At 42.9% G+C, this 57,671-nt stretch carries 50 protein-coding genes and 1 tRNA gene (1 of these 51 running past the window's edge); 26 read left to right on the top strand and 25 right to left on the bottom strand.

Features of this window, described 5'->3' with window-relative positions:
- Positions 1-281: 281 nt before the first annotated feature.
- The gene (locus tag M917_RS10780) at positions 282-1,319 is read right to left on the bottom strand and encodes an ABC transporter substrate-binding protein (protein ID WP_021814878.1); all 1,038 of its coding nucleotides are present in this window, start codon (positions 1,317-1,319) and stop codon (positions 282-284) included.
- A 116-nt stretch (positions 1,320-1,435) separates the two neighbouring features.
- Complete coding sequence (locus M917_RS10775; RefSeq protein WP_021814877.1) at positions 1,436-2,488, bottom strand: ABC transporter substrate-binding protein; 1,053 nt, start codon at positions 2,486-2,488, stop codon at positions 1,436-1,438.
- Between the two features lie 561 nt (positions 2,489-3,049).
- On the opposite strand from M917_RS10775, the gene M917_RS10770 reads away from it, so the two are divergent.
- Positions 3,050-3,448, top strand: a complete 399-nt coding sequence (locus tag M917_RS10770; RefSeq protein WP_021814876.1) for a hypothetical protein — start codon at positions 3,050-3,052, stop codon at positions 3,446-3,448.
- A 103-nt stretch (positions 3,449-3,551) separates the two neighbouring features.
- Here M917_RS10770 and metG read toward each other — a convergent pair whose 3' ends face one another.
- Both metG and M917_RS10760 read right to left on the bottom strand, forming a co-directional pair.
- Positions 3,552-5,639 carry a methionine--tRNA ligase gene (metG, locus tag M917_RS10765; RefSeq protein ID WP_021814875.1) on the bottom strand — a complete coding sequence of 696 codons (2,088 nt, stop codon included), beginning with the start codon at positions 5,637-5,639 and terminating at the stop codon, positions 3,552-3,554.
- Positions 5,640-5,977: 338 nt separating this feature from the next.
- On the bottom strand, positions 5,978-7,393 hold the full coding sequence (locus tag M917_RS10760; RefSeq protein ID WP_021814874.1) for a GntP family permease: 1,416 nt from the start codon (positions 7,391-7,393) through the stop codon (positions 5,978-5,980).
- A 359-nt stretch (positions 7,394-7,752) separates the two neighbouring features.
- Between M917_RS10760 and M917_RS10755 the strand changes: the two genes are divergently transcribed.
- The 6 genes from M917_RS10755 to dcd all read left to right on the top strand — a co-directional run bounded on the left by M917_RS10755 (position 7,753) and on the right by dcd (position 12,765).
- The gene (locus tag M917_RS10755) at positions 7,753-8,466 is read left to right on the top strand and encodes a CoA transferase subunit A (protein WP_021814873.1); all 714 of its coding nucleotides are present in this window, start codon (positions 7,753-7,755) and stop codon (positions 8,464-8,466) included.
- A 60-nt stretch (positions 8,467-8,526) separates the two neighbouring features.
- On the top strand, positions 8,527-9,156 hold the full coding sequence (locus M917_RS10750) for a CoA transferase subunit B (protein ID WP_021814872.1): 630 nt from the start codon (positions 8,527-8,529) through the stop codon (positions 9,154-9,156).
- A gap of 54 nt (positions 9,157-9,210) precedes the next feature.
- Positions 9,211-10,011, top strand: coding sequence for a 3-hydroxybutyrate dehydrogenase (locus M917_RS10745; RefSeq protein WP_021814871.1), 801 nt, complete (start codon positions 9,211-9,213; stop codon positions 10,009-10,011).
- 316 nt (positions 10,012-10,327) lie between these two features.
- Positions 10,328-11,539, top strand: coding sequence for an iron-sulfur cluster carrier protein ApbC (apbC, locus tag M917_RS10740; RefSeq protein WP_021814870.1), 1,212 nt, complete (start codon positions 10,328-10,330; stop codon positions 11,537-11,539).
- 70 nt (positions 11,540-11,609) lie between these two features.
- Positions 11,610-12,032, top strand: a complete 423-nt coding sequence (locus M917_RS10735) for a hypothetical protein (protein WP_152513977.1) — start codon at positions 11,610-11,612, stop codon at positions 12,030-12,032.
- A 157-nt stretch (positions 12,033-12,189) separates the two neighbouring features.
- A complete protein-coding gene (gene dcd, locus M917_RS10730) occupies positions 12,190-12,765 on the top strand; it encodes a dCTP deaminase (RefSeq protein WP_021814868.1) in 576 nt (191 codons plus the stop codon).
- A gap of 87 nt (positions 12,766-12,852) precedes the next feature.
- Here dcd and M917_RS10725 read toward each other — a convergent pair whose 3' ends face one another.
- The 6 genes from M917_RS10725 to M917_RS10700 all read right to left on the bottom strand — a co-directional run bounded on the left by M917_RS10725 (position 12,853) and on the right by M917_RS10700 (position 19,190).
- Positions 12,853-13,287, bottom strand: a complete 435-nt coding sequence (locus tag M917_RS10725) for a ClpXP protease specificity-enhancing factor (protein ID WP_021814867.1) — start codon at positions 13,285-13,287, stop codon at positions 12,853-12,855.
- Positions 13,288-13,420: 133 nt separating this feature from the next.
- Positions 13,421-14,035 (bottom strand): glutathione S-transferase N-terminal domain-containing protein, encoded by a 615-nt coding sequence (locus tag M917_RS10720; RefSeq protein ID WP_021814866.1) that lies wholly within the window; start codon positions 14,033-14,035, stop codon positions 13,421-13,423.
- Between the two features lie 189 nt (positions 14,036-14,224).
- Positions 14,225-14,941, bottom strand: coding sequence for a cytochrome c1 (locus M917_RS10715; protein WP_021814865.1), 717 nt, complete (start codon positions 14,939-14,941; stop codon positions 14,225-14,227).
- The gene (locus M917_RS10710; RefSeq protein ID WP_200861766.1) at positions 14,941-16,146 is read right to left on the bottom strand and encodes a cytochrome b; all 1,206 of its coding nucleotides are present in this window, start codon (positions 16,144-16,146) and stop codon (positions 14,941-14,943) included. The genes M917_RS10715 and M917_RS10710 overlap by 1 nt, the downstream gene beginning before the upstream one ends.
- 22 nt (positions 16,147-16,168) lie before the next feature.
- Positions 16,169-16,753, bottom strand: coding sequence for a ubiquinol-cytochrome c reductase iron-sulfur subunit (petA, locus tag M917_RS10705; protein ID WP_021814863.1), 585 nt, complete (start codon positions 16,751-16,753; stop codon positions 16,169-16,171).
- Positions 16,754-17,246: 493 nt separating this feature from the next.
- Positions 17,247-19,190, bottom strand: coding sequence for an ATP-binding cassette domain-containing protein (locus M917_RS10700; protein WP_021814862.1), 1,944 nt, complete (start codon positions 19,188-19,190; stop codon positions 17,247-17,249).
- Between the two features lie 222 nt (positions 19,191-19,412).
- On the opposite strand from M917_RS10700, the gene M917_RS10695 reads away from it, so the two are divergent.
- From M917_RS10695 to M917_RS10685, 3 genes are all read left to right on the top strand, one after another.
- Positions 19,413-19,673 (top strand): SlyX family protein, encoded by a 261-nt coding sequence (locus tag M917_RS10695; RefSeq protein WP_021814861.1) that lies wholly within the window; start codon positions 19,413-19,415, stop codon positions 19,671-19,673.
- Positions 19,674-19,889: 216 nt separating this feature from the next.
- A complete protein-coding gene (locus M917_RS10690; RefSeq protein WP_021814860.1) occupies positions 19,890-21,119 on the top strand; it encodes an OmpP1/FadL family transporter in 1,230 nt (409 codons plus the stop codon).
- Between the two features lie 370 nt (positions 21,120-21,489).
- The gene (locus M917_RS10685; RefSeq protein WP_021814859.1) at positions 21,490-22,932 is read left to right on the top strand and encodes an outer membrane protein transport protein; all 1,443 of its coding nucleotides are present in this window, start codon (positions 21,490-21,492) and stop codon (positions 22,930-22,932) included.
- Positions 22,933-23,243: 311 nt separating this feature from the next.
- On the opposite strand, the gene putP is transcribed toward M917_RS10685, so the two are convergent.
- Positions 23,244-24,743, bottom strand: coding sequence for a sodium/proline symporter PutP (putP, locus tag M917_RS10680; RefSeq protein ID WP_021814857.1), 1,500 nt, complete (start codon positions 24,741-24,743; stop codon positions 23,244-23,246).
- A gap of 486 nt (positions 24,744-25,229) precedes the next feature.
- Positions 25,230-26,102 carry a LysR family transcriptional regulator gene (locus M917_RS10675; protein WP_021814856.1) on the bottom strand — a complete coding sequence of 291 codons (873 nt, stop codon included), beginning with the start codon at positions 26,100-26,102 and terminating at the stop codon, positions 25,230-25,232.
- A gap of 332 nt (positions 26,103-26,434) precedes the next feature.
- On the opposite strand from M917_RS10675, the gene leuC reads away from it, so the two are divergent.
- From leuC to M917_RS10650, 5 genes are all read left to right on the top strand, one after another.
- The gene (gene leuC, locus M917_RS10670) at positions 26,435-27,853 is read left to right on the top strand and encodes a 3-isopropylmalate dehydratase large subunit (RefSeq protein ID WP_021814855.1); all 1,419 of its coding nucleotides are present in this window, start codon (positions 26,435-26,437) and stop codon (positions 27,851-27,853) included.
- 42 nt (positions 27,854-27,895) lie between these two features.
- Positions 27,896-28,546, top strand: a complete 651-nt coding sequence (leuD, locus tag M917_RS10665; protein ID WP_021814854.1) for a 3-isopropylmalate dehydratase small subunit — start codon at positions 27,896-27,898, stop codon at positions 28,544-28,546.
- Between the two features lie 140 nt (positions 28,547-28,686).
- Positions 28,687-29,415: a hypothetical protein gene (locus M917_RS10660; protein WP_021814853.1), complete on the top strand. Its 729-nt coding sequence runs from the start codon at positions 28,687-28,689 to the stop codon at positions 29,413-29,415.
- A 92-nt stretch (positions 29,416-29,507) separates the two neighbouring features.
- Positions 29,508-30,611, top strand: coding sequence for a 3-isopropylmalate dehydrogenase (gene leuB / locus M917_RS10655; RefSeq protein WP_021814852.1), 1,104 nt, complete (start codon positions 29,508-29,510; stop codon positions 30,609-30,611).
- A 292-nt stretch (positions 30,612-30,903) separates the two neighbouring features.
- Positions 30,904-32,220 carry a L,D-transpeptidase family protein gene (locus M917_RS10650; RefSeq protein ID WP_021814851.1) on the top strand — a complete coding sequence of 439 codons (1,317 nt, stop codon included), beginning with the start codon at positions 30,904-30,906 and terminating at the stop codon, positions 32,218-32,220.
- Between the two features lie 234 nt (positions 32,221-32,454).
- Here M917_RS10650 and infA read toward each other — a convergent pair whose 3' ends face one another.
- The 7 genes from infA to dinB all read right to left on the bottom strand — a co-directional run bounded on the left by infA (position 32,455) and on the right by dinB (position 40,956).
- Complete coding sequence (gene infA / locus M917_RS10645) at positions 32,455-32,676, bottom strand: translation initiation factor IF-1 (protein WP_021814850.1); 222 nt, start codon at positions 32,674-32,676, stop codon at positions 32,455-32,457.
- Positions 32,677-32,797: 121 nt separating this feature from the next.
- Positions 32,798-33,637, bottom strand: a complete 840-nt coding sequence (gene truA / locus M917_RS10640; RefSeq protein WP_021814849.1) for a tRNA pseudouridine(38-40) synthase TruA — start codon at positions 33,635-33,637, stop codon at positions 32,798-32,800.
- Between the two features lie 43 nt (positions 33,638-33,680).
- The gene (locus M917_RS10635; RefSeq protein ID WP_040642718.1) at positions 33,681-34,766 is read right to left on the bottom strand and encodes an asparaginase; all 1,086 of its coding nucleotides are present in this window, start codon (positions 34,764-34,766) and stop codon (positions 33,681-33,683) included.
- A gap of 151 nt (positions 34,767-34,917) precedes the next feature.
- Positions 34,918-36,570: a FimV/HubP family polar landmark protein gene (locus M917_RS10630; protein WP_021814847.1), complete on the bottom strand. Its 1,653-nt coding sequence runs from the start codon at positions 36,568-36,570 to the stop codon at positions 34,918-34,920.
- A gap of 51 nt (positions 36,571-36,621) precedes the next feature.
- Positions 36,622-38,379: a type IV pilus assembly protein FimV gene (locus M917_RS10625; protein ID WP_021814846.1), complete on the bottom strand. Its 1,758-nt coding sequence runs from the start codon at positions 38,377-38,379 to the stop codon at positions 36,622-36,624.
- 110 nt (positions 38,380-38,489) lie between these two features.
- Positions 38,490-39,692, bottom strand: a complete 1,203-nt coding sequence (gene queA / locus M917_RS10620) for a tRNA preQ1(34) S-adenosylmethionine ribosyltransferase-isomerase QueA (RefSeq protein WP_021814845.1) — start codon at positions 39,690-39,692, stop codon at positions 38,490-38,492.
- A 178-nt stretch (positions 39,693-39,870) separates the two neighbouring features.
- Positions 39,871-40,956 carry a DNA polymerase IV gene (dinB, locus tag M917_RS10615; protein ID WP_040642617.1) on the bottom strand — a complete coding sequence of 362 codons (1,086 nt, stop codon included), beginning with the start codon at positions 40,954-40,956 and terminating at the stop codon, positions 39,871-39,873.
- A gap of 501 nt (positions 40,957-41,457) precedes the next feature.
- Between dinB and M917_RS10610 the strand changes: the two genes are divergently transcribed.
- Complete coding sequence (locus M917_RS10610; RefSeq protein WP_021814842.1) at positions 41,458-41,724, top strand: hypothetical protein; 267 nt, start codon at positions 41,458-41,460, stop codon at positions 41,722-41,724.
- 160 nt (positions 41,725-41,884) lie between these two features.
- Here the strand turns inward: M917_RS10610 and M917_RS10605 are convergent.
- Positions 41,885-41,970 (bottom strand) — tRNA-Leu (locus tag M917_RS10605).
- A 142-nt stretch (positions 41,971-42,112) separates the two neighbouring features.
- Complete coding sequence (locus M917_RS10600; RefSeq protein ID WP_021814841.1) at positions 42,113-42,886, bottom strand: ferredoxin--NADP reductase; 774 nt, start codon at positions 42,884-42,886, stop codon at positions 42,113-42,115.
- 438 nt (positions 42,887-43,324) lie between these two features.
- On the opposite strand from M917_RS10600, the gene tsaA reads away from it, so the two are divergent.
- From tsaA to gspK, 8 genes are all read left to right on the top strand, one after another.
- A complete protein-coding gene (tsaA, locus tag M917_RS10595; protein WP_021814840.1) occupies positions 43,325-44,170 on the top strand; it encodes a tRNA (N6-threonylcarbamoyladenosine(37)-N6)-methyltransferase TrmO in 846 nt (281 codons plus the stop codon).
- A 172-nt stretch (positions 44,171-44,342) separates the two neighbouring features.
- Positions 44,343-46,130 carry a GspE/PulE family protein gene (locus M917_RS10590; RefSeq protein ID WP_021814839.1) on the top strand — a complete coding sequence of 596 codons (1,788 nt, stop codon included), beginning with the start codon at positions 44,343-44,345 and terminating at the stop codon, positions 46,128-46,130.
- A gap of 73 nt (positions 46,131-46,203) precedes the next feature.
- Positions 46,204-46,992, top strand: coding sequence for a TatD family hydrolase (locus M917_RS10585; protein WP_040642614.1), 789 nt, complete (start codon positions 46,204-46,206; stop codon positions 46,990-46,992).
- A 232-nt stretch (positions 46,993-47,224) separates the two neighbouring features.
- A complete protein-coding gene (locus M917_RS10580; RefSeq protein WP_021814837.1) occupies positions 47,225-47,908 on the top strand; it encodes a TetR/AcrR family transcriptional regulator in 684 nt (227 codons plus the stop codon).
- Between the two features lie 157 nt (positions 47,909-48,065).
- Positions 48,066-48,905: a prepilin-type N-terminal cleavage/methylation domain-containing protein gene (locus M917_RS10575; protein ID WP_021814836.1), complete on the top strand. Its 840-nt coding sequence runs from the start codon at positions 48,066-48,068 to the stop codon at positions 48,903-48,905.
- A gap of 3 nt (positions 48,906-48,908) precedes the next feature.
- Positions 48,909-49,403 carry a type II secretion system minor pseudopilin GspI gene (gene gspI, locus M917_RS10570; RefSeq protein WP_021814835.1) on the top strand — a complete coding sequence of 165 codons (495 nt, stop codon included), beginning with the start codon at positions 48,909-48,911 and terminating at the stop codon, positions 49,401-49,403.
- Positions 49,400-50,209: a type II secretion system minor pseudopilin GspJ gene (gene gspJ, locus M917_RS10565; protein WP_021814834.1), complete on the top strand. Its 810-nt coding sequence runs from the start codon at positions 49,400-49,402 to the stop codon at positions 50,207-50,209. The genes gspI and gspJ overlap by 4 nt, the downstream gene beginning before the upstream one ends.
- A 54-nt stretch (positions 50,210-50,263) precedes the next feature.
- Positions 50,264-51,334, top strand: a complete 1,071-nt coding sequence (gene gspK, locus M917_RS10560; RefSeq protein ID WP_021814833.1) for a type II secretion system minor pseudopilin GspK — start codon at positions 50,264-50,266, stop codon at positions 51,332-51,334.
- A gap of 153 nt (positions 51,335-51,487) precedes the next feature.
- On the opposite strand, the gene M917_RS10555 is transcribed toward gspK, so the two are convergent.
- From M917_RS10555 to ychF, 4 genes are all read right to left on the bottom strand, one after another.
- Complete coding sequence (locus M917_RS10555) at positions 51,488-52,168, bottom strand: TetR family transcriptional regulator (protein ID WP_021814832.1); 681 nt, start codon at positions 52,166-52,168, stop codon at positions 51,488-51,490.
- A 192-nt stretch (positions 52,169-52,360) separates the two neighbouring features.
- Positions 52,361-53,785: a deoxyguanosinetriphosphate triphosphohydrolase gene (locus tag M917_RS10550; protein WP_021814831.1), complete on the bottom strand. Its 1,425-nt coding sequence runs from the start codon at positions 53,783-53,785 to the stop codon at positions 52,361-52,363.
- Positions 53,786-53,970: 185 nt separating this feature from the next.
- The gene (locus M917_RS10545) at positions 53,971-54,507 is read right to left on the bottom strand and encodes a hypothetical protein (protein WP_021814830.1); all 537 of its coding nucleotides are present in this window, start codon (positions 54,505-54,507) and stop codon (positions 53,971-53,973) included.
- Between the two features lie 142 nt (positions 54,508-54,649).
- A complete protein-coding gene (gene ychF / locus M917_RS10540; protein WP_021814829.1) occupies positions 54,650-55,741 on the bottom strand; it encodes a redox-regulated ATPase YchF in 1,092 nt (363 codons plus the stop codon).
- A 356-nt stretch (positions 55,742-56,097) separates the two neighbouring features.
- Between ychF and M917_RS10535 the strand changes: the two genes are divergently transcribed.
- Both M917_RS10535 and M917_RS10530 read left to right on the top strand, forming a co-directional pair.
- On the top strand, positions 56,098-57,345 hold the full coding sequence (locus tag M917_RS10535) for an NAD(P)/FAD-dependent oxidoreductase (RefSeq protein ID WP_021814828.1): 1,248 nt from the start codon (positions 56,098-56,100) through the stop codon (positions 57,343-57,345).
- A gap of 59 nt (positions 57,346-57,404) precedes the next feature.
- On the top strand, positions 57,405-57,671 hold the 5' portion of the coding sequence (locus tag M917_RS10530) for a RidA family protein (protein ID WP_040642715.1). Its footprint extends 72 nt past the window's final position; the window shows 267 of its 339 coding nt (coding positions 1-267); its start codon is at positions 57,405-57,407; its stop codon lies off the right edge, out of view.

Raw genomic sequence — 57,671 nt, 5'->3', positions numbered from 1 at the left:
CCAAACATTGTCAAATAGCTTATCAATATCTCGATATTATTTGCGCTACTTTCCTTGTTTGACGGCAATTTATCTCATTTTTATCACCGTTTTTAAAATGAGGACACGCTCTAGGTTCAAGTATTTAAACAACGCCTGCTTAAACAAGAAGCCCAGCCTACTGATTCATAGCTGGGTTTCTTGTACTAAACACTTAACATCATAGAAAACGGCAAATGATGACATGGTCAAAATGGACATCTATCTTACGGTTGCTATGATAAGCCAACTATAAAAATGCGTTATTCTACCACTTCTTTTGCTTTATCGATAACCGCTTGTGACAAAGTAATGCCTTGTTCTTTGGCATGCGTTGGACTGACATATAGATCCAGCATTTGTGGAGTATAGACAGGGATAGCGCCTGCTTTTTCACCATTTAAAATACGGACAACAATTTTACCCGTTTCGCGGCCAAGCGCGTAATAATCCACACCCAATGCTGCCACTGCACCACGCTCAACTGAACTGGTATCTGAAGCAATCAGAGGAATCTTACTTTCTTTAGCAACTTGGTACAATGACTCGTAGGCCGATACGACGTTATTATCGGTCGAGGTATAGATCATATCGACCTTGCCTTCGAGACTACGTGCGGCCATCGCAATATCCGTACTACGCTGCGCTGGCGCTTCGAGTACATTGATGCCTAATGGAGTCAGTTTTTCTTTTAGATTGTTCAAAATGGTGGTTGAGTTGACTTCACCTGGGCTATAAACGTAACCAACATTCTTTAAATTTGGAATGATTTGACGCATCAATTCAATCTGTGGCTCATAAGGAAGGGCATCAGAGCCACCAGTGACATTGGTGCCAGAACCATCTAGTTTGGTTACCAGTTTGGCTGCGACAGGGTCAGTCACTGCTGAAAATACCAAAGGAATACTGCTTGTCGCCGCCGCTACTGACTGCGCTGATGGCGTGCCAATCGCGATGATAACGTCTGAGTTGTCTGCAACAAATTGCTTGGCAATCTGGCCAGCAGTGGCTGTGTTTCCCTGCGCACTTTGAAAGTTAACGGTTAAGTTTTCACCGTCTTTAAAGCCCGCCTCATTTAACTCGTCGATCACACCCTTGCGTACATCATCAAGCGCTGGATGTTCAACGATAGCGGTGATTGCGACAGTCTTCATTGCTGTTGCGGCATCGCCAGTAGCACTATCAGTAGTACTGGTATCTTGGGCTGACTGATTACAACCTGTTAAGATAGCGGTACAAACGCCGCCTAATAATAGCGCTTTACTAAAATTGAAATGACCAAAACGACTTTGATACAACATGGGTCTCACTCCTGAAAATAATAATGTGTCCGTACATTATTTAATAAATGAATAAAATAAAGGGTAAAAAGAGCCCTCGATATAAAAGATAGACGGCTAAATATCAGTTTTTGGCACTATTTATTCGCACTCTGTGCTTGCTTATCGATATTGATGGCGTTTTTTAACAAGTCATCTGTCAAGCTTACTCCTTGCTCAGCGGCGTGCTTGGGACTTGCGTATAAGGTTAGAGTATTCATCACTTCAGGCTTAATCGTATTGATCGCTTCGCCATTTAATACACGATATACCATTTTGCCCGTCGTACGACCAAAGTCATAATCATTGACACCTAGGGCAGCAGTAGCACCGCGTCTCACGCTAAACTCATCTGAGGCAATGACTGGAATATCAAGCTCGTTTGCGGCACCAGCCATCGCTTCAAACGCTGACACAACATTGTTGTCTAACGAGGTGTAAATCACATCGACGCGACCAGCAAGGCTACGAGTCGCCATGGCAACATCCGTTGGGCGATTGGCGGTGACTTCTAATATTTTAAGCCCACGTGCTGGTGCGGCTTTTTTGAGTTGATTGAGCACCACAACGGAATTGACTTCGCCTGGGCTATAAACGTAGCCAATGGTCTTTGCGTTGGGCGCGATCTTTTGAATATTGTCTAACTGCGGCTCGATAGGTAGCTCGCTGGACAAGCCTGTGACATTAGATTGGATAGGTACGTTATTTTCGTCAATCAGCTTTGCTGCGACAGGATCTGAGATGGCGGTATAAATGACTGGAACTGTCTTGGTTGAGGCGACGATAGACTGAGCAGATGGCGTCGAGATTGCTACGATGGCATCGGGATTGTCACCTGCAAACTGTTTTGCAATCTGACCTGCTGTTGCCGTGTTGCCTTGGGCGCTTTGAAAATTGACAGTTAGGTTTTGACCTTCCACATAGCCATTGTCAGCCAACTCATCAATAATGCCGCGGCGCATCTCATCTAATGACGGATGTTCGACAATTTGGGTGATGGCCAATGATTTGGCAGGCTTGTCGGTATCAGCCGCTGCGTTTTCATCAGTTGTTGCGGCTGTGTCAGTAGTATTTGAACAGCCAATCAATCCAAGAGTAGCGCTGATAGCAGCACCGTATAGGCTCAAGCGTAAGGTAGTGGCAATAGTCATTATTAGGTTAACTCGTAGTTTATAGCAATCGTAAAAGACCAAGCCAATATTATGAGACGTGCTAAGCCTACTGGTTATAGTGCTTATGCTTGCCTAAATTATGCTTGATTTTGAAAAATGATATTGGAAAATGCAGGTTAGCCGAGTCAATGCTATGTTGATGCCAAAATAGCAGGCTAACAATAAAGTAATCATTCCATCGATCATTATGTTCATATTATGACAGTAATGTAACTTATCGCAATAAGAAATTAAAGCGTATTCGTCACGGGTGTTATTAAGGCATGCATTGACTGTCTTATGCGCTGAGTTCTTATTTATTCTGCCCATAAAAAAGATGCCACTTAGGACATCTTGTTATGTGGTAAAACGATACTTGAAAAGAGTACAAACCAGCAACGCAGCTATTACGATCTCACTTTATAATTAGCTTAAGCCAATTTTTATTCGAAAGTTATAGTAAGTCTACCACTCATACCATGTTTATTTTGAGGTAGTGAAGGTGTAATAGACTCTAATATCTACTTAATTTTTTCGTATAAATACTTTAAGGATAACATTATGAATACTGCTAATTTAAAGTTATTAACCATCGCTGGCATTACTGCTACCTCATTGATTTGCTTACCTGCTATGGCAAAAGACAATCATGGGAATAATGGCAACGGTCACGGAAATGCCAAGGGTAACTCTGCTCATATTAGTAAAGATTACAAGCATAGTGGCAACGCTCAACCCAACATCAATGCTTATCGCAATGCTAGCCCTAATGCCTCATTTAAGCGCGATCTTGATAAATACGGTTATAGAGTAGTCGGCAAGATTGACAGAAGAGATTATGATCGTTCTGTTGTGTTAGACCGTTATGATGACCGCTACGTTCGTATTCGTACGCCAGAAAATAATATTGTAACGGTGATTAATGAAACGCTGCAGATCATCGATATCTTGAATAGATAACAGCAAGATTTCATCTGTTAAGTCAGCCATAAAAAAACGGTCTACTTAGACCGTTTTTTTCGTTCTTTAATGATTACTTACATCATTATTTAATTTAACGTTTTTAGGCGAGCACATCACCAATAACACAGTTGTCAGGTAGAGTAACGACCGTTAGCTGAGTTTTTGGATTGCCAGTTGACAGTACCATGCCTTCTGAAATACCAAATTTCATCTTGCGTGGCGCCAGATTGGTGACGCAAATGACTTTTTTATTGACCAGTTGCTCAGGCTCATAAAACTTACGAATACCGCTAAAGACGTTACGTGGCTTGTCTTCGCCAACATCTAATGTGAACTGTAATAGCTTATCTGCACCTTCGACATGATTGCATTCCAAGACGTGCGCCACTTTCATCTCAACTTTGGCAAAGTCTTCGATGCCAATGTAGTCAGCTTGCTCGGCATCTGTTGTGGCAGGCTCGTTCTTCGCAGCTGCTTTGTTGTCTTTAGTAGCAGTAGGTGCATCGGCTTGAGTCAATGATGCTTTGGAGTCTTCTACCATAGCAGCAACGTCTTTCTCTTCGATACGTTGCATCAGCGGTTTGAATTTATTGATTTTGTGCCCTAATAACCACTCATTACGACTGGCAAAGCTTAAATCATCAAGATTTAAGAACGTCTTGGCATTGTCTGTCAGTTCAGGCAATACAGGTGCTAGATAGACCATCAATTGACGGAAGATATTGATAGCGACCGAGCAGACGTCTTGTACTTCTTGTTCTGACCCTTCTTGTTTTGCCAGTGACCATGGTTTTTTGGCATCAATATATTCGTTGGCCTTGTCCGCACACTGCATGATTAAGCGCATGGCACGCGAGAATTCACGATTTTCATAAGCAGCAGCAATCTCATCGCCCGTCTTGGTAATGTCTTCTAATAGGCGCGGTTCAGCGCAAGTTTCAGACAGTATACCGTCGTATTTCTTAACCAAGAACCCAGCACTACGACTGGCGATATTGACGACTTTACCAACCAAGTCAGAGTTGACCTTTTGCATAAAGTCTTCTAAATCAAAGTTGATGTCTTCTACTTTGTCCGTCAATTTGCTAGCGAAGTAGTAGCGCAGATATTCAGGATGCAAGTGCTTGGCATAGGTACGGGCATTGATAAAGGTACCGCGTGACTTACTCATTTTTGCGCCGTTGACCATCAAGAAACCATGGGCGAAAACACCTGTCGGCGTACGCAGCTCACTACCTGCCAGCATGGCTGGCCAAAATAGCGCATGGAAATACACGATGTCTTTACCGATAAAGTGATAAACCTCGGTTTTGTGCTCGTTTTCTTGCATCCAGTAACGATCAAAATCAAGCGCCTCATCTGTACCAGCGCGCTTATCACACAGGTTTTTAAAGCTTGCCATATAACCAACAGGCGCATCTAGCCATACATAAAAATATTTATCTGGCTCATCGCTTGGCGTATCTGGAATTTGAAAGCCAAAGTAGGGCGCATCACGTGAGATATCCCAGCTAGCTAGTCCAGAATCGAACCATTCTTGGAGCTTGTTGGCGACCGAAGTTTGTAGGCGGTTGTCACTACGTGTCCAATTCTGTAAGAACTGCTCAAACTCTGGCAGATCAAAGAAATAGTGCTTGGAGGTTTTGAGTATGGGTGTTGCGCCTGAGATAGTTGAGCGCGGATTTTTTAACTCTACGGCATTATAAGTTGTGCTACAAACCTCACAGTTATCACCATATTGATCCAGCGCACCACATTCTGGGCACTCTCCTTTGACAAAGCGATCGGCTAGAAACAATTGCTTTTCAGGGTCAAATAGTTGCTCGACGTCCTTTGTACTAATATGTCCTGCATCATTCAGACGACGATAAATCAGTTCAGAGAAATGTTTATTTTCCTCTGAATGGGTGGTGTGATAATTATCATAATCAATCAGAAATTTTGAAAAGTCTGCTTCGTGTGAAGCTTTGACCGCTGCAATTTGCTCCTCTGGCGTCACGCCATTGGCTTCTGCTTTGAGCATAATGCCAGTGCCATGAGCATCATCCGCGCATACATAAGTGACTTTATGGCTTTGTGCTTTCATCGCACGTACCCAAATGTCAGTTTGAATATGCTCTAAAAGATGCCCCAAATGGATGTCTCCATTGGCGTAGGGCAGCGCACTGGTTACTAGAATCTCACGCACTTTCATCACCTATATTTTTATATAAACGGGTTGGTTATCAAACGTCCTAAGCAGTTTATGCCTATTGGACGCGATATTATCAAGTCTAAAAATTTCCAAAAATAAGAAAAATTTAAAAAGTGTGTCTATGATAACTTAATTCAGCCAAATTTGTGACATTCCTCAGAAACTAATACGCTAACGAATGAGGATATGCTCTAGCCGCAAACACTAGGATTTAGTTGCTATAAAAAAGCCCACTAAACCATTTGCTTAGTGGGTTTTTATTGGGACAAGATTATTTGAACATAAAAAGTGAGGAGATTGATCATAAAAAGTGAGGAGAGTTTAACTACTATTTAAAACGAGCCAAACATTGTCCCTAAAATAATAACGGCGACCACACTGATAAGAGGAATGGCCATGGTCACCATCGCGACGTTTAGATAAGACTGCTTATGGGTCAGACCACAAATGGCAAGCAAGGTAATCACTGCGCCACTGTGCGGCAAAGTATCCAAACCACCAGCGGCCATCACAGCGACGCGGTGCATCAGTTCTGGGTCGATACCAGCAGCCACCGCCATTCTTAGATAGTCTTCACCCAATGTCGAGAGCGCAATACTCAAACCACCAGAGGATGAGCCTGTGATGCCAGCCAGCGTGGTCATCGCGACCGCTTCTGAGATGAGTGGGTTGTCAGGCGTTAGGTTCAAAATACTGTCACGGATAATAATAAAACCTGCCAGTGAAGCAATAACCGCCCCATAGCCAACTTCTGAGGCGGTGTTAAAAATCGGCAACATCGAATCATAAGTACCACGGTTGATGGTTTTTTGTAGATTATTCCAGTACCCGATACGCAGCACAATAATCACTACGCAAGCCACGACCAATGAGATAATAATAGACCATAAACCCAGTGAACCTGCGATATTCAGCTCTGGAAATTGGGTTTGCAAGCCACTAAAGTCCATTGAAGGAAAAACGGCATACGTCAACAGAGCATTTAAAGCGATCACCAATATCAGCGGAATCATAGCAATATTAAATGACGTCTGATGCGTGCTTAATACTTCGGTTTGTTTTTCGGCCGTCCCAATACCGCCCACATCCTCTTCATCGTGTTGACCGTAGCCTTCGCCTGCGGCATTGGCTTTTTTGGCTCGTGATTGCAACCATAACCAACCGCCAATAAACATGATAGTACCGCCAATAATTCCCAAGATAGGGGCGGCAAAGACGTTGGTATTATAGTAAGGAATGGGAATGGCGTTTTGAATGGCAGGTGTGCCCGGTAAAGCGGTCATGGTAAAGGTGAATGAGCCTAAGGCAATGGCAGCTGGAATCAAGCGCTTAGGAATATCGGCCGCTTTAAACAAATCTTTGGCAATGGGATAAATGGCAAAGGCCACAACAAACAACGAGACGCCGCCGTAGGTCAAAATGGCACAGACCAAAATAACGGCTAGAATGGCTTTGCTGGCACCAAGTTTTTCAACTACCGTATTGGCAATGGCTGTCGCTGCGCCCGAATCTGCCATCAAACGCCCAAACAATGCGCCTAATAAAAAGATAGGAAAGAATTTGAGCAAAAACCCACTCAAAGCAGCCATAAATACATCGGTATAGGCGGGAATACTGCTCAAAAAATCCCCTGATAGTAGCACAGCTAATGTCGCCATAATCGGTGCTAAGATCAGCACGGAATAACCGCGATAAGCAAAGAACATCAAGAGTAATAAAGTAATGACAATAGCAAAGGTACTAAACATAATCGCCCTCCTTGGCAAAATTAAGACAGTGAGTAAACAAAGCAAGTAGACAGTGATCAATAATATGGATAAAAATACGCCAATTGGGTATATTTTTAAACCTGACGCTATATTGATATGGTAGTAATTTATCCTATGCTGAGCGGCTACACTGGCTTATACGTTCTACACGTTATTCTCTAGTCGCTACAAAAATAATATGTTAAGTTAGCATAAGTATTTTATATATGATATATCGATAAAGAACGTATTAATATGGATTATTAAAAATAATGGACAGGCTAATAGCATAGACAAGCGAGTATCACTGATAATGAATACGCTTGAATAACAAAAAACAGACGGGCAAGGAGATGAGCATGAGTCAATCAAAAGTATATAGCAGTGCGGAAGCGGCGCTAAAAGATGTGGTTAGTAATGGTCAAACGCTGGCTATTGGTGGTTTTGGTTTGTGCGGCATTCCAGAAGCATTAATTGAAGCGCTTCGTGATAGCGGGGTAAAAGACCTCACCTGTATCAGTAATAATGCGGGTGTCGACGGATTTGGCTTAGGGTTATTACTACAAACGCGTCAAATCAAAAAGATGATTTCTTCTTATGTGGGCGAAAACAAAGAGTTTGAGCGTCAATACTTGGCAGGCGAGTTAGAAGTTGAGTTGACGCCGCAAGGAACGTTGGCCGAAAAACTCCGCTCAGGTGGTGCTGGTATTCCAGCGTTTTATACGGCAACTGGCGTGGGTACACTGGTCGCCGAAGGCAAAGAGACACGTGACTTTGATGGACGGACCTATGTACTTGAGCATTCATTACGTGCCGATGTGGCACTAATCAAAGCACAAAAGGCTGATAAATCCGGTAATTTAATATTCAACAAGACGGCGCGTAACTTCAATCCAGACTGCGCGATGGCGGGAAAAATCACTATTGTCGAAGTAGAGGAAATTGTAGAGACTGGCACACTTGACCCTGATGAGATCCATTTACCGGGTATATTTGTTCAGCGCATTGTCTTGAACAGTAACCCCGAAAAGCGTATCGAAAAAACCACGACTAAAGTCCCTGAAAGCCTCTAAATCAGTGGTAGAAAGTTTTTGAATTTATAATATAAAGTATTGAAAAATAAGGAAATCATCATGGCATGGACAAGAGAACAGATGGCACAGCGTGCCGCAAAAGAGCTACAAGACGGCTATTATGTCAATTTGGGTATTGGCTTACCAACACTCGTGGCCAATTATATTCCTGAAAATGTGGATGTGTGGCTACAATCAGAAAACGGCCTATTAGGCATAGGTGAGTTTCCAACCGCAGAAAACGTCGATGCTGACTTGATTAATGCGGGCAAGCAAACGGTAACAGCAGAGCTGGGCGCCAGTTATTTTAGTAGCTCAGAATCCTTTGCGATGATTCGTGGTGGACATGTCAATCTGGCAATATTGGGCGCAATGGAAGTCTCAGAGAAGGGCGATCTTGCCAACTGGATGATTCCCAAAAAAATGGTCAAAGGCATGGGCGGTGCTATGGATCTTGTGGCAGGCGTTCAGCGCGTGATCGTATTGATGGAGCAAGTCAATAAGCATGGTGAGCCAAAAATCCTTGCCAATTGTGAGCTGCCATTAACAGGTAAAGGTGTGGTTGATCGTATCATCACTGAGCTTGCCGTACTGGATGTCACTGACAATGGATTGAAGCTGGTTGAACTGGCAGATGGTGTTAGCTTTGAAGAACTACAAGAAAAAACGCCCGTGAATATCGCTCAATGATTTTAGATCATTACTTTTAAACGATTGCTTTTAGACCACTGTTAAGGAAGATATATGGCGACCCAATTGCAACAGGATTTGACAGGTAAAGTGGCGTTAGTTACAGGCGCAGCAAGTGGTATCGGACGGGATATCGCTGAAACTTATGCTCAGGCAGGAGCTGTTGTGGGCATCGCAGACATAAACATTGAAGCCGCCCAGAAAACCGTTGATGCGATTGAAGCTAGCGGTGGTCAAGCACTCGCTCTTGCTATGGACGTTACTTCTGAAAGCGCTGTCAACAATGGCGTACAAAAATTGGTCGATACCTTTGGTGGTATTGATATTCTAGTCTCTAACGCAGGCATTCAAATCATTGAGCCGATCCATAAAATGGCGTTCGATGATTGGAAGAAAATGCTGGCTATCCATTTGGATGGGGCTTTTTTGACTACCAAAGCGGCCGTACAGCACATGTATAAAGAGGATAGAGGTGGTACAGTGATCTATATGGGATCAGTGCATTCGCATGAAGCCTCCTTGTACAAAGCGCCTTATGTCACGGCCAAACATGGCTTGCTTGGGTTATGTCGTGTGCTGGCTAAGGAGGGTGCTCCTCATAACGTGCGCGCCCATGTGATTTGTCCGGGCTTTGTCAAAACGCCTCTAGTCGAAAAGCAAATTCCGCAACAAGCGGCTGAAAAAGGCATCAGTGAAGAAGCCGTGGTTAACGACATCATGCTCGTGAATACAGTTGATAAAGAGTTTACGACGGTCGATGATATTGCGCAATTGGCCTTATTTTTAGCCGCATTTCCTACCAATGTTTTTACTGGACAATCTATCGTTGCCAGTCATGGTTGGTTTATGAATTAACGGGTTTATGACTAAGTAGGTATCATTTGTACAAACCATAACGTCAGACCCAATGGCGTTGTGGTTTTTTTATGCTTTCAATTGAGCTACACTGTCACGATAACAGGTTTGGACAACAGGCTTGTCGGCTATACTATTGACCATGTCTGTCCCAGTATAGATTGATTTGTCCTATAGTTAATTCAATTTGAAAGTGTTACAAGGCAACCGAGTGTAGATGTATATTGAATACGTCAAGCGAGGTTAACGCGGTAACGCTTTTATAGTGGATTGAATGTACCATACCAACCCACCTATATAGGTAGTAACGGCAGCTATGTTTAACTTCATGAAAAAAAAATCCAATTTAGCATCTGAAACCCCGCAACAGCGGGCAGAACGTGATAGTGCCGTGGATAAGGTGCTGCTCGGCTATGAAGTCGGTACCGTCAGCATCGTTACCATGGTTACTGGTCTTGAGCGTGATGGTGATCAGCTTACCTTAGATTTGCGCTTGCCACAAAATAGCAATCCTGAAACCATCCAACAGGAGCTTGGGCGGATGCTCCAGCCGCATGGTATCAAAACCATCCATATGAATGTGCGTTTGCCTGCACCAGAGAAAGGCGCAGGCTCAACCTTACCAAAGCCAATCCCCAAGACGACCAATGCCATGGACAGTCAAAGTCAACCACCTCCAAGCACTGATGCCGAACCGCCAATCACTAAATCAGCACCAACACAAGCGTCATTGGCAGCACATCCACGCATTCGTCACATCATTGTGGTCGCTTCAGGCAAAGGCGGTGTCGGTAAATCAACCACGACCGTCAATATTGCTTTGGCATTACAAAAGCTTGGTAACCGTGTTGGCGTACTCGATGCGGATATTTACGGTCCGAGCATGCCAACGATGCTAGGTGTAGATAATGTCAAACCCCAGTTAGAGAATGAGCAGTTCGTCCCTGTTAACGCTCATGGTATGGCGATGCTATCGATTGGCAGTTTGCTCGATGGCGATAATACACCTGTTGCGTGGCGTGGCCCTAAAGCGACGGGGGCATTGATGCAGCTGTATAATCAAACCAACTGGCCGCAGCTAGACTATTTGGTCATTGATATGCCACCAGGAACTGGTGATATACAGCTGACATTGGCTCAGCGTATTCCAGTGACGGGCGCTGTGATTGTCACGACGCCGCAGCACGTTGCGTTACTTGACGCCCAAAAAGGCATCGAGATGTTTAATAAAACCAATATTCCAGTATTGGGTGTGGTCGAAAACATGGCGCTGCATACGTGTAGCAATTGTCAGCATACTGAAGCGATTTTTGGTACTGGTGGCGGTGAGTTTATCGCTGAGCAGTATCACGTCCCGTTATTAGGACAACTCCCACTCGCCAGCGGTATCCGTGCGCAAGTGGATAAAGGCGAGCCAAGCGTCTTAGTTAATGACGAGTTTGCGACGTATTATCTAAGCATTGCCAAAAATATCGAAGCCAATATCAATAAATTTGCCAAACCAGTCGATGATAAGCGTATTTTTTGATGTTTAAAAAGTTTGATTAAGAACGGCATTTTTATGCCTGAAATACTGGTACTTATTTAAAGAGAATATTTTGAGTTTATCTACTTATGAAAGGCATCTTAAAGAAGTGCCAAAAAAATATAATGTATTACAGTTATTCCGGCCGCCGATATATGTGATTGAGCTGTCAAATAATCAGTTGATAGCCGTTTGCTACTACAAAGATGGTAGTAGCAAGCGCCATCAGCTCAATGCTGACTTTAGTAATCGTCGTATGGTGATTGCCGATTTTCTTAAGGCGGTACAGGCTATAGCTGATTTACTCCTAAAATTTCCCAAACATTCATTTGGATTGAACGCTTTTGCAGCAGCTAATGTGACTGAAGAATTGGTAGATGGTTTGACTGCGCTAGAGATCAAAGTTATTAGAGAGGCGGTCTGGGCTGCTTCAGGACAGGCAAAAAGAAAAATAATACATGCTACCGTTAGCTACCAAGGACAGGTGGTTTCTTAAAGCGCTTTGGTAGAATGCTGCAACTATAATGCTAATAGCTATCTTTATAGCATTATTGATTTTAAACTTGTTGCTCCTCTATAAATTAACCCATCAATTCCGTATAATCGTCGCTATCGAAAAATCATCACTGTGAAATATTTGCTAAGGAATAACAATGTCTATCAAATCTGACCGCTGGATTCGTAAAATGGCCCAAGAGCATGGCATGATTGAGCCATTTGAAGCGGGTCAAGTACGATTCAATGATGCTGGCGAGCGTTTGGTCAGCTACGGCACCTCAAGCTATGGTTATGATGTACGCTGCGCCCCTGAATTTAAAGTCTTTACCAACGTCCATTCAGTTGTGGTCGATCCTAAGAATTTTGACGAAAAAAGCTTTATCGATATTATAGGTGACGAATGTATTATTCCACCCAATTCATTTGCGCTGGCACGTACGATGGAGTATTTCCGTATTCCACGTGACGTATTGACTATCTGCCTTGGCAAATCAACTTATGCGCGCTGTGGCATCATCGTCAACGTCACACCGCTTGAGCCTGAGTGGGAAGGACATGTCACTTTAGAGTTTAGCAACACCACCAATCTGCCAGCGCGTATTTATGCGGGAGAAGGGGTGGCACAGATGCTGTTTTTCCAAAGTGATGCTGACGATGTGTGTGAAACCAGCTACAAAGATCGCGGCGGTAAATACCAAGGCCAACGCGGAGTGACGCTACCAAGAACTTAGGGTTTGTTTTAATAATCCAGTTCATTTAGAAGAATAAGAAAGCCAGCCATATCAAATATGGCTGGCTTTTTTAACGCTATACATTTCTTATTTTAAAACTTTCAAACCTGCTTTGTTATCACGTTTGGGTTTAGGAGCGGCATTGGCTTGTTTAGGAGGCGCCACCGAATCCTCTTCAGGTTGATAGTTTTCGTACTCATTCGGGTCAAAAAACATACCTTGCGAGTTTTCTTTGGCATAAATGCCCATGACCGCAGTAAGTGGCACCCAAATTTCTTGTGATACCCCACCAAAGCGTGCGCTAAAGTGGATATATTCGTTTTCCATATTCATATTGCCCGTTGCACGGCTGGCAATATTTAGCACAATACGCCCATCTTGTACGTGTTCTGTTGGAATCTGTAGATTTTCAGCAGTGGCATCGACCATTAGGTACGGTGTGAGCGCATTGTCTTCTATCCATTCATATATTGCGCGCACCATATAGGGACGTGTTGGGCTGATAGAGGTCATTTCGCTCATTTTTTGGTTTCCTATACTGATAATATTAAATAAGGGTTAATGAAAAATTGGCTTAAGGTTGTTATTAATCTATACAAAATGTGTCACTCTTTGATTGTTATTTATTTTAAGGTAACGGTAAGCACTTGTCTAATTAACGGATGCTTTTTTGGAAACTATCGCGCTCAAAAACCCGTGTTTGATAGTCAAACAATGGGCGACTGATCGCGTGTGGTAGTTCTATGCCCATTTCATCAAGTCGCCATAATAAAGGAGCTAGTAGTACATCACACCAGCCAAACTCATCCGCCATGAAATATGACTTGTGAGCAAACAATGGCGATAAAGTAATTAACGAATCACTCAGCTGTTTTTTAGCAATTGCCGCTTGTCCTTTATTAAAGCTATCTGGATGCATCAGGAGGCGTTTACCGAGTGACAGCCAATCGCGCTGAATACGCCAAGCCAACTGTCGAAACTGCGCACGCTCTTGCGGTGTTTCAGGCAGCAACTTGTTTGTATGATAACGTTCTTCAAGATATTCAAAGATTACGTTAATCTCATAAAGCGCAATATCACGCTGTTGTAAGACCGGCAAACTATGATAAGGGTTTAGCTCAGTCAAATCTTCAGGACGCTCAGAGTGCAAACGTGATAAATAATAAGCGAGCTTTTTTTCTTCAAGTAATAGGCGCACTACATGACTGTCGTAGCCGTCATCAGCGTATAAAATTAGCTGACTACTTGGAATGTCATTCGCATCAATCATGAAAGCCTAATGTTAATAGTGAAGACTGTCATCGTAAACAAAGTCGCCTTATTTATCAAGGGAACGTGCGTAAACATTGCTTGCGAGCGCCTTATTTGTCTTATTCTTAGCCCTAATATCAGAGCGCAAAAAAGCACTACCGGAGTAGTGCCTAATATTATAATTCGATTTTATATGCTAACCACTTACTTATTTTACGTCTTTCCAGAATTCTTTGTTCAATAAGTAAACTGGAATCAGTAATACTAATAAGAATAAAATCACAAAGAAACCGATTACTTGACGGTCATGGCGTGCAGGTTCGCCCATCCACGCCATAAAGTTGACCAAATCACCCACTTCGCTTTCAAACTCTTCTGCACTCAATTCTTCTTGCATGTTATGCAATACATGAGGCATTGCCACGTTGTGTAGTACTAAGTTATTAGCACCCCAAGGACGACTTGGATCTTCGTAGAACGATAGTAAATAAGTATAAACCCAGTCATCGCCACGCAGTCTGGTCTCTAATGATAAGTCTGGAGGCGGCGCACCAAACCAAGCTGCTTGTACTTCAGGGTCAATCTCAGCATTGATATGATCACCGATTTGATCGGTTGTTACCATTAGATATTTTTCGACCAGTTCAGGCGGTATTTCTAAATCTTCAGCGATGCGCGAGTGACGAACGTACTGTGCTGAGTGACAACCCGCACAGTAGTTCATAAAGATTTTTGCACCATTCTGTAGTGAGCCTTTATTGGTAAAATCAATAGGGGCAGTACTACAAGCTAAGTGTTCTTCTACACCATCAGCGTTCACGAATGTACCACATCCGCTACCACCAGCTGCCAGTGCTGTACCGGCAGTCAGAGTTAATGCTGCACCTAAGCCTAAACCTGTTAAGGATTTTGTTAGGATATTCATCAGTGACCTCCGGTAACGCGTTCTGGTGGCTGTTTACACTTCTCAATAGCAGTGTAGAACGGCATTAATAAGAAGAATAAGAAATATAAAACCGTGAATACACGTGACATAATTGTCGCTGTCGGTGTAGCAGGCGTTGCACCCAAATAGCCCAATACAACAAAGCTAATAGCAAACACAGTTAGTGCAATCTTAGACAAGATGCCTTTATAACGCATAGAGCGTACAGGCGATCTATCAAGCCACGGTATCAAGAACAATACAGCAATCGCCGCACCCATCGCAATAACGCCACCTAGCTTATCTGGAACGGCACGTAAGATGGCATAGAATGGTGTGTAGTACCATACTGGTGCAATATGTGCTGGTGTTTTCAATGAGTTTGCTGTCTCAAAGTTTGGTGGCTCAAGGAAGAAACCGCCGCCTTCTGGGAAGAAGAACACCACTGCAAAGAAGCAGATGAAGAATACCACAATACCAACCATGTCATGCACAGTGTAGTACGGATGGAATTCGATACCGTCTAATGGGATACCGTTTTTATCTTTTAGCTTTTTGATGTCGATGCCATCAGGATTGTTTGAACCCACATGATGCAGCGCCACAATGTGCATGAATACTAAGCCTACCAGTACTAAAGGAATAGCAACCACGTGTAGAGCAAAGAAGCGGTTTAGCGTGATACCTGAGATGATATAATCACCACGTACCCACTCAGCAAGGCCATCACCAATAACTGGCAGCGCAGCAGGAAGGTTCAAAATAACCTGAGCACCCCAAAATGACATGTTACCCCAAGGTAATAGGTAACCAAAGAAGCCTTCTGCCATTAGTGCTAAGTAGATACCCATACCGATGAGCCAAATAAGCTCACGCGGCTTCTGGTATGAACCGTATAACAATGCTCTAAACATGTGTAGATATACCACAACGAAGAACGCAGACGCGCCAGTCGAGTGCATATAACGGATGAGCCAGCCACCTTTCACGTCACGCATGATATATTCAACAGACGCAAATGCCCCTTCGGCACTTGGGTTATACATCATCGTCAGCCATATACCGGTCACCAACTGGTTGACCAATACAATCATCGACAACACACCAAAGAAGTACCAAAAATTAAAGTTTTTTGGTGCATAGTACTTTGACATATGGTATTCATAGGTTTCGGTCGCTGGAAAACGCGCGTCCACCCAATGCATTAACTTTTTACCCATACTCATATTAAGCCTCCCCAACCGTCAAGATGGTACCATCCACGCCATATTCTGGAATAGGTAAGTTAAGCGGTGCAGGAACGCCACTATAGACACGGCCTGCTAAATCATATTTAGAACCATGACAAGGGCAGAAAAACCCACCATACCAATCGTTGCCGCCCAAGTCAGCTGCGCCTATATCGGGACGGTAGTTTGGGGCACAGCCTAAATGTGTACAAACGCCTTCAACCACCAAAACTTCGGGTGTGATAGAGCGTTGTGGGTTTTTGCAATACTCAGGTTGCAGTGATGCGCTAGAATCAGGATCAGACAATAAGGGTTTTACTGATTCTAAGGTCGCTAGCATGTCTTCTGTGCGTTTGACGACAAAGATAGGTTTACCGCGGTATTTGACGACGATCATCTGTCCTGCTTCGATAGAACCAATATCTTGGGTGACTGCAGCTCCTGCAGCTTCGGCTTTGGCGCTTGGATACCAAGAACGGACAAAAGGTGTTGCCACAGCAGCTACCCCAGCTGCACCAATTGCGGCAGTTGAGGCAATAAGAACTCTACGGCGTTGTACATTAACGCCTTCGGCTTGGCTCATTAATACTTCCTCCAGGTGAATGAAATGGGATTATCCCACACTGGGTTTGTGGCTTAGAAAATATACAATATCAAGCCACTTTAGCTGTGCCTAATTTTGCTAATTGTTGCTATTCTAAGCTATTTCGGTGATAAAATAAATTATTGCGTTAAAAATAAAGCAACCTTTATAGGACATATTATAAGGTTGAACATGACAACCAAAGCAAAACAGCTGGATTATCAATGTTTAACATCCGTTTTTGAGTAAGAATTGTAAACGTGATGACCTTATAATTAATAAGGATATTTAGCAATAGCGAATGATACTTGAAATTGCGGCAATGTTCACTAACTTTCAGTACCTAACTACTATGTAACTGAGTCATAAACCAATAATCACCACTCTATATAATAAAGTGGTGATTATTTTATTATCTTCGACAGATTATTAAGACAGAATCTAAAAAAGAATATTGAGTGCCTTTATAAAAGTCATGAGTTGGTTGCTAGTGCTAACCCTCAAGCGTACTCCAGCGTTCAAGCTTACTCATCATTTCTTCTTCAATAGTCAACAGACGCTCACTAGCGGCAGTGGCTGCATCAACGTCGGTGTTAAACCATGAGCCATCCGCTAGCTTTGCTTCAAGCTGACTTTGCTCTGATTCTAACGCGGCGATTTCTTTTGGTAAATTGTCCAGCTCACGTTGCTCATTGTAATTGAGCTTTTTGATCAATTTCTCAGGCTTGGCGCCAACTGCTGGTTTACTCGCAGATTTATTGCTCGTGCCTGTACTGGCTGGCGCTCTGGCAGCGTGGGCAGCTTCTTCACGATTTTTTTGGACCAAATATTCTTGATAGCCACCCACATATTCTTTAACGATACCTTTACCTTCTGCATCCTTATCAAACACCCAAGTGGACGTGACGACATTGTCCATAAATGAGCGATCATGACTGATAAGTAATATAGTGCCGTTAAAGCTGCTGACAGACTCTTCTAGTAGCTCAAGTGTCGCCATATCCAAATCGTTGGTTGGCTCATCGAGTACGAGAATATTGGCAGGCTTCAATAATTGCTTGGCAAGTAAGACGCGGTTACGCTCACCACCTGATAAGGCTTTTACGGGCGTACGCGCACGCTCTGGTGCAAACAAGAAGTCTTGCAAGTAACTCATGATATGCGTTTTACGACCACCAACTTCGACGAAGTCTGAGCCTTCTGAAACGTTTTGCGCAACACTGGCTTCAAGGTCTAACTGGTCACGCAGCTGATCAAAGAAGGCAATTTTTAAGTTGGTGCCTAATTCAACGCTACCAGTTTTGGTTACTTCATCATCAGACATATCGAGTAGGGCTTTGATAAGTGTGGTTTTGCCAGCGCCGTTAGGGCCAACGATACCAATTTTATCACCGCGCATGATCATGGTACTAAAGTTATCAACCAATACATTGCCATCATATTCCAGATGTAGATTCTTAACCTTACAGACCAGCTTACCGCTTTTTTCGCCTTCACCCATGGTGATATTGACATTGCCGACTTGTTCACGGCGACCACTACGCTCTTCACGCAGTGCTTTTAGTTCGCGGACGCGTCCTTCGTTACGGGTGCGACGGGCTTTGATACCTTGACGAATCCACACTTCTTCTTGCGCCAGTTTTTTATCAAAGTTGGCATTGTTTTTTTCTTCGGCCAATAATTGTAATTCTTTTAGCTCTTGGTAGCGTGCATAGCCACCTTCACCTTGTGTCACATCGTAGCTGGTCAATTGACCACGATCAAGCTCGATGATGCGAGTCGATAGTTTATTCACGAATGCTCTATCATGGGTGACAAACAATAATGTCAATCCTTGCCAATCCAGCAAGAAACGCTCTAACCATTCGATGCTTTCAACGTCCAAATGGTTGGTTGGCTCATCCAATAGTAAAACATCAGGCTTGGTGACTAAAGATCTGGCGAGGAGCACACGGCGCTTACGTCCGCCTGATAAAGAGGACAAGTCATCTTCTGGATCTAGCCCCATTGTAGTGATCAGGCGCGTGGCATCACGTTCTAAATCCCAGCCATGAACCGCATCAATATCATGCTGTAACGTGGCCATATGTTCACAAGCATCCATGTCACCATCTGCGCATAGATCAACTTGTTTATTGTAGTTAATTAGCAAGTCAGCCGTACGGCGACTGCCGCCCATAACGATGTCCAAGATACGTCCACTCGTTTCAGGAACGTCTTGTTCTAACATCGCAACACGCACGCTGCTGTTAGTAATAATCTCGCCACTGTCAGGCTGCAATGAGCCATTAATCAGTTTAAATAAGGTGGATTTGCCTTCGCCATTGCGGCCGATTAAACACACGCGCTCGCCTGCATTGATAGCAAAATCAATGCCATCGAGGACTGGAGCGACGCCAAAGGCTAAATGAATATCTTTTAAATGTATCAGTGCCATAGAATATCTTAAGCTTATATAATAGAGAGTAGGGGTTGTTGCAAAATTGCCAGCAGTATAACATGCCACCACGCGACTGTAGTGCGCGTAAATGGTTTTATCAGCACTAATTATTATAGCTTTTATTACTCATCGCTACTATAAGGCCATAAGCCATGGTTGCGTCTCTATCTCACTAACGAATCTTGCTAGCTTTATATTTATCCTAACTCAGAGAAATATATGAACCAATCTAACTTTCAAAAAAATGCTTCGAACGAGCAAACCGAATTGCAAACGCAGCAGGTGATTGAGCTGCAAATGAGCATGGCACATTTGGAGCTGACAGTAGAGCGGCTCGATGAAGTGATTGCACGCCAAGACAAAGACATTCAAACGCTGCAAAGACAGTTACAACTTATTTATAAACAAGTTGAGAGCCAAGACACAGAAGGGGGTATTGCGCCATTTGATGTGATGTCAGACAGACCGCCACACTACTAATATCAAAAATGAGTAAAATCACTTGAAGTTAATAAAACTATATTCACATTATCAGATTAATTACTATCTAATGACTGTTTGGTCATAATAAAGAAATAATGTGTTTTTACAGTTGTTTTACAGTTTGAAAATCTTTAATATCGTCCACCTCGGAAGCTGCTTACTGGGCGAAAATAAGTTTAGCAGCGAAACAATGTGGATGTTTGGAGATACATAATGCGCGTAACCTTTCAGTTAAAAACGCTCACGGTAGCTATTGCTGCTTTTTCTATTACTAGCGTTGCTAGTGCTGCTGGCCTTGATCGTTCAGGCCAAGATATCACCGCATTCCTACAAGATGGCACCTATGCCGAAGCTGTCTACACTTATATTGATGGCGATGTGACTGGTAAAGATACATCAGGTAATAAGATCGATGATATCGCAGAGTCTTACGACTTTTTCCGTTATGGCGTAAAAGCCGATATCAACGATACTTTTAGTGTTGGCGTTTTATATGACGAGCCTTTTGGTGCGGCGGCTGATTATAATGGTAATAATAACTTTGTAGATCAAAATCCTGCTTCACCTAGAAATGGTGAAGGTACCAATGTAGAAGTACGTACGGAGAGTATTACTGGTATTCTTGGTGCAAAAATTGGTGAAAATAAGAATTTCCAAGTATATGGCGGCCCCGTTGCTCAACGCGTAAAAGCAGATGTAAAGTTACGTGGTACGGCTTATAGTGCTGCTAACGGTTATACTACACATGTAAGTGCTGATCAAGATTACGGTTACATCGCAGGTGTTGCTTATAGTAAACCTGAAATCGCGCTGAAAGCTGCCTTAACATATCGTTCAGAAATTGAACACAATGCACAATCATCTGAAATCTACCCTATTGTAGGTACTGGCGCTATACCAGCTCCTGTCGAATCTGCATTAGGCCTTTCAACACAGAGAAATGATAGCATTGAAATCACTACGCCTAAATCGGTCAACTTTGATTTTCAAACAGGTATTAACCCGACTACCTTAGCCACCGCAAAAGTTCGTTGGGTACCTTGGAGTGACTTTGCTATCGTGCCTTCATTGTATAATGATGTTAGCAAAATATCGACAAGGGATGATAAAGGCTTATCACTAGTTAGTTATGACGATGACCAGTGGCAAGTAGAGCTAGGGTTGGCTAAGCGTGTCGCACCAGCACTTGCTATTAGTGGTACAGTTGGTTGGGATAGCGGTGCAGGTAATCCTGTGACATCGTTAGGCCCTATCGAAGGCTACTATAGTGCTGGTCTTGGCGCAAAATATAACGTCACTGAAAACTGGGCGGTATCTGCTGGTGGCAAATACCTATGGTTCGGCGATGCTAAAGGCCAAATCCCAACTAAAGCCATGGTTAGTAATTTCGAAAACAACGATGGCTTTATCCTTGGGATGAAGGTTTCTTACCAAGCTCAGTAAATTACAGAACAGCTATATGATGCTATTCATCATTAATACTAAAAAAAGCGATCCTAAATGGGTCGCTTTTTTATTTTTCATGAAGAAAAGTTGATATTGCACAAGGTTAAACTCAAGTTTATTCTCATTTGCTAAATATATTTAAGGCAATCAACGAGTTTTGAAAAATAAGTATCAGTATCTTGTTTACATATTATGTGTACTGTTCAGTCATATTTGAGAAATAAAGGGTTTTAATTGTTGTTTTAGTGTCAAAAAGTCATTAGTATTCAACTTAGGACACCGCTTTGGTAATCTAAATGTTGTAAGCAGTCATGCAACATGTTGATTATTGAAGTGATTAAACAACGAGGACGTTTGGAGATACACAATGCGCACTACCTTTCACTTAAAAACCCTTGCAGTAGCCATAGCTACTCTTTCTGTCGCTAGCGTCACTAATGCTGCTGGTCTTGATCGTTCAGGACAAGATGTCACAGCCTTCTTGCAAGACGGTACGTACGCTGAAGCTGTTTATACCTATATCGATGCTGATGTTAGTGGGTACGATAGTGCTAACAATGTGCCTTCTAGTAATACCTATGTTAAAGGTAATGAGACGGGTGATATTGCTGAAGCTTATGATTTCTTTCGTTATGGTGTAAAAACAGATATTAACGATACCTTTAGCGTTGGTGTCTTATACGATGAGCCGTTTGGTGCTGCTGCTGAATACACTGGCGATAGCAATTTTGTATCAAAAGGCGACCTCAATTCTTCTATTCAGCAATTAACCAATGGTCAGTTTAATGGTGCAACTCTTGGCCCTACAATAAATGCATTAAGAGCCCAAGCTGCAGCAGAGCCTAATGCAGAAATAAGAGCTGGAATTGTACAGCAAATAACAAATCTTAGTACGGTAGGTGCAATAGCACAAGCCGAAGCTGGAAGCGCAGGCGAAAATACCAATGTAGAGGTTCGTAGTCAAAACCTAACTGGGCTTCTTGGTATGAAATTTGGTGCTAATAAAGAGTTCCAAGTATATGGTGGTCCAGTGGCGCAGCGTATTCAAGCTGATGTGAAGTTACGTGGTCTAGCGTATGGTCCTGCTACTGGCTACACGTCAAATAGTAACCCTGATATGGATTATGGTTATATTGCAGGTATTTCCTATAGCAAACCTGAAATAGCATTAAAAGCAGCGTTGACCTATCGTTCTGAGATTGATCATGATGTAGAGATAGCTGAGACTTATCCGCTAGTAGCTATTAGAGCTATTGGACAAGGTGCTACTCCTGAGCAGGCAGCAGCAGCAGCAAATCAAGTTAGTAATTACGAGATTTCTACCCCCAAATCTGTCAACCTTGATTTCCAGACTGGTATCAATCCGACGACATTAGCAACAGCCAAAGTACGCTGGGTGCCGTGGGGCGACTTTAAAATTACCCCGCCATTGTATAATGAAGTTAGTAAACTGAATCCTATATATGGTCCTGACGGTTTGAACTTGGTAGATTATGATGATGATCAGTGGCAGGTTGAGCTGGGTCTTTCTAAACGTTTAGCACCAGCATTGGCAGTCAGTGGTACAGTTGGTTGGGACAGTGGCGCAGGTGATCCAACCACTTCACTAGGTCCTATTGATGGTTATTATAGTGCAGGTCTTGGTGCCAAATATAACTTCACCGAAAACTGGGCAGTATCAGCAGGTGGTAAATACCTGTGGTTCGGTGATGCTAAAGGTCGATTACCAAGTGGTAAAATTGTTGGAGATTTTCAAGACAATGATGGTTTCATCCTAGGTATGAAGCTTTCTTATCAAGATACTAAATAATTCCTGTATCTTTCAGTATTTATGACCAATAAGTAAAAAAGCGATCCTTCATGGGTCGCTTTTTTATGGGATTTTTTGGTAGATATGACGTGTTAAAAATAAACATATATAGTTGACATACTTTAAAGTCGCTACAGTATTGCTGGTGTAGGTTTTCCTCGCTTGCTGCATATTGGTAATATTTACATTAATCATATTGTCCTAACTTAAGCTGCTTCGACTATCGCTTAGCATAAACTGGCATCCATAAAAAATCTCGCTAATGATAGCGAGATTTTTTTGTAGCGATAAGATAAAGGTACTAACTTAACTTATTTGTTGAGATTCAGTTCCATCTCTTTATACTTCGCAGATACTGAAGGTCTTGGACCACCAGTCATGATACTAACCGCAAAAATTGCAATAGTGCTTAATATAAAGCCTGGAACAATAGCGTATAACCAGCTATTTAGTGCCACACCATTCATCTCAAAAGGACCATAGATCCATAAGATAACTGTCAAGGCACCTACGACCATGCCAGCAACTGCACCATTACGGTTCATATTGCGCCATGTGAGACTAAAGATAACCAATGGACCAAACGCTGCACCGAATCCTGCCCAAGCATTAGAAACCAAGTCTAACACCGAACTCTCCGGATTAGAGGCCAGCAAAATAGCGACGATAGCAACGATCACAACTGAAATACGACCAACCAATACTTGGCGAGCTTCTGGTGCTTCTTGATCAAAAAACAACTTATAAACATCTTTGGTTAGTGAGCTTGATACCACCAATAGCTGCGATGAGATGGTACTCATGATTGCTGCCAAAATTGCGGCTAATAAGAAACCTGAAACCAATGGATGGAATAGGAACTGAGTGAATACCAAAAAGATGGTCTCAGGATCATCAAGAGTCATGGCTGTTTTTTGTACATAGGCGCGACCAGCAAAACCAGTCATCAATGCACCAATAAGACTGACAATCATCCAACTCATACCAATATTACGGGCAGTAGGAACATCTTTTACTGAGCGAATTGCCATAAAACGAACGATAATGTGCGGCTGGCCAAAATAGCCTAAGCCCCACGCCATTAATGAGACAATACCAATGAAAGTCATGCCGCTAGTGATATTTAGTAAGCTTGGATCGATATTTCTTACAGCCTCAGTAGTGGCTGATATACCGCCAAGATCTGTAAAGGCAACGACTGGTACAATTACCATCGCAAATAGCATGATGATACCCTGAACAAAGTCAGTCATTGATACCGCTAAGAAACCACCAAATAGCGTATAAGCGACGACCACACCAGCTGTTACCCAAAGACCTGTACTATAAGACATATTTAGTGAGCTTTCGAAAAGCTTACCACCGCCTACGAGACTTGCGGCAGTATAAACCGTAAAGAATAGGATGATGACTATTGCGGAGATAACACGCAGCATGTGCGATTTGTCTTCAAAACGATTAGCGAAATAATCAGGTAGGGTAATGGCATTGTCAGCAACTTCAGTATAAACACGAAGGCGCGGCGCCACGATCATATAGTTTAAAAATGCACCAAGTGTCAAACCAAGCGCAATCCACACACTAACCACACCATCAGCATACATATAACCTGGGAGACCAAGTAGTAACCAACCTGACATATCAGAAGCACCTGCCGAAAGCGCAGTGACGGCGGGGCCTAAATTACGTCCCCCTAACAGGTAGCCTTCGGTATCATTGGCTTGCTTAAAATAAGCATAAATCCCAATCCCAATCATCACTAAAAAATAGGCACCAAGTGATATCAGTACGCCACTAGAAACTCCGTTCATATAAATTGTCCTTAACCAACACAGTTGGCTGTAATTATTTTTAACTATAAAAGTTAATTCTTAAAAGGCGACGTTAAAACAATATTTAAAGACAAAAAAAGCCATTAATTGAGACATAATGGCTTTGTTCAGTATTCGCTATGAGTTTTATATGATTGATGTCGTTCTATGGCTAGCACTCATATAGAGATAGAGAGCAACAGGAACGTCGCATTCCATTTTTCGGTGTTTATTGCTCGCATCTGCTATTTATATATGAGTATTAGCAACTTATATATAATCAATCATTTGAAACCATTAAACCTACTGTTAACCATCATATCTTACTAAAAGTATTCAATATATGACTATCAGTGTCCTTGTGGTAAATTTTTGTTATAAAACAACGTCGAGTGTATTATAACGTATGAGTGTCAAAAATGCGAACAGTGTGCTTGCTAAATTCAATAAAATCTCATTAGATACTATAAATATTCTGAGAAATTTCTATTCAATAGGCGCAAGTAAGTCGAGCAAAGCGGTAACGCTATTAGATTGAGTAAGTTTTGGATTGATAACCACGCCTAAATATCGCTGCAATTCGATATTGTCCGCCATGTCAATGCGTTCTAAATCTTGACTAATCATGGTTTGTGGTAAAACAGACCAACCAAGTCCGACAGATACCAACATACGAATAGACTCAAGAGGATTGGTACTCATGGTGGCATAAGGTTTAAGGTTATGCTTAGCAAATTCAGCCAACGTAATCTGGCTGGTAAAAGTATTGGCAGACGGTAAAATAGCAGGGTATCGTGCCAATTGCTCCAAGGTCACATTAGATTTGGTCGCCAAGGGCGACAGAGTACCTGTCATAAAGTATAACGGATCTGACCATAGCGTATGATAGGTCAAACGCTTGTCATAAACAGGAGGTAGCGTAACAAAGGCCAGTGATAGATCACCGTCCAATACCGCTTTGTGCGCTTTTTCTGAATCGACAAAATGCACTTCTAACTGTACGGCAGGATAGGTTTGAATGAAGTGTTTAAGCACAGGTGCTAAATGGTGTAAGCCAATGTGATGGCTGGTGCCGATGACCAATTTGCCGGAGACAATGTGCTGAGAATGTTGCAGGTTAATTTTGAAATTCTCATAATCTTCTAGCCAGCGCTTGGCATGTGGCAGCATTTCACTAGCAGCTTGTGTTGGGACAATCCCTCGTCCAACTGTGTCAAATAAGGTGATATTGAATTCATCTTCCAGATTTTTGATACGCTTACTGACAGCAGGCTGAGTAATAAACAGCTTTTCTGCTGCGCCTGAGATACTACCAGTGTGCATGACAGTCACGAATGTCGTTAAGTTTGTGGTGTTCAAACGAATGTCCTTAATGATTTAGCGAGGTATAAAGAAAAGTTGGCTGATCTAATCATAACGTATTAGAAATAAAAGTTTGCGTCTGGTTAAAAATCATCAATTATTATTATAGGATTAGCCTGCTATAATCACAAGACATCGAGAGGTATTTATTATATTTACTTGGCAATTTGCCGCATAAAACCTGTTTCGATAGGCAAAAGCAGCGATAAATATCAAATCACCATTAGATAATGTCTTTATTTATATAAAATATAAACAGAAGATTCGCTTACCACTACGTAGGCAAACGAAAAACTAAGTAATTAGTAACTCTAATAAAGGATAGCAACATGGCTGGTCAAACATTATATGACAAACTTTGGAGCGCTCACGAAGTCACTAAGCGTGATGATGGGTCGAGTCTGATTTACATCGATCGCCATCTGTTGCATGAAGTGACGAGTCCGCAAGCATTTGAAGGCTTGGAGCTGGCCAATAGAGCGCCGTGGCGCTTGTCTGCTAATATCGCCAGTCCAGATCATAATGTGCCTACAGTGACCAAAGAGCGTCTAGAAGGTGTTCCTGGTATTAAAGACAAGGTGTCACGTTTGCAGGTGGTTACATTGGATGATAACTGTACCAAATTTGATATTGCCGAATTCACCATCAACGATGCACGTCAAGGTATCTTACACGTAGTCGGTCCCGAGCAAGGCTTGGTATTGCCGGGTATGACGGTCGTTTGTGGTGATTCACATACGGCAACGCACGGGGCACTTGGCTGTTTGGCACATGGTATTGGTACTTCAGAAGTTGAACATGTATTGGCGACGCAGTGTTTGATTCAAAAGAAATCAAAAAATATGCAAATCCGTGTTACAGGTAAGCTTGGTGCTGGGGTGACTTCGAAAGACGTGGTACTTGCTATCATTGCAAAAATCGGTACAGCTGGCGGAACAGGCCACGCGATTGAATTCGCAGGACAAGTGTTTGAAGATATGAGTATGGAAGGGCGTATGACCGTCTGTAATATGGCGATTGAAGCGGGTGCGCGCGTAGGTATGGTGGCCGTCGATGATACGACGATAGATTATGTCAAAGGTCGTCCTTATGCGCCAAACGAATCACAATGGGATAAAGCGGAAGCTTACTGGCGCACACTCTACTCAGATGATGATGCGGTATTTGATACGGTGATTGAGATTGATGGTAGCCAAATAGCACCGCAAGTATCTTGGGGAACCTCACCTGAGATGGTCGTCGATATCACGCAATCAGTTCCAACACCTGATCAAGCCATTGATGAAGCGCAACAAGAAGGCTGGTTGCGCGCTTATACCTATATGGGTCTAGAAGCTGGACAAAAAATTACCGATATCCAGCTTGATCGTATATTTATTGGTTCGTGTACCAACTCACGTATCGAAGATTTGCGTGATGCCGCTGCCGTCATCAAAGGCCGCAAAGTTGCAGACAATGTCAAAGAAGCGATCGTCGTTGCAGGTTCTGGACAAGTGAAATTGCAAGCAGAGTCTGAAGGCTTGGATATCTTGTTTACCGAAGCTGGTTTTGAATGGCGTGAGCCAGGTTGCTCAATGTGTTTGGCAATGAATGCCGATAAGCTTGAGCCGCAAGAGCACTGCGCTTCTACCTCTAACCGTAACTTTGAAGGTCGTCAAGGCAATGGTGGTCGTACGCATTTGGTCAGTCCAGCGATGGCCGCTGCCGCAGCACTGGCGGGTCGTTTTGTAGATGTAAGAACATTTTAAGACTGATACGCATCAATAAAAATATCATTGATAGGACATTTTATGCAAGCTTATAACACTCAAACGGGTATCGTTTGCCCCCTTGATCGTGCAAACGTCGATACCGATCAGATTATTGCAAAACAGTTTTTGAAGTCTATTAAACGCACAGGATTTGGCGTCAATTTATTTGATGATTGGCGCTATCTTGACGAAGGCTATCCGGGTCAAGACAATAGCACACGCGTTATCAATCCAGAATTTGTGCTAAATAAACCACGTTATCAAGGCGCGACTATTTTGCTGGCACGTCGAAACTTTGGCTGTGGCTCTAGTCGCGAACATGCGCCTTGGGCATTGTCAGAATATGGTTTTCGTACCGTCATTGCGCCAAGCTTTGCTGATATTTTTTATAACAACTGTTTCAAAAACGGCATGCTGCCAATTGTACTAAACGAAGAAATCGTGGATACGTTAATGAAAGCCACGGTGGCTAATGAAGGCTATGAGTTGACAGCAGATCTTGAGCGTCAGGTCGTTATCACGCCAACAGGTGAAGAATATGCTTTTGAAGTGGACGATTTTCGCAAACATTGCTTATTAAACGGGCTTGATGATATCGGCTTAACCTTGCAGCAAAGCGATGCTATCAAGAATTATGAATATAAAATGATGCAGAAAACCCCTTGGATATTTAACGAAGTACGAGCCTAACCAGTTACTCTATAGAATATTGCTTACGAAACTACTAAACAGTAGTAATGCAGCGTTGAGTTATGACGGTGAACTGGCTAAAATGAGGGAGAGTTTTCTACGATATTTTATTATTTCTCTTATGAATAGTAGCCGCCATTATGAATAAAAAACGTTACGTTTTATGGAGCAGTACAATTTTTACTGCCAGCTTATTATTGTCTGGTTGTCAGCTATTAACTGGCTATCAAAAAATAAATAATGCAGAAAGCGCTAATGCGTGGGCAGGTAAGATTCAGCCTATCGCTGGTGAAGTGAATATTGCCTGTGTGGGCACTTATCACTGTGAAATTGTGCGAATAGATAGAACATTAATCATTGCGCCGGATAGTCATGAACCAGTCAATCCCAGTATGGTGGTGGATTTGTCAAATGATAATGGCGCTAAATCAATTGCCAAAGCGCCAATGAATTTGAAAATGGCACCACTTACCAACAAAAATGCCATCAAAATAGTGCCATTGTCTGCGTCGGCGATGCCGGGTTTGACCAATTATTATGCACGGGTAATGCCCGCCAAGCGTGAAATCCATGTAAATTTTTATCCAGAAAACAATAGCAGATACATTGAGCGTTTTGCAATGATTCATGATTTTGCTGAAGTTGGTACTTATCAGCTACGTGCTTATCAAAAAAAATCTAGTGAGAATTCTGGTAGCTTATTGGAAAACGCCTCACCTGAACCTCTATGTATTGAGTTGTTACAAGGCAATAAAGTACAGCGCCGATTTTGTAAACAACTGGGTGCCGAGCGTCAAGGTGAGTTTTTAGAAACCAGTATGAGTCAGACAGTACAAACAGTATCTAAGAATAAAAAAGTCAAAGTATAGTAAATAGAACATTAGAATTTAAAACGTGTTAGCTTCTTTTACGTTTTAACATACCCCAGTTAATAAGAATTTACCTACCCAAAAGGACCAGTATGGCAACGATTTTAACATTAGCAGGCGATGGCATCGGCCCCGAAATCATGACTCAAGCCATTGATGTGCTCGAAGCTGTCAATAAGCAGTTTGCATTAGGTTTGACCCTTGAATCTGGATTGATTGGCGGTGCAGCAATTGATGCAACTGGTGAGCCTCTGCCAGATGAAACGTTGGCGCGCGCACGAGTTGCCGATGCGGTATTACTTGGCGCTGTTGGTGGTCCTAAGTGGGATGAGATTGAGCGTAGTAAACGCCCTGAACGTGGCCTGCTTAAAATCCGTGGTGAGCTTGGTTTGTTTGCTAATTTGCGAGTAGCAAAACTTTATCCGCAGCTTGTCAACGCATCAAGTATCAAACCTGAGATCATTTCAGGCTTAGATTTGCTGATCGTGCGTGAGCTGACGGGAGGTATTTACTTTGGTGAACCACGTGGTATTCGCACATTAGAAAACGGCGAGCAGCAAGGCTATAACACTATGGTGTATAGCACGAGCGAAATTCAGCGCATCGGCAAGGTTGCTTTTGAGTTGGCAAAAACACGTGCGCAAGCAGCAGGTACGGCGGCGAAAGTGTGTTCAGTAGACAAGGCAAACGTGTTAGAGGTTACTGAACTGTGGAAGCAGACGATAACCCAGATGCAGCAAACAGACTATCGCGATGTGGCATTAACGCACATGTATGCTGACAATGCGTGTATGCAGTTGATCAAAAATCCCAAGCAGTTCGATGTCATGGTAACGGGCAATATGTTCGGTGACATATTATCTGATGAAGCCGCTATGCTAACAGGCTCTATTGGCATGCTACCATCAGCGAGTCTGGATGAAGCAGGTAAAGGTATGTATGAACCGTGCCATGGTTCAGCGCCTGATATTGCTGGACAAGATAGGGCCAATCCACTGGCGACTATTTTGTCTGTCGCCATGATGCTGCGCTATACTTTTAAGCAAGAAGAGGCAGCGCTGGCGATTGAACAAGCGGTCAGTGATGTTTTAGATGATGGTCTACGCACTGTGGATATTTTAGACAGCAGTGAAGCTGGCCTCAAGCAAGTAGGGTGCCAAGAAATGGGTCAGGCAGTATTGGCTAAGTTGATATAAGTCGAGCTCTGTTTTAGACATAAGTAGCACTCACCGAAGATAAGAAAATGAACCCATAAATTGCTTGGCAGTTTATGGGTTTTTTATGCTATAAGTCTTGAATCGCAGCTTATTGTAAATAAATCGATGCTTTTATTCACTCTATTAACAAACATAGGGCAAGAATGGTCAGTTGGTAACATAAAGCCGTTAGGGTGCAGTGGTAGAGATATGGCAATATATTTGTATAGTAAATTTGAATATTTTTTTCGATACATGGTTTCGATATATAGTGATGATTTAGGAGAGTTTTATGTCTCAATTACTTAAGGTGGGCCGCTTCATTGTTGCCATAGGTACGACATCAGCGTTATTGGTCGGTTGCAGCAATGCCAGTACCACTGACAAGAACGTACAAACGACTAATGCCAGTCAGTCGTCTGAAAGCGGTGCGACAGACAATAGTACGGGTAGCAATACAGATAGTACCGCAGCAAATGATAGTATGAATGCAGATACTGAGTCTGAGATGAATGGCAATACTAGTCAAAGCAGTGACATGAAAAATACTGATAGTACAGGTAATACTATAAACAATACGGACGGCATAAATACAAACAGTACAATGACTGATAGCAACGATACAAGTCCAGTTACCAATGGCGTTAGTCAACAAATTGAAGGCAACAGTAAAACTGCCAATTCACTCAACAGATTATTACCCAAGATTCAATATAGTACAGGAAGTTTGTCAGAGACCACAAAAAAGGTTAACCAAGCAACATGGAAGGCTAGCAGTAAGATTGATCGTAACGTTGGTACCAAATTGCAAGCGCTCTTGAACTGGAATCATAGCGGCGTTGGTGCGGTTGACGGCTACTGGGGAAAAAATACTCGAAAAGCCATGCAAGCGTTTCAAAAAGCGCAAGGGTTACCAGTAACTGAAGAAATGAATACTCAAACTTGGCAAGCCTTGACTAAGAATAGTTCGCTCATCTCACAGCCTGTACTGGTAAGCTATCAGCTAACGGATGCTGATGTGAATGTTAAAACCATCGACATTCCTGCTAGTGCTGAAGCCAAAGCCAAGCTCGATGGCATGTATTATGAAAGCGTCCTTGAAGCCTTGGGTGAAAAATTTCATATCAGTCGGGATTATCTCAAATCGCTCAATCCTAGTGCCAGCTTTAAAATTGGTGAGACTATCATCGTCTACAATCCCGGTAACCCTAACACCACGCCAGTGAGCCGCGTAGTCGCTGACAAGTCCACTCAAACGCTCTATGCTTACGATGATAATAACAATTTGATCGCCAGTTATCCAACGACAGTGGGCAGCACGGCAACACCGTCTCCAACGGGTACGCATCAGGTTAAAGTTAAAATTCACGAGCCTAACTACACCTATACGGATGATGATGGCAAAAAATCCATCATTCCGCCGGGCCCGAATAATCCCGTTGGTTTAGTATGGATTGGGCTAAGTAAGCCCTCATACGGTATTCACGGCTCACCCGATCCTGAGCGTATTAGTCGTCAAGCATCAGCGGGCTGTGTCCGTCTAACCAATTGGGATGCACTCAGTCTTTTGGGCGTTATTGAAAATGACGCAACCGTTGAGTTTAATTGAACGAGAAAATATAGACAAAAAAATACCGCTGAAATTTAGCGGTATTTTTTATGGTAAGAAAAGACAGCTCATACTAAATAACTAAAACATTGATAGGCAATAATGAGCAGGTAGACGTTTTCATTATTATTATCATTTAAACTACCCAATCATTTATATCAGCGAAAAAGTAGCTATTCGGCTATTGGCTGTATCTTTACAAATACGTTCATAACCATTGTAGTTAACGAGTATTTAGTTTTTACCACGGTAAGTGATGCGACCTTTAGATAGGTCATAAGGTGTCATTTCTACCTTAACTTTATCACCCGTCAAGATACGAATGTAATGTTTACGCATCTTACCTGAGATGTGCGCAATGATTTCATGTCCATTTTCTAAACGAACTTTAAACAAAGTATTAGGAAGGGTGTCGATGACTTCGCCTTCAAATTCAATAATATCGTCTTTTGCCATAATTTGTATCAATCAATTAAAAATAAGCCCATATTATACGTAAGTTAGTAGATTAAAGCAATACAGAACCTGCTTTTGACTTGACAGCATGTAAGTGATATGTATGCCGACTTATATTAATTTAGTCGGGTAGGTTTAGCCACATAGGCGTTAGAGGCGCGTTTGGTAATAGTTTCTGGAAATGCTCGGGGTAGTAAGCATTAATAAAATATAGGCCATCGCCAGAAGCAGTAGGCGGTGCAATCGTACGATCTTTTTTATTTAAGATATTTAAAAAATCTGCTGGCGCTAGCTCTTGTCTACCTATGGCGTATAACGTGCCCATTAAATTGCGTACCATATGATGCAAAAACCCATCTGCTTGAATGTCAAAAACGATGAATGGCCCATGAGCGAAAAGGTTAGCATGACTCACGGTACGCACTGGCTGATTGGATTGACAGGCGGCAGCGCGGTAGCTGCTAAAATCATGAGTACCCACGATGTCAGCCGCAGCCAGTTGCATCGCTGCCAAATCAAGCGGCTCGTATATATGAGTCACTTGATGATTGAGTATCGCAGGGCGCTGCGCTTGATTGAGGGTAATATACCGGTAACGACGGGCAATGGCGCCAAAGCGCGCGTGGAAATCGGCTGGCATCTGTTGAATCCAGCGTAGTGCAATGTCATCAGGTAATAAGCTGTTCACGCCGCGTAACCAGTTGTGTGTGGGGCGATATGCTTGAGTGGTGAAATGAGCAATCATATTGCTGGCATGTACACTGGCATCAGTACGCCCAGCGGCAATGACTTCTACTGGTTCGTTAGCGACTTTACTGATAGCTGTCTCTAACGCTTGTTGCACACCCAGCACTTCTCGTTGCCGCTGCCAGCCATGATAATGTGTGCCTAAAAACTCAATAGCAATTGCCAAAGTATAAGTTGGTAAACGTTCAGTTTCAGTAATTTCATTCTCAGACATTATAGTTTTTAAGCTCATGAAGTTAAAGGTGTTTGAGCGTCGTTTATCGTTTTTTGATACTGGTTCCAGCCTGATTACTATTGTTCAACCAGCGCTGCCGGCGTCTGGCTGGACTGTCATAACGCAATAGCAACCACAACAATCGTGCATAAATAGCGGGAATAGTCAGACGCCCACCAGTAATCACGTGATGGTTATATTGCCAACTGCCAGCGGCGTAACTGTCACTAACGCCGCCAAAGGGACACTGACTGGCACATATCACCATGTGTCCTTCTTTGTGGGCAAGCTCTAACGTCTCTGCTAGCGCTGCTGAATAAGGAACATTACCTGAACCAAACCCCAACAGGATGATGCCGCATGGCGGTTGCGATAATAAGGCAGTTAGTTGATTGTTAATGACTTTGGCGTCATTAGGCAAACAATATATCGCATGGATGCGCGCGTGCTCGGCGCGTGTTTGAATGCTACTCAGTGCTTTTTTCTGATCATCAAGCCAATGCTGTCGACGGATATCTGGTAGATTTTTTATATAACTATTGGCTGGATATGCTGCCCGAAAATGACCTGTAAATGCCATCAAGTCATGACTGTGGATTTTCTGTACAGTTTGTGCAGGCCACGATTCACCGCCAAAACCAATTTTGACGCCTGACTCACCAGCCGCTGCCAATTTCAACGAATCATTAAGGTTGTCCCAAGCATCGCTGTGAGTATCGATACAGTAGGAGTTCAGTACCTCACTGTCTAGTAAGGGGCGCATACTTGCGGTTAAAACGACACAAATATCGCTACCTGCAAAAGCTTCTGCTAAAAAAGCGCCTAGATAACTTAAAGTATCAGTGCCAGTGATTAAAACAAAGCGTTTATCACCTTGCGCATAAGCGGTCAGTAGCAATTGATAGAAATGTATAAAATCGCTAGGAGTAAGTTGGCTACTGTCTTTAATCAGCGGATTGTCTAACCATGAGATATTCGGTAAATTGGCAGCGTTGTCTTGCTCTAACAGTAGTTTTTTTAAAGTAGGTAAAAACACTTCTGCTGACAACGGCGCTAAAGGTCGCCCATAGCTACCAAAAGTACCACCAGCATAAATCAGTTGAATAGGGTCAGATACGGTCTTTGTCATAGCAGAGGCTAGCATAATAGTGGCACAATGAAAGAATGTGAAAGAGAAGGAGTCTAATGATAGATAATATCAGGGCTAAATGCAAAAAAATCATTCAGTACTCTACGTCTATAACCATAAAGTACTGAATGATAAGAGAACCGATTATTTATTATGCGGTACGCTCAAGTAACAATCGTGCTTGTTTTTGCTGTTCGCTGTTGCCTTGAATTATCACTTCATTGAGCAAGCGTTTGGCACTGTCATATTCACCCAGTTGTAGGTATTGACCAGCCAAATCTAAAGTTACCTGATTACTGTCTAACGATTTTACAAAATCAAAGTCTGCTGAAAAACGTGCTGAAAAATCTTCTGCTGTTTCAACATTTGCTTCAGTAGCAATGTCAGTGTTGATTTCGACTGGAGCTTCTGGAGTGGTTGCTACCAAAGAGCCAGCTTCAAAGTCATCATCTAATAGAGTGTTATCATCAAATAGTAAAGGTGCAGTTGGCGCGATCCTTGACGCTTCAGTAAGAGGACTTTCTAAATCATATTCATCGAATGATTGTTCTTCAAGATGATTAGGTTCAAAATTACTGTCTACAAGACTGCTTTCTTTAAGATTACTCTCTTGAAAGGTATCATCTAACGTGTAGTCTTCAAAGCTACTGTCTTCAAGCACAAAATTATCGATATCATGACTTTGTTCGAGGATAGGCTTCTCGTTTTCTAATACAGTCTTTGTGCTATTCGAGTTATCCAATTCCTCAAAACCTTCTAAAGATAACGTAAAGTCATCTTCAATGTTTTGAGTGGTGTCGACATTCACTGCTTCAACAATCGGTTTTTCCGTATTTTTATCATCATCCGTTGTCAAGTCATCAAAGTCTAAAATAAACTCTTCATGATCTAACGCCATCGTTTCGGTAGCGCTGTCGGCTGTATTCGACGTGACAGCAGGTTCAGTTGGCGCATTGTCTGCTTCAGAGATATCGAAACTAAAATCGAAGTCGCTAATATCTTTATCTTCGATGGCATCTGTACTATCAATAGTAGATGTATCAAAGCTTTCATCGTCTGAAACGTCTATTGATGTGGCGGTAGTAGTAGGTTCGTCAAAATCATTCTCGAAGTCGCTTAGCGTAAGATCAAAGTCGTCTTCTACATTTTCGGTAGTAGCGTTAATCTCATCCCGTTCATTTGAGAATACTGGTGTATCGACAGACTCATTGATTAAGGTAGGGCTACTATTCTCAGCAGGTGTTTGGTCAGACTGAGTTTTATTATTATCGATTTGGGTGGGTGGGGGTGGTAAGTCGAAATCTATACTTTGGAAATTGGTATTGTCTTCTGCCGGTACTTCTTGTGCGAATACTGAATTTTGTTCTTCAAAATACAACCCTTTTAACTCATTGGCTCGTGCAATAGCATCTGAGTCGTTACGCGCCTTGATAGTCTCGTAAACGGTATTAAAGCTTTCAGGTTGATCGATGGTAGCGTAGATACTAAGTAGCTTAAGAGACAACTGGCTATCATTCGGTTTTTCTTTCAGCCCTCGATCGAGCGTTTCAATGGCTTTGTCATAGCGCTGCTGATCCATAAAACGTTGGGCAATCATAATAGGATCGAATTTATTGTCATCTGTATGGCTTGGGGCAGGCGTGTCGTAATTGTTTTTAGTCGCCGTGGTTTGGGTAGCAGTGTTCTGTTTTGGTATGACATGCGGCGGCACTGAAGGTTTCTGTGCTTTGTTTTTGCGCAATACTAAACCAGCTACTAATAAGATAAGCACCAATCCGGCGATGATATATAGCATATTGTCCATAGTTATTCCCACGCCTATGATCATGGCATACTGCGTTGATCAGTCAGGCAATTATTGATTGCGTAGTTTTTTGAGACGAGCTTGTAGCTCAGCCAGTTTTTGATTCTGTAGTTGAATTTTTTTAGTATAACTATCAAGCGCACTACTGGTTTTTGACAAGCGCTGAGCTTGTGACGCTGTACTTTGTCTTGATGCTTTGAGCGTTGCTAATATATCGGTACTGAGACCGTTACCTGTTTTCGCAGCTGATTTTACTTGCGTACCTTCTGCACTACCATTGTTATCAGGAGCGAGCACTGAAAATTGTGCTTTTGGCAATGTTTGTGTCTTAGTAACTGTTGGTTTTTTACGCACTTTGGCCGTTTGAGTTGTCTCAGAGGATTTCTTAACAGACGTCTTGGTTGTCTTTGTTGCTACTGGAGTGTGTGCTCGGCGGCTATATGGTCTTTGTGCGCTAATAGCGGCTTCTAAATTCTTTTGAGAAGGTAGGACATCATAACTGGGTAAACTCAGCTTGGCATCAGCCTTTAATTGACCAGCGTCTTTATTAATAAACGCGTCAGGGTTTTGTGACTGAATTTCTTTCATTACGGTTTGGATGTCTAGATTATTTTCTTGGGCGATCTGCTGCGCAATAACCCACAGGCTATCGTTGCGTTGTACTTGATATTGGGTTGTGGTGCTATTATTCGTTGTCTTATTGGCAGAAAAAGCGTTGTTCTTGACGTTACTAGGCGCTGTAGATGCAACGGTGTTAGCAGTCACATTGCTCGTTGCAGCAGTTGCAATGCTAATATCAATGTTGGGATTTAAGACATTGGCATTATTATTATTTGGTGTTGGTATGATTGGGGAAGCCGCCATCATACCAACATCTGCCTGACTACTTGGCTGTATTTGACGAGTGACTTGTATGTTTAAAATATCTAACTGTTTGTCAGTAATGATAGCTGTCTTAGGCTTACCATTTTCTGCCACCATTGCTTTGTCAGGGAGTGTGGCTGCGTCATTTGTAATGGTTTTATTATCCATCACACTATTGGCTGCATTTTGATTATTATTGCTACTAATGTTAATTGTCCCAGTATTTTTAGTGGTATTCAAACGACCATTATCTAAGCGGCTAGAGGCATAAGTAAGGTTGTTGTTTTGCGATGTAGTGGTCACAGTAGGTACTTGAATACCAGCTGCGTTAATACTGGGCGCTGGCAATCTAGAAGCTATCAATTCGCTCGTCGATGACTTGGGTGTTGATGATGACTGAGATACTGCTATTAGTGGCGGCGGCGCACCTTTTCTCACCGTCAATGGTTGGGCATTATTTGCCGAAACACTGGGTAAGTTAGGTTTTTTTGCCCCTGTTACGATGTTTTTAGGCATTGCAATGGGTAAGCTAGTATCGAGTGGCATCAATAACGTTTTAGGAATGACATTGCGCTGACCATTATCCTCTATCGCCAATACGACATCAGCAAATGGCTTAGAAACGGGTTTTGATGTGGTAATGAATACTTGGCCACTGGTCGCTGAGGTAGGCTTGAAACGTACAGTCATCGAATCAGTGGGTGTCAGTCCCATTTGTTGATAAATAATCGGATTTGCCAAACTGGCTGAAAAATCAGCTGATCGAATATTAGTGACCACAATACTGGCAGCTAGAGGCTCATGTTGGGCAGAAGTCACCACCGTTTTGCCAATCGTTGCAGCTTGTGCAGTCGATGCTAGAGTGGCATAGCCGACAGAACACAGTAATGCCATCGATATCGCGCGATGCACCGTAGTCAAGCGATGAGATAAATGACAAGACATGAGCCGCCCTTTAAGATATAAGTTGTCTTTGCTGTTATAACAAAATACCGTTTAGTTTACCAGTTTATTTCACAACTGTTGTGTCCAATGCAAAAATGTTTGAGTCGTGTTCAATTGACTTTTTTGTCGAGCAACATTGCATCGCCATAACTAAAGAAGCGATATTGTTCTGTGATAGCGTGTTGATAGGCGTGTTCAATGGCCGCTTTACCAGAAAATGCCGACACCAGCATTAATAGTGTTGATTTAGGCAAGTGAAAATTAGTGAGCAAACGATCTATAACGCCGAACTTAAAACCAGGATAAATAAATATATCCGTATCGCCTGACCAACTAGAAAGCGCTTGTCCATTTACGGCTGTTTTTTGATACGCCGTTTCAAGGACACGAGTCACAGTTGTACCAATAGCGATAACTTGGTTACCGTTTGCATGTGTTTGATTAATAAGCTCAGCGGTTGCTTGTGGCAGATGCGCATATTCGCTATGCATGGTGTGATTGAGTAAATTGTCTGTTTTGACTGGAGCGAAGGTACCAGCACCAACGTGCAAAGTGACAAAAGCCGTGTTAATGCCTTTTTCTGCCAGTTTACTGAGTACTGATTCATCAAAGTGTAAGCTTGCCGTGGGTGCAGCCACACTTGCAAGCTTGGCTGGATCATGAAAGACCGTTTGATAACGCGTATTGTCGGTATCATCCGCATGGCGCTCAAAGTAGGGCGGAATAGGCAACTCACCATAAAGCTCTAAATGCGGCAAAATAGGCGCATCAAACGCCAAGACGAATAAGTTATCTTGACGACCAACCATTACTGCATTCATGTGACCATCAGCAAGTGCCACGCGTTGACCGAGTTTGAGCGCTTTACTGGCCTTAACATGGCACAGAGCTATATGTTCTTGATTAACGAGCTTACCGTCCATAGTTTCTAAATGTAGAGTTGCTGCATCTAAATCTGAAATATTTATCAAGCGTTCAATGAGCGCTTCAAGCTTGCCGCCTGTATCTTTTTGACCAAATAAGCGCGCTTTCATCACTTTGGTGTCGTTAAACACAATGAGATCGCCAGCATTTAACAAATCAGGCAATTCAGCAAATAAACGATCCTCTACGTGGGCCACATTTTTCTGATTATCAGTGGCTAAGTACAGAAGCTTTGAAGCGGAGCGCTGTGCTAAGGGATAGCGCGCAATCAGGCTGTCTGGCAGCTCATAATCATAATCATTAACGCTCAAATAGTCTAAAACGGCGTCATCTTTATTAGTATTAATCTGAATATTATTATCGGAGTTTACAGCGTGGGAATCGGTCATAATCAGTCTTTAAATGGATATAAGTTTTGGCGTAATTGTAGCAGAAACGCAGTTATGAAAGGACAGTTTAATAGGGATTGATGCGCATAAAATCTGTTTAATACATATAAATAGCCTAAGTAATAAATTCTAATAATGAATAATCAACAATGCACTTTAAAATCAACTATCTTAACTATTATTCAAATAAACTTAACTGAGGTAATAGTTCTGTAGCGGGTGTGAGCGATGAAAAAGTAACACCAACAAGTCGAATCGGCAGCTGGCGTGGAATGTCTGAAAATAATTTGTCCAACCAATAATGGGCGGATTTGGCACTATCAAACGCTGTTGATAGCGTGTGTGAACGGGTGATTTGCGTAAAGTCTGCATATTTTACTTTGAGTGTAATGGTATAGGCTATAAGCTGTTTTTTTTGCATTTGATTAAAGGCATCGGCGTTTTGCTCATAAATTTGTATGCGTAATTTGTCATCATCATTTAAATTATCTGCAAATGTGGTTTCTGAACCTACTGATTTATAAGTACGCTCAGATTTTACCGCACGCTCATCGCGACCATGCGCAATATCATGATAAAACTGTCCACGTTTGCCAAACTCTTGCACCAGTACAGCAGCCGGCATGCGCCTAAGATCAGCACCGTTATTCACTCCCATGGAGTGCAGACGCTGAGCTGTTGCCTTACCAATACCGTGAAAGCGCTCAATAGGTAGCGTACTAATAAAGGCATCGGCATCAGTTGGCGTGATGACGGCTATGCCATTAGGCTTATTGATATCAGAGGCAATTTTAGCCAACATTTTATTAAATGACACCCCAGCAGAAGCCGTTAAACCGGTGTGTTCTAGGATTTGAGCTCTGAGCCAATTGGCCATTAACGTCGCTGAACCTTGATGAACTTGTAGACCAGTAACATCCAGATAAGCTTCATCTAATGACAATGGCTCAACATAGGGCGTTAAGCTATGCATAATCGTGCGGATATCATTGCTGACGGCTCGATAAACCTCAAAACGCGGTCGTACAAATATGACTTCTGGACAACGTTTGCGCGCCTCATAGCACGACATCGCAGAACGCACGCCAAATTCACGTACCTCATAACTGGCAGCCGCGACCACACCGCGACCGTTTGGATCACCGCCCACGACCAATGGCTTACCACGTAGATCAGGAAAGTCACGCTGCTCAACACTGGCGTAAAAAGCATCCATATCTATGTGAATAATCTTACGAGGGCTAGAATTGGTAGAGGCTGTCATAATTATTATTTTACCCGACTTGACTGCCTTATTTCAGTATCAATTGTTAGGAATATCAATCCTATAAAATATAATCATAAGTGAATTTAAGTGGTGCGCATATTCAAGTGAATATAAAAGAGAGTCAGCGTGGCGGGGATTTTTTTGTCACCTCTGCCTGCAATGGCACAGCAAGAAAAATTTGTATCAGCCTCATGTCATAACATCGTCTCATAGTAAACGTGTATCCATTCGTTATTTGGTATCGACTATAGAACCGTTCATCTTAATATCTTTCCGCTGATCATGAATAAATGTTACAGTTTTAATGCTGCTGTTTTACACTTAAGTATCCACGATCGGCCATAACTACAGAACAACAAGCAATATTTTTTATGCCTCTTGGTTGCTCAAAAAGGCTATTGATTGTGTCTTATATCAAACTCAAGACCTAATTATTGGTAAGGTTAACGTTCTGAGAATGTGTTTTTTTAAGCGTTTAGATGAGCTAAGGAGCTTAAAATGAATAACGAATTGAAAGGAAGTAATTTGACCCGATTGATGCTGGCAAGAGGACAGAAAAAAATATGGTGTGCAGTGTGTGATGAAAGCGATGAGCAAGCCATGATGGACCATTACGATAACGATTTTACGGCTTATATTATGTCATTTCATGAGGGATATTTTTATTGCAGTGCGGGTATACCATGGAGCTTTGCTGTACCGATTCAAATAAGTGCTGTTACAGAACATGAAATGGACCATAGCATTGCCAAAAAATATGACTAGCTTTGTCATATTCATTTAGCTTATTAGATAGGGTGCTGATACTCGTCTTACTTGCGACTCAAATTTTTGACAATGCCATAAATAAGCACATCAATAAAATTAAACTAAATATGACTGACACAAAAAAACCTCCAAATGAGGAGGCTAAATTGTTTTATATTGGTACCAGTGGTCGGACTCGAACCGACACGCTTTAAAGGCAACGGATTTTGAATCCGTCATGTCTACCAATTCCATCACACTGGCATGTAGAAGATAATGTCTATTAAATAAATATTATCGAATTGGGCTACAGGGTTAACTCTGTATAGGCTGCATATTATAGCAGCCTATTTTTAGCCGTCAAGAATTATTTCAAATTATTTTCGATTAAAGCAATTAGATCTATCTATCCGACAAAGGCGCGCTCAACGGCATAATCCGCTTGTACACCCATACGCGGTGAAACGGTCAAGCCAAAGTCATCTAAAATCGCTGAGACTTCTGCGTTGAAGGGCATGCTACCGCATATCATCACGCGGTCATCGTCTTTGTTTATCGGTGGCAATCCAATGTCTGCAAAAAGTTTGCCTGACTTCATCAAATCAGTCACACGGCCCTGATTTCTAAATTCTTCACGAGTGACGGTAGGGTAGTAGATAAATTTTTCGCGATACCATTCTCCAAATATTTCGTCATTTGGTAGTTCATTTTCGAACATATCACGATAAGCCAAGTCTTCCGCATGGCGTACACCATGAACCAAAATGATTTTGTCAAAACGCTCATAGACTTCAGGGTCACGTGCCAGTGCTAAGAAAGGCGCCATTCCCGTTCCTGTTGAGAGCATGTAGAGGTGTTTACCAGGCAGTAAATCGTCTAGCACGAGCGTCCCTGTCGGTTTTTTACTCACTAACAATTCATCGCCTACTTTGATGTGCTGCAAGCGTGAGGTCAATGGGCCATCTGGAACTTTAATAGAAAAGAACTCTAAATGATCTTCGTAGTTTGGGCTAGCAATCGAGTAAGCGCGCAATAGAGGCCTGCCATCGACAACGATTCCAATCATCGCAAACTCGCCATTACGAAAACGTAAGCCGTCATCACGAGTGGTTTTGATGCTAAATAGAGAGTCATTCCAATGATGAACCTCTGTGACCGTTTCGGTGCGAAGTTTTGACATAAAGTCCTCGTTAATAAGTGGTTATGTGTATCGTTAAGTTTAGATGAGTATCAGCTCAATATTTTTAATGATAAATTAAAAATGACAAAAACGTCTCTGAGCCTTGATGCTTGTCTGAAATATTATTTTTGAAACATTAATTGGGTAAGCGCTTGATAATGAGACGTGCGCATTAGTCAAAAACTGAGCGCTATTCTAACATTTTATCCGATGTGATAAGTACATATAGATGCCTTGAAAGTCTATAGGAAGGTGCGATAGTGTATGAACTCAAAAGGCTACCATCGAATGGTTTGCTCATAATAGCAAACTTTAAAATAAAAATCTGACAAGCCTCGACGATGCAGCATGATAAAATGGAATATCGTTAGCGAGTAATTTTGTAAGATTGGATAGAAGTGTTTTATCAGAGCAGTTTGTCATTAATGGAGTGGATTTATGGGCGACGAAAATGCGTCTCAGGATAATTATCATCGTGCGCCAATTATTGGCTATCATCGCGCCGCACTTTCACAGAAATTTGGTGCGCCAAGACAACCCAATCTGGTAGCGCTGACCAGCGTCATCGAAATGAGCGCGCCTTATGATACGCCAGCAGCTTTTATAGGTTTGGATGAGTTTAGTCATATTTGGATCAGTTGGCAGTTTCATCAGAACTATATCAATAAAGAAAATTCTATCAATCAAGCAGATAATAGTTTTCGTCCGCAAGTGCGACCACCAAGACTGGGCGGCAATCAAAGAGTAGGGGTGTTCGCCAGTCGTAGTATGTATCGGCCTTCGGCGTTGGGGTTGTCGGTCGTTAAGCTTGAGCGTATTGAGATCGTACAAGGGCGCGTATTCCTCATTATTAGCGGTGCAGATATGATAGATGGTACACCCATTATCGATATCAAACCCTATGTGGCCTATAGTGATGCGATCATCGATGCAGCGAGTGGCTTTGCCCCAATGGCTCCTGTGTCTTTAGACGTGACTCTCACTGAGTCTGCTTATGAGCAATTTATGACTCTAGTCAATATATGGCAGTTGCATAGAAGTGATAATAAGAATGCTGATACAGAACCTGCTACGGTTGCTGCGCTGATTCATAAGACTCAAAGTCAATTGCTCGTTTCTGATATCGATGTTATCAAAGCATTAATCGCGCAAGACCCGCGTCCTGCCTATCGCCGTCACGACATAAAAATACCGTTTGTGATGCGCTATAAGTCGGTGGATGTGAGCTTTCAATTGATAGAATCAGGGCAGTTACAGATAATCGCCATTGTAGAAGTGAGTTAAAAATTTTATCCCAGTCTTGTTGACTCTCTCTTTTGGCGACCTAATTATGCCAACGAGACTGTATTTTAAGAGACTGTATTTTAAGAGACTGTATTTTAAGAGACTGTATTTTAAGAGACCGTGTTTTAAGAGGTAGTATTTTAATTTTCACCAATCATAAAAGAAGAACAATATGTCTGCTCATAAGTATTCGATAGTGATTGATTTGCGTTGGTGCCTAGATGAGTTATTGGCAGATAAGGTGATTGATCAGCGTGGCTACAATCTAGTGGTTACGAGTCGTCGTGATAAAGCGCAGCACCCACTACTCACCATTAGTGAGTTCGGTCTGCCGAATGGTCATGCACTTGATAATAATCCTGAGACCAAACTGACGATAGCATGGCTAAATCAATGGCTTGCTGCAAAAGCAGATATGTCGCTGGTTCGTATTGACCCATTAAAAGTCGATGTGCCAGCGGTAACACGTCTAATGTCATTTGAGTATGCGCGCTCGCAGCATATTTTGCCAATTGAAGTGAAGATCGACGAAGTGGTCATCGGTACAGACCAACCGTTTTATACAGACTGGCAAGCCAATATTGAAAAGTTAATAAAATCTAAAAGTTATCGTACGGTTTATATTAATCCTGAACAGATTAATCGCTATCGACGAGAGTTTTATCAAGTCACGCAAGCGATTGCAGGGGCAAATAGTGTCCATAAACGTGCGGCGGCTGATGTCACCAATGTCGAAGCGTTATTGCAACTAGGCGACAATACCAATCCCGATGCCAATGATCAGCACATCGTCAGAGTCGTTGATTGGCTATTGCAATACGCCTTTGAGCAGCGCGCCAGTGACATTCATCTAGAGCCACGGCGTGAGACAGGTAAGGTACGCTTTCGCATTGATGGCGTGCTCCATACGGTTTATGAGATGCCTTTGGCGATTATAGTTGCGGTGACGGCACGTATTAAAATTCTAGGACGACTCAATGTCGCCGAAAAACGCAAGCCGCAAGATGGTCGCCTAAAAACCCGTACCCCAAAAGGGCTAGAGACTGAGTTACGACTGTCTACAATGCCCACTGCTTTTGGGGAAAAGCTGGTCATGCGGGTGTTTGACCCTGAAGTGCTGGTACGCTCCTTTGCGCAGCTCGGACTGTCCGGTAAACAGCTTGAAACGTGGCATGAGTTGACGGCTCATCCAAATGGTATTATTTTGGTCACAGGGCCAACTGGCTCAGGTAAGACCACTACCTTATATAGTACACTCAAACAGCTGGCCACTGAGCAAGTGAATGTCTGTACCATTGAAGATCCCATCGAGATGATTGAGCCAGCCTTTAATCAAATGCAAGTCAATCCAGGTGTCGATTTGCATTTTGCGGATGGTATTCGCTCATTAATGCGCCAAGACCCTGATATCATTATGGTGGGTGAAATTCGTGATGCCGAAACAGCGAATATGGCAGTGCAAGCGTCGCTCACAGGACACTTGGTGCTCTCGACGTTGCATACCAATGATGCCCCAAGCTCAATCACTCGTTTGCACGATTTGGGCATCCAGCCGTTTTTGACCTCGGCCACCATACTGGGCGTAATGGCGCAGCGTTTATTACGGACATTGTGCCCGCATTGTAAAAAGGCGCTTGATGTAACGCCTGACAGTGAAATAGCCATTCAGTGGCAAGAGTTGGTGCAACCGTGGCGCGCGCCAGTGCCAGCACAGATTTATACAGCGCAGGGCTGTGAGCACTGCCGCCATACTGGTTATCAAGGGCGCGTTGGTCTCTATGAAATTATGCCTTTATCCAATGAGTTAAAAAAATTGGTTGCCGCTGATGCCAATCTAGATGTGCTCAAGCAGCAAGCGTACCGAGAAGGCGTGCAGCCTTTGCGCCTATCTGGGGCAAAGCGCATTAGTGAAGGAATCACCACCATAGAAGAAGTGATGCGAGTAGTACCGCTGCATTAAAGTAATGTGTGTATTATGAGGTTTAATGCTTCATCGGGTTTTTGTTTATCCACTTTTATTACTGAGATTTTTTATGTTTACTGATAGCCATTGCCACCTTAATCGTTTGGATTTAACCAAGTATGATGGTGAATTGTCCGGCGCGATTGCTGCTATGAAAGAAGCCAATGTCAGTCGTGCCATGGCGATTATGTGTGATTTTGCCGAATATGATGAGATTGCCAATATCGTCAGCACCTATGGTGATGAAACGCTAAACTTAGGCATGAGCGTGGGTATTCATCCTTGTGAAGACATTGATGTATTACAATCAGCGACTGTCGAGCGGCTGATAGAAACGGCCCGTGCCGATCATGTATGGGCAATAGGGGAGACTGGGCTGGATTATTATTGGTCAACTGAGAATAAAAAAGAGCAACAAGCTAGCCTTGCTCGTCATATCCACGCCAGCCAAAGCCTGAAAAAGCCACTCGTGATACATATGCGTGACGCCAAAGAAGATACGATTGATATCTTAAAAAGCGAAGGCGCTGAACATGGCATTATCCATTGCTTTACCGAAGACTGGGATACCGCAAAACGCGCGTTAGATCTTGGGTTTTATATTTCATTTTCGGGTATTGTCAGCTTTAAAAGCGCGCAAATGATTCAAGATGCTGCGCAAAAAATGCCCAGAGACAGAATATTGATTGAAACGGACAGTCCTTATTTAGCGCCTGTACCGAAACGCGGCAGACCAAATGAGCCTGCATATGTACCTTACGTCGCCAGTCACATCGCAGGTATGTATGGCTGTAGTAGCGATGAGGTTGGTGCGCTAACGGCAAAAAACTTTGAAAATTTACTGGCACAGTATCACTAAAATGGTTATGCTATGACCAATCAGTCATTTGTGAGAAGGCCTTGTGGCGTTACGTATTAAGGGGTTTGAATACCGAACGTAATCCTATGATTCTCAATGATTATTTAGCACACGCAAGCATATTCTTCGTTGTTTTCCGGCCAGACTGTTTGTAGCCTCATAGGCCAGTTGCCGACATACAGATATCAGCGAATGGTCATATGCTTCATCTTGTCAGATTTTAGGAGAGACTATGAGTCGTCAGCATCAATTTAAGGCACGAGAAGAAAATATCTTGGCGATGGCAGAGCAATTGCTACTCGAGTCGGGCGATGGTGATATCACCTTAGACAGTTTGGCAGACCAGCTTGATTTGGCTAAAGGTACACTATATAAGCATTTCTCCAGTAAAGATGAGCTTTATTTGCGTATTATTATCCGTTACGAAGAGCAATTGTTTGAGATCAATCGTATTGACGACTGTCCATCGGCAGGCGTGGCGCGTATGATTTTTCAACAGCTGTTTAATCCACAAAAAGCGATGTTACTCAATCAAATAGAAGAGCGTTTGGCGGCGTCGGTGACGGGTCTCAATCGTTTATTTGGTGAATTGTATGATATTCGCCGTCAGCGTATGAAGCGTTTGATTGATATTATCAGTGCTTATCTAAAAGATGAACATAGCAGTTTGAGCACGCGTGATTACTTGTCCTCTATTTGGGCGATGGGTCAAGGCGGTGCAGGGCTGTTAAACTCAAGTTTTTATCAGCGCTATTTGGGTCGCCGTGATACCTTGCGCTATGCTTTCGTTCAGCAAATGCTAGAGCTGCCGAGCCATTATCCTGCCGCTGAGGATGAGGTGATGGATGAGGATATGCAAGAATTAGTAGAGCAAATCGATACTGAATCAGAAGAACATCGTAATACCAATTATTAGGATGTTTTTTAGACAATTTTTATAATAGTAGGCTTTTATGAAAACCTGCGTTGCCGTCATCCAGATGGCAACCTGTTTAACGCTATTTTTTATATTTTTGAAAGCTCACGATACTACCTCACATATGACAAGCCAATGATAGGCTTATAGGTGCAACATGCCGGTCACTGCCAAGATTCAGTCCAGCTCAGCGGCCAGTTGCCATCTCAGCGCAATCAATCGACATTCGCTATACAATCAGACAGATATCAATCCGCCATTTCGTCATTGTTGCAGTGAAGTTTCCTCGTTAAAAAATATTCAGGCTTCCTCTTTTAACCTATCAAGTGTTAACTCACCAAGCATTTCTCACTCACAAACGGGTTTTACTCTCGTTGAAATTGTGGTGGTGGTGGTTATTTTGTCTATATTTGCTGGCATGATGAGCTTGTCGGTCGGCAGTAGTGAGTCTCGCAAAAACCGCGCGTTTTATGAACACTTGACCGATTCATTAAGTTACGTTCGACTATTATCAGCGGAGCGTATGCAACCTATGGGTTTGAGTCTACAAGCGGATAAACAGGGTCAAGTAGCGCCAGTGATTGTCACTTTATCTAATCCTTATATTGCTTATCAAACTGCTGATGGTTCATCAGATAGTATGAACAGTCGTCCCAAAAATGCCATGGAGTTGTCTGCAGATCTGACAGGTATGTCAGGTGTTACTAGTGAACAACCCACGCCGAGCTGGGGGATTGAGCCAGAAGTCAGCTTGCCTGAACTGCCTGCTGGTGTCAGTTTGCGGGTGCAAAGCTTGGAGTCTGGTAACACAGTAAATGCGGTACAGAGCCAAACGCTACAGCCTTGGTTCACCGACCAAACCGTGCCGCAGGTGTTATGGTTTGGGACAGGACAAGCGACGCCTGTGACTATTGAAGTGATTCATAATTCGCGTCTGGTCGGTGAGGTAATTACGATTATGCCCGACGGTAGTATGACGATAGGACAGGGGTCGTAGTTGATGGCTATTTCTTCTAAGTCGCTGACGACTTCTGCTAAGCCTGTATTTTCTCAGTCTAAGCGTGAAGGTGGCTTTACCTTGATTGAGGTGATGGTAGCTTTGGCCATTTTGGCGGTGGTTGCTGTCGCTGCTAGCCGTGCAAGTAGTGCTTATCTTAGCTCAGTCGATGTATTGCGCACTCGTACGCTTGCACACTTTGTTGCCCAAAACGCTGCGGCCGATTTGCGTATTCAGGATACGTGGCTGACGGCCAATCTCACTCAAACGATCAATGCGCAAGGGCGTGATTGGCAAGTAGTGATGACGGTCAGCGAGGCCATGACACCAGCATTAAAAGAAGTGAACATCACTGTTGCACCTATTATAGATGGACAGACGCGCAACGCAGTGACGGATATCGATGTGATATTGAGCAATCCCGAGCAAGATGTTGGCAGTTTAGATTTGGGTGGTTTGGACGCAAATATCGCAGGGCAAAGGGGAGGTCGTCTGTGAAGCCGCAGCATGGATTTACTCTGCTCGAGCTGATGGTTGCTATGGCGATATTTGCTATGCTGGCAGTTGCTGGCTGGCAGGTGTTTGATAGCGTCAACCGTGCTCGTGAACGGGCGCAATTTCATGCTGACAATTTAGCCGTATTGCAATATGCTTATCTGCAATTACAGCAAGACATGGGTCAGATCATTCCTTATCAAGCCGCCAGTGTTCAAAATAACAATGCTACAAATACCAGTGCAAACGGCGCTGATCAAGCGAACGAAATAGCGCCTGAGCCTTTTTTGAGCTTAGATGGCGAGCATGTCAGCTTTGTACGCTTTGCTGATCCTGATCCACGTTATCAAAGTAGTGCCAGTGTGCAGCATGTCGAGTATATTTTTGCTGACGAGCGCTTAATTCGCCGTCAATATAGCAGCGTGGATGGTGGGCGTGATAGCATTAGCTTAGACAGTGTATTGCTTGAAGGTGTTAGCGCTGGGCGTTGGCAAGCATATTTACCAGAATTGAGCACCACGTTCCCCAACGGAGAAAGCAATAATAGCACTACGAATCCTACTTCTGGACAAACGGTCAATCCGGAAAACGCGCAGCCTGAAGTGGTTTTGTTACCAAAAGGCATCGCTGTCAATTTCACTTATCAAGACATGCCCATCACGTGGCAGTGGGCGCTTGCCCCGCAACCAATACCACGCAATAATAGCCAAAACATTCCTAATAGCAATGGCAGTAATGATGGCAATAACAACAATGACAACACCAATGATAGTGAGACTGCTAACGATGGTGGAGAAAATGGCAATTGAGAAGGTATAAATGAGCATGTACCATTGGGTCAATAACAAAAGCTGTGCATGTCAATGATAGCCAACTCTCAACGCGGGGTGGCGCTACTCACTATCTTGCTATTGGTGGTCAGTATTACTGTGGTCGCAGGGGCGATGCTTGCCAGTCAAAAAATTGCCATCAGGCGCAGTGGTTTATTGTTTGACCAAAATCAGTTATTACAAGATATCAATGCAGGTCAGCAGTTGGCCGTTACCATGATCCGTGCTGATAATAAATTGAATGATACGGATAGCGTACAAGATATCTGGGCGCAGCCAATACCGCCTTATAACTTAGGCACACATAGTATTAGCATTGAATTACGCGATGAGGCCAGTCGTTTTAATATCAATAATTTATATCAAAAGGGGGCAGTTGATACGACCGCTTTGGCCGTATTTCAACGGCTTTTGACACAGTTGAATTTGGACTCTGAAATTGCCATTGCAGTACTTGATTATCAAGATACAGACGGTGAAGTGCATGAAGATGGTGGTAATGAGAGTGTGGTATACACTCAGCAGTCGAATGCTATCTCTGCTAATACATTGCCGAACCAGCCCTTTATAAGTATCGATCAGTTGCAAGAGATTCGAGGCGTTGATGCTGATGTACTAGCGGCACTTCGTCCTTATATTACAGCGACCCCTTACTTTGTACCTATCAATGTCAATACAGCCAGTCCAGTCCTGTTGGCTGCCTTGATAGAAGGTGGCACTGGCGAGCAGATGCAAGAGCTGGTTGCTATACGCGAAAAGCAAGCGTTAACTGCTGTCGATGACATGTGGCAATTGCCAATATTGAGCAGTCTAAATGAAGAGCAGCGTAAGGCATTGACACCATTACTGGCCGTTGACAGTCAAGCTTTTATGGCGCTTATTACAGCGACCGATAGTGCAGATAGTGACCAAACAAGACAGCGTTTTGCGACGGTTTTAATCCGTAAAACGGCTACCGAGACGGAGAGTAACGGTAATTCTAACGGTGATAACAATAATCCTAATAACAATAATTCTAATCTAGGTGATGCGAGCAATAGCGACAAAACAAAGGACGTTAAGGTGGTCGCCCAACGATTATGGGCTTTTAGACCCAGTTTTTGATAGAGTTGATTCTAAAAAAACAGATATAGTATATTCCAACGCGTAACTGATATAAATTTTGCTTGCTGTGCCTTCGCAGCTCGATGCTACAAAAAATTCATTCCAGTTACGCTGACTCGTTTTTGTACTGAACTCATTATAAGCAAACAGGCTCTAATCTTTTAAGAGAGTCTCTTCGCTAGACTTCCAGTTATAAGCACCATAAAACAGCATCTGTGCTTGGCGGGTGCAGTTATGTAGCATCAACTGCTTATTTTCTTCAATCTCATTCAAATCTATTTCATCGTCATGGTCTTCAGTATAGGTCAATTCCAACCAATCGATAATCCAAGAAAAAAACATATTGACGCCAGCCTCAGCCAATAAACGACGATCGTAGCCATTGATATGGGTAAATGCTGGCTGTAGCGCGAGATCGTCAGCTAAGCTTTGCGCGTGTTTTTTGACCAGTTCATTAATGGCCTTACGCACAGCTTCCGAGCCACCATAACGCTCACTAACCAAAAACTGCCAGTAATAAGGCTGCTCACTGACCATATACAGAAACAGCTGAATACTCTTGGCAATTTGGCGATCGAAGCTGCGTTTGCGGCCGATTTGCAAGCTATCACTTAATATTGCCAGCGTACCGCCCAGCTCTTCTACTACCAATGCTCGCCCAAGCGATTCCATATCATTGAAATGTCGATAAAACGCTGTCGGCACAACGCCAACCTCACGGGTTACCTGCCTTAAACTGATAGAGCTAAACGACTGCCCTGTCATACATAAATCGAGCACTGCATTAAAAAAAGCGTGCCGAGTCTGAAGTTTTTTTTGTTCGCGACTGCTCATAATAGTTCAAAATTGTCCGATAGACGTTTATCATACTCATTTCAGCGTACAAATACGACTGAAATACGCAACTTGGGTGAATTTATACCAATCCCAAAAATCAGAATAGCAAGGAAGACGGGTGCAAGTACTGCGTATTTGTAGGCTAAGTAAGTTTGACACAGCTAATCGTATTTTTTGGGTTTGATGTGACTACACCATCGTCCCCCAATGACCTTGTAGTTCCTGAGCCAATCGATAAGCCTCATGGTCATTCATACCGGTAATAAAGTCTAAAACATTCAGGATGTTAAGATAGGTGTCATTTGCCAGCTCACGGCGATGTTCGTCAAGATGTGGTTGCAATAGGCTTAGCAAACGCTGTTGCTCAAAGGACATAGATACAGAGGACATAGAGACTGTTTGACCGCCTGTCCAAGCCAGCGGCATGAAAGCATCTAGCAGACGATGCAAACATTGATTGGCCATCAGCTCCATTCTTACTTTACTTGGGTGATTGAATATTTGCTCACGTGCCAACTGCTTGGCTTGATTGATACCGTTTTGCACACTAGTGTCACAATGAGTAAATAAGCTGCCGTGAAGTGTCCCCGCTAGCATGGCATCATTATTTGCTACAAAAGCATCAGTGACCGTATTGACCAACCGCATCATGGCACGCGCCCGTAATGATGCGAGACTCTGCCGCACTGACATGTGTGCTGGTACATGAATGCTACTAGGACGCTCGCCAATGAGTTCATAAAATATACTGGCCACATCGGTATAAGTTAGAATATTCAAATTGATGCCATCCTCTAAATCGATCAAGGCATAGCAGATGTCGTCTGCGGCTTCTAGTAAATAAGCCAATGGATGACGGGCAAAACCGTCGTGCTGTTCTGAGCGTGGTAGATGCAGAGAGGCTGCCAACGCTTCTAACTGATCCGCTTCACTATAAAAACAGCCAAATTTTTGTACGTCATTGCCGATATGTTGGGTACTGACATCGTTGCTGTCGGTTGCAAGCCAAGGATACTTCATAAAAGCGCCCAACGTTGCGCAGGTCAAGCGCATACCACCTTTATCAGGATGGTGCTCATTGCGTGCTAACAGTCGAAACCCTTGCGCGTTGCCCTCATAAGCCAGCAAGTCTAATTGCTCGTTGATGCTCAGGTTTTGCAAAACAGCCTGAGCGTTAGGATTTCTGAACCAATCACGAATCGCATATTCTCCCGCATGACCAAATGGTGGATTGCCGATATCGTGTGCGAGGCATGCTGCTTGTACAATGACCCCAACGTCGGCTGGCGAGATGCCAGCTGGTAGACCGCTATCTATTTTGTCATGGAGTTTTTCTGCTGCCATCATTCCCAAAGAGCGGCCTATACAAGACACTTCAAGCGAGTGGGTCAAGCGAGTATGGATACCGAGCTGATTGGTTAATGGATGGACTTGCGTCTTTTGGTTGAGCTGACGAAAAGAGTGAGAAAAAACCAGTCTGTCATAATCTTTATGAAAGTGTGAGCGTGCGGTTTCACCTGCTTTGGGTTTTTTGAACGATCCGAGGCGTTGTGCGTTTAGCAAGTGCGACCACTGGGTAGTGGCAGAGGATGAGAGAGGTAAATGGTTAGGCATTATTATTATGATCCCAATGATGAACTGACGGTATTTGTTATATTGCTCTTAGCATAGCAAAATAGTCATGTCGGTTCATCTGTTATGGCTGCCTGTTTTGTGACAGGCAACCATAACTTTTTTTGGATAATTTTTAGAGAGTAGTGCTTCAGATAATTATTTATGAGGATACACCCTAGACAGTATTAACCGTCTGTTTTTTGGCAATCAAATAGTATGGCTTCATCGCTCTCAGCGACACTACCATCTAATGTTTTATTACTCAGTACTGCCTTGTTGGTGTCGGCACTGACTTGCCATTTCATACCTGCATCATTATTGATACCAATATCCGTCTCATATACAGTAAATCCATTACTGCCTGCCGTTGGCGGCAGAGCAGTCAGATCATATTCTACGCCGTCAATCAATAGATGGGCGCTGCTAGCAGATGGATCGCCATTTGCAGTGTCATAATGAGCTTCGATCATCTGTTCAGGTTGACACGTGTAAACGGTCATATCTGCTGCGTGATTATGGCCTTCATGCCCGTGTTCATCATGGTCTGCATGCGCATCTTGTGTGTGCTCATCATGTGCCATCTCAGCGGTTGAGTCAGTTGCAGCAGCTTCATTATTACTCTGTTGCGGCGTATCGGCTTGTTGTTGGCAACCTGCGCCAGCCAATAGAAAAGCAACGCAAAGTAGAGCAGTTTTAGAGTGAGTACGAGTAAGCGTTATCATGAAAAATGCCTTTGTAAATATAAAGTGATAGTAGTGTGAGAATAAAAGCGTAAATAGTTACGTTATAATATAACATATTAGTCTTAAAAAAACCAACATAGATTGCTCTATATTGGTTTTTTACATCAAACTGCCAGTGGTATTACACGTTAAATCTAAAGTGCATCACATCGCCATCTTGGACGATATAGGTTTTGCCTTCTAGACGTGACTTGCCAGCGGCTGCTGCACCTTTTTCACCGTTGTGCTCAATAAAGTCGTCATAAGCAATCACTTCAGCACGAATGAAACCGCGCTCAAAATCAGTGTGAATCACACCCGCTGCTTGGGGAGCAGTAGCGCCAATAGCGACTGTCCATGCGCGCACTTCTTTTACCCCAGCAGTAAAGTAAGTCTGCATATCAAGTAAATCATAACCCCCACGAATGACCTGATCAAGACCGGCTTCTTCCATGTTCATTTCAGCCAAAAAGTCTTTTTTATCATCTTCATCAAGTTGCGCGATTTCAGATTCAATTTGGTTGCATAGCGCGATGACGATAGACTCATCGCCAGTGGCATAGTTACGTACCGCATCTAGATAGGGATTGTTTTCAAAACCATCTTCAGAGACGTTGGCAATGTACATGGTTGGTTTTAGGGTAATCAAACCATAGCTTCGGATGAGTTTTTTCTCATCGGCATCTAGGTTGGCGGCGCGAGCTGCTTTGCCTTCTGCTAACAAGGGTTCAACTTTTTTAAACACGTCAAGCAATGCTTGCGCGTCTTTATCACCACCTTTAGCCTTTTTAGTTTGGTTGTGGATTGCACGTTCAACGGCTTCTAAATCAGCCAATGCCAACTCAGTGTTGATGGTTTCGATATCATCAATAGGGCTTACGCGGCCATCGACGTGTACGACGTTGTCATCATCAAAGCAGCGAACCACATGAGCAATCGCATCGGTTTCTCGGATATTGGCTAGGAACTGATTGCCCATGCCTTCGCCTTTTGATGCGCCTGCTACCAGACCTGCAATGTCTACAAATTCCATGGTTGTGGGCAATACGCGCTCAGGATTGACGATATCAGCCAATTTTTTCAGGCGTGGGTCAGGTACAGGTACGATACCAGTGTTGGGGTCTTTGGTACAAAACGGAAAGTTTTCAGCGGCGATACCCGCTTTGGTCAAGGCGTTGAATAGGGTGGATTTGCCCACGTTTGGTAGGCCGACGATGCCGCAATTAAAACCCATAACAGTCTCTCAATGTATTAATAAAATCAGTTGATATAAAACTTAGTCAGATTGTAAATCAAAATTGGTGATATTGTAGCAAATTTCACTCAATATAGGTGAGGTTGTTATATGGTGTCATTGGGCTGCCACTGCGCCTAAATACATCAATTTTTTTGGAAAATGCAATCTTTATTTGCTTCTTATTCCTATCAAAAATATTTTCTTTAAAACCCTATAACCAAAAGTATTTAATAGCAAAAATATTTATAAGATTAGGGTTTAATATTCAGCTTAATGCGTTACTATTACCACCTTATTCTGTTAGACCTTTACATCTTATACTCTGTATTAACACCCTAAGAAAAGGATAGGTTATGCGCTATGAAGTTATCGTTATTGGTGCAGGTATGGTTGGCACGTCAATCGCGTGGCATCTACAAAAAAACAACTCAAATGTATTACTTTTAGATAAGAAATTGCCAGGGTCAGAGACCTCATATGGCAATGCAGGATTGATTCAGCGCGAAGCCATTCATACGCATCCTTTTCCGCGTCAATTGACTGAAATGATACGAGTATTGCCAAATCAAGGGACTGATATTCGCTATCGTATTCCAGCAATTTTGCGTTACCATCAGGCGCTATTACAGTATTGGAAATACTCTACGCCCGCTTCAGTCAAAAAAATCGAATCTGAGTGGCAGACGTTGATTGAGCATTGTACCAGTGAGCACCAAACCATGATTAGTGCCTCTGGTGCTGATGAATTGATTACCCGCGATGGTTGGTTACAGCTGCATCGCTCGGAAGAAACGTTTAAAGAAGCGCAAGTGTCAGCCATTGATGCTCGCAACCAAGGTGTGGAGCACAATGTACTGAACCTTGAACAGCTAAAAGCAATGGAGCCACGCGCCAATTTTGAAGGTTTCGTTGGTGCTATCCATTGGCTGAACTCATGGCAAGTGTCAAACCCAAGCTCGCTAGTCAAAGCCTATGCAAAAAACTTCCAAGACATGCAGGGTACGATCAAAGAAAACGATGTCAAAGAAATAGTACAAGATGCAGAGGGCTGGAAAGTCATCACTGATAAGGATACTTATTATAGTGATAAATTGGTCATCGCCGCAGGTCCATGGTCTAATGATTTGATCAAACCACTTGGTTATAATCTGCCGTTATTCCCAATGCGCGGTTATCATCAGCATTTCAAAGTGACGGAAAAAAATACGATCCATCATAGTATGTTTGATATGGACAAAGGCTTTGTCATGGGGCCGATGCAGCAGGGTATCCGTATCACCACAGGTGCTGAGATGACCACAATGAATGCGCCAAAGAATTTTGGTCAATTACAAACCGTATTGAAGCTCGCTAAAAAAATCTTGCCATTAGAAGATGCGGTTGAGAGTGAAGCATGGGCAGGATCACGTCCTTGTATGCCGGATATGAAGCCAGTAATCGGTCCTGCTGATAAGCATGACAAATTATGGTTTGCATTTGGTCACAGCCATCAGGGCTTCACACTTGGGCCAATGACAGGGCGTCTTGTTGAAGAGATGATTCATGATAAGCCTGTACTGGTCGATTTAGCACCGTTTAGCGCCCAGCGTTTTTCTAACTAATAACGTGTTTAACTGAATCAGCACCGAGTTAAATTAATAATTTGAAGGTATATGACATGATAAAAAAGCTACATAGTACTCAACGTATGAGCAGAATTGTCGTCCACAACCAGACCGTTTACTTATGTGGTCAGGTAGGTAATGCAGAAGACGATATTAAAGCGCAAACGTTGACTTGTTTGGAAAAGATCCAAACGTTATTAGAAGAAGTGGGTAGCGATAAATCAAAGCTATTATCAGTAACGGTTTGGATAAAAGACATGGCAGACTTTGCTGCTATGAACGAGGTTTATGACAAATGGTTTGAGGGCATACAGCCACCAGCT

Origin of the sequence: Psychrobacter aquaticus CMS 56 (genome assembly GCF_000471625.1) — a bacterium.
Classification (GTDB): domain Bacteria; phylum Pseudomonadota; class Gammaproteobacteria; order Pseudomonadales; family Moraxellaceae; genus Psychrobacter; species Psychrobacter aquaticus.
Note: the sequence above shows the minus strand (reverse complement) of the source record. Positions and strands in the feature narration are given on the sequence as shown.

What these genes read in the sequence shown, in the direction of transcription:
- ychF (WP_021814829.1), bottom strand. Translation starts at nt 55,741, where the DNA reads ATGGGTTTTAATTGCGGCATCGTCGGCCTACCAAACGTGGGCAAATCC.
- M917_RS10585 (WP_040642614.1), top strand. Translation starts at nt 46,204, where the DNA reads ATGTTTACTGATAGCCATTGCCACCTTAATCGTTTGGATTTAACCAAG.
- M917_RS10575 (WP_021814836.1), top strand. Translation starts at nt 48,066, where the DNA reads ATGCCGGTCACTGCCAAGATTCAGTCCAGCTCAGCGGCCAGTTGCCAT.
- M917_RS10590 (WP_021814839.1), top strand. Translation starts at nt 44,343, where the DNA reads ATGTCTGCTCATAAGTATTCGATAGTGATTGATTTGCGTTGGTGCCTA.
- apbC (WP_021814870.1), top strand. Translation starts at nt 10,328, where the DNA reads ATGTTTAACTTCATGAAAAAAAAATCCAATTTAGCATCTGAAACCCCG.
- leuC (WP_021814855.1), top strand. Translation starts at nt 26,435, where the DNA reads ATGGCTGGTCAAACATTATATGACAAACTTTGGAGCGCTCACGAAGTC.
- M917_RS10630 (WP_021814847.1), bottom strand. Translation starts at nt 36,570, where the DNA reads ATGGACAATATGCTATATATCATCGCCGGATTGGTGCTTATCTTATTA.
- M917_RS10635 (WP_040642718.1), bottom strand. Translation starts at nt 34,766, where the DNA reads ATGACAAAGACCGTATCTGACCCTATTCAACTGATTTATGCTGGTGGT.
- leuD (WP_021814854.1), top strand. Translation starts at nt 27,896, where the DNA reads ATGCAAGCTTATAACACTCAAACGGGTATCGTTTGCCCCCTTGATCGT.
- tsaA (WP_021814840.1), top strand. Translation starts at nt 43,325, where the DNA reads ATGGGCGACGAAAATGCGTCTCAGGATAATTATCATCGTGCGCCAATT.
- M917_RS10745 (WP_021814871.1), top strand. Translation starts at nt 9,211, where the DNA reads ATGGCGACCCAATTGCAACAGGATTTGACAGGTAAAGTGGCGTTAGTT.
- leuB (WP_021814852.1), top strand. Translation starts at nt 29,508, where the DNA reads ATGGCAACGATTTTAACATTAGCAGGCGATGGCATCGGCCCCGAAATC.
- M917_RS10725 (WP_021814867.1), bottom strand. Translation starts at nt 13,287, where the DNA reads ATGAGCGAAATGACCTCTATCAGCCCAACACGTCCCTATATGGTGCGC.
- M917_RS10750 (WP_021814872.1), top strand. Translation starts at nt 8,527, where the DNA reads ATGGCATGGACAAGAGAACAGATGGCACAGCGTGCCGCAAAAGAGCTA.
- M917_RS10755 (WP_021814873.1), top strand. Translation starts at nt 7,753, where the DNA reads ATGAGTCAATCAAAAGTATATAGCAGTGCGGAAGCGGCGCTAAAAGAT.
- dinB (WP_040642617.1), bottom strand. Translation starts at nt 40,956, where the DNA reads ATGACAGCCTCTACCAATTCTAGCCCTCGTAAGATTATTCACATAGAT.
- gspK (WP_021814833.1), top strand. Translation starts at nt 50,264, where the DNA reads ATGATAGCCAACTCTCAACGCGGGGTGGCGCTACTCACTATCTTGCTA.
- M917_RS10775 (WP_021814877.1), bottom strand. Translation starts at nt 2,488, where the DNA reads ATGACTATTGCCACTACCTTACGCTTGAGCCTATACGGTGCTGCTATC.
- truA (WP_021814849.1), bottom strand. Translation starts at nt 33,637, where the DNA reads ATGTCTGAGAATGAAATTACTGAAACTGAACGTTTACCAACTTATACT.
- M917_RS10550 (WP_021814831.1), bottom strand. Translation starts at nt 53,785, where the DNA reads ATGCCTAACCATTTACCTCTCTCATCCTCTGCCACTACCCAGTGGTCG.
- gspI (WP_021814835.1), top strand. Translation starts at nt 48,909, where the DNA reads ATGGCTATTTCTTCTAAGTCGCTGACGACTTCTGCTAAGCCTGTATTT.
- M917_RS10770 (WP_021814876.1), top strand. Translation starts at nt 3,050, where the DNA reads ATGAATACTGCTAATTTAAAGTTATTAACCATCGCTGGCATTACTGCT.
- dcd (WP_021814868.1), top strand. Translation starts at nt 12,190, where the DNA reads ATGTCTATCAAATCTGACCGCTGGATTCGTAAAATGGCCCAAGAGCAT.
- infA (WP_021814850.1), bottom strand. Translation starts at nt 32,676, where the DNA reads ATGGCAAAAGACGATATTATTGAATTTGAAGGCGAAGTCATCGACACC.
- M917_RS10580 (WP_021814837.1), top strand. Translation starts at nt 47,225, where the DNA reads ATGAGTCGTCAGCATCAATTTAAGGCACGAGAAGAAAATATCTTGGCG.
- M917_RS10690 (WP_021814860.1), top strand. Translation starts at nt 19,890, where the DNA reads ATGCGCGTAACCTTTCAGTTAAAAACGCTCACGGTAGCTATTGCTGCT.
- M917_RS10780 (WP_021814878.1), bottom strand. Translation starts at nt 1,319, where the DNA reads ATGTTGTATCAAAGTCGTTTTGGTCATTTCAATTTTAGTAAAGCGCTA.
- M917_RS10685 (WP_021814859.1), top strand. Translation starts at nt 21,490, where the DNA reads ATGCGCACTACCTTTCACTTAAAAACCCTTGCAGTAGCCATAGCTACT.
- M917_RS10760 (WP_021814874.1), bottom strand. Translation starts at nt 7,393, where the DNA reads ATGTTTAGTACCTTTGCTATTGTCATTACTTTATTACTCTTGATGTTC.
- M917_RS10555 (WP_021814832.1), bottom strand. Translation starts at nt 52,168, where the DNA reads ATGAGCAGTCGCGAACAAAAAAAACTTCAGACTCGGCACGCTTTTTTT.
- M917_RS10660 (WP_021814853.1), top strand. Translation starts at nt 28,687, where the DNA reads ATGAATAAAAAACGTTACGTTTTATGGAGCAGTACAATTTTTACTGCC.
- M917_RS10625 (WP_021814846.1), bottom strand. Translation starts at nt 38,379, where the DNA reads ATGTCTTGTCATTTATCTCATCGCTTGACTACGGTGCATCGCGCGATA.
- putP (WP_021814857.1), bottom strand. Translation starts at nt 24,743, where the DNA reads ATGAACGGAGTTTCTAGTGGCGTACTGATATCACTTGGTGCCTATTTT.
- M917_RS10710 (WP_200861766.1), bottom strand. Translation starts at nt 16,146, where the DNA reads ATGCATTGGGTGGACGCGCGTTTTCCAGCGACCGAAACCTATGAATAC.
- M917_RS10650 (WP_021814851.1), top strand. Translation starts at nt 30,904, where the DNA reads ATGTCTCAATTACTTAAGGTGGGCCGCTTCATTGTTGCCATAGGTACG.
- M917_RS10700 (WP_021814862.1), bottom strand. Translation starts at nt 19,190, where the DNA reads ATGGCACTGATACATTTAAAAGATATTCATTTAGCCTTTGGCGTCGCT.
- M917_RS10600 (WP_021814841.1), bottom strand. Translation starts at nt 42,886, where the DNA reads ATGTCAAAACTTCGCACCGAAACGGTCACAGAGGTTCATCATTGGAAT.
- M917_RS10695 (WP_021814861.1), top strand. Translation starts at nt 19,413, where the DNA reads ATGAACCAATCTAACTTTCAAAAAAATGCTTCGAACGAGCAAACCGAA.
- M917_RS10610 (WP_021814842.1), top strand. Translation starts at nt 41,458, where the DNA reads ATGAATAACGAATTGAAAGGAAGTAATTTGACCCGATTGATGCTGGCA.
- petA (WP_021814863.1), bottom strand. Translation starts at nt 16,753, where the DNA reads ATGAGCCAAGCCGAAGGCGTTAATGTACAACGCCGTAGAGTTCTTATT.
- queA (WP_021814845.1), bottom strand. Translation starts at nt 39,692, where the DNA reads ATGACCGATTCCCACGCTGTAAACTCCGATAATAATATTCAGATTAAT.
- M917_RS10535 (WP_021814828.1), top strand. Translation starts at nt 56,098, where the DNA reads ATGCGCTATGAAGTTATCGTTATTGGTGCAGGTATGGTTGGCACGTCA.
- M917_RS10720 (WP_021814866.1), bottom strand. Translation starts at nt 14,035, where the DNA reads ATGATTGATGCGAATGACATTCCAAGTAGTCAGCTAATTTTATACGCT.
- M917_RS10545 (WP_021814830.1), bottom strand. Translation starts at nt 54,507, where the DNA reads ATGATAACGCTTACTCGTACTCACTCTAAAACTGCTCTACTTTGCGTT.
- M917_RS10715 (WP_021814865.1), bottom strand. Translation starts at nt 14,941, where the DNA reads ATGAATATCCTAACAAAATCCTTAACAGGTTTAGGCTTAGGTGCAGCA.